Genomic DNA, 49,914 nt, shown 5'->3' with positions numbered 1-49,914 from the left:
ATATCCGCCCGATTTACCCAGCCTAATCAGCAGTAATGCTGAAAGTCAGACACACTTTTTGCTACTTAACCCCCAATGGGACTGCCCTATTGCAGCGCCGAGGTCAAGCGGAAAACAGAGTCCAGGTAGCGCTGACGAAGGGGCCGGTCATTCCATTCCTCCTGGGTGAGCAGGAAAGATTTGTCGCGGTACTCGTCGGCAAGCGTGATCAGTTTGTCCACGATGGAACCGGCGGCGGAAAGAAGCGTGATCTCGTAGTTGAGGCCGAACGAGCGCATATCCAGATTGGAGGAGCCGAACATGGCCATGCGGTCGTCGATAACCATGAACTTGGAGTGCAGGACCGCAGGCGCCGGATAGCGGTAGATCTTCACGCCAGCGGTTAGCAGTGCCTGGTAGTAGGACTGCTGCGCGTGGCCGACCATGAACTGATCGGACTCTTCGTTGACGTAGAGCTGGACGTCGATGCCTCCATATGCGGCAGAGGTCAGCGCCATGAGCATGGATTCGTCGGGGACGAAGTACGGGCTGACGGCGATAATCCGCTCGTGTGCCTGGTAGATCATGTTATTGAAGACGCGCAGGTTCGGCTCCGTGCTGAAGCCCGGACCCGACGGCAGCACCTGGACAACGTTGTAGTTGTCGTTGACTTCGGTGTTGTGGAGTGAATAGTCCCTGGTGGCGTCTGGGGTCTTGTATAGCTCGCTGGTCCAATCAACCGCGAAAATTGCGTCGAAGGCCAGCGCAATATCGCCCTCGAGCTCAATCCACGTGTCCACCCAGCGACGGCCGATCTTATGGTTCTTTTTCTTCTGATATTCGGGCTCAATCAAATTCTGCGAGCCCATGAATACAATGTCGCCGTCAACAACTACGAGCTTGCGGTGATTACGCAGATCCAGGCGGCGCCAGGTGAGCTTCAGCAAGCTCACGGGCAGCATCGGGTGCCAGGAGATTTTAGCCTGGTCCAGGCGCCTTTTCAGCTTGTAGTAGCCGGGGTACTTCCACGAACCAATTGGATCGACCAGTACCTTGACCTCTAGTCCCCTGTCGTGCGCGCGTTCAAGAGCCTGTATGAAAGGCTCCGTGCTGGAATCCAGTGCAAAGATGTAGGACTGCACGTGGATTGATTTCTGGGCCGCATCGATGGTCTCAATCATGCGGTCAATGGAGGCGTCGAATTCGGTGAAAAGTCCCTTTTCCGCGCTGGCAATTGCCGGCATTCCCGTGAGCTGGCGCGAGAGCTTGAATACGTTGACAACGTCATCTTCTATCTCGGCATCGTCCGGTACGTCGGGCAGATGCTCGGTACGTTCCGCAATGAGCTCCTGTGCCAGTGCCTGTACCTCATGCCGACGGCCCGTAATCTGCTGCGAGCCCAGGAAGAGGAACAGAGGTAGGCCGATAAATGGAATCAGCAGAATCAGCAGCAGCCACGCCGTCGAAGCCGATGGGCTTCGGTTTTCCGGTACCCATCCAATCGCGATGAACTTAATCGTGTAGTCGAGTGCGAAAAACAGTACTTGCCACCACGTTAAGTCCTCCACCAGCCACGGGAAGGTACCCATCAACCAATCCATGCAGATGATATTACTGAAGGATTTTTCAGTACCTTTGGTCGCTGCCCCTTAGGTGCACTCTCCTTTTTTCGTGACAGCCTAATGTGACATCTGAAATTGAATACTGGTATCAATACGTAGTAATGTTCAACTTATTGAACATAGTAAGCGTTTGGCATGTCGACTTCGAAAGGACTAACCCCTCCAAATGACTGAGAAGGCTCCTACGAGCACCGAGCTCGACGTTGCCACTAGCGTACTGAAGTTGATGGCAGACAAGACGCGTCTCTCCATCCTGTCGCTCCTTCGTGACGGGGAGATGACCGTCACCGCGATCGCTAGTACGCTCGATCGCCCCGTCCCCGCGATTTCTCAGCACCTGGCGAAGTTGCGCATGGCCAATATGGTGCAGACCCGCAAGGAGGGCACGTCTAGCTTCTACTCTCAGCCCGACGAGCACCTCACCAACCTCGTGGTCAACGCTCTCCACTTCGCCGAACACACGCTCTACAGCGATCCGCCCCATCACCGCGGTCAGTAGGCGCACACGGATACGCTCGCTTTACTCGCTTTACGACGAAACCCCGCGCCCTTCAGAACCTAGTTGGCGAGCCCGGGGTTCGATGCCCTTCCCTGGTCAAATGCCTCCATGATGCGCTGGGCGGCGAGCGTCGGTGTCAGCTGCCCCGAGCGGAGTTGTTTTTCCACCAGGGTGCTCTCTGTCTGCACAGCCTCATTGGTGTTGAGCCGCTGCAAGAGCGTTTCGTGCACCATGGACCACATCCACTTAATCTGCTGGTTAGCGCGGTTTTCATCAAAGAGATGATTCTCGTGCATAGCCGCGACATGGTCCTCGATGGCCTGCCAGAACTTGTCGATGCCGTCGTCCTCCAATGCCGACATAGTCAGTACCGGTGGCGTCCAGACTTGGTCTGAGGAGCGAACCATCTTCATGGCCGTCATCAGATCACGCGCAGCGCGCTTTGCCGGACGCAAGTTCTTACCATCCGCCTTGTTGATAGAAATCACGTCGGCCATCTCCAGCACACCCTTCTTGATGCCCTGGAGTTGGTCACCGGCGCCGGCGAGTGCCAGAAACGCAAACGTATCCACCATCTGGGCCACCGCGACCTCGGACTGGCCGACGCCGACAGTTTCGACGATGACAATGTCGTAGCCTGCGGCCTCGAGCACCACCATGGCCTCACGCGTTGCCTTGGCGACACCACCGAGCGTGCCCGCAGAGGGCGACGGACGGATGAAGGCCTCATCCGCGGCCGAGAGCCGGGACATACGGGTCTTGTCGCCCAGAATCGAGCCACCGGACTTCGTCGACGACGGGTCGATGGCCAGCACCGCAACGCGGTGGCCTTCCTCGATCAGCTTTAGCCCGAGGGTTTCAATCGTGGTTGATTTACCGACGCCGGGGACGCCGGTAAGTCCGACGCGCATGGCCTTGCCGGAAAATGGCAGCAACTTCACCAGTAGTTCCTGAGCCAGCACCTTATGCGCTGGAGCAGTCGACTCCAGCAGCGTGATTGCCCGAGCCAACTTAGTGCGGTTTCCAGCCCGCACGCCCTCAAAGAGGTCGTCGACATCAATCCGTCGTCGCGCACGGCGGACGACTTCGGGGGCTACAGCGGTCTTTCCCTCAACGACCGTGCCAGCGGTAGTGACGAGGGTGCCCAGGTTTTCTTCAAGATACTCGTTCATCGCTACTTCTCAATTCCGACAACGCGCTGAGCTGAACAGTCAGCCCAGCGCGGATGCGGTAGTTATTTAGGACTCTTCGTCAACGGCAAGGTCGAGGCCCAGCTCGTTAGAGAGCTTGGTCATCATGTCGATTGCCGAATCAGCGATGACAGTGCCCGGCGGGTAAATAGCCGCGGCGCCGGCATCGTAGAGTTCCTGGAAGTCGCCCGGTGGGATAACACCACCGACAACAATCATGATGTCCTCACGACCCAGTTTTGCCAGCTCATCGCGCAGGGCAGGAACGAGCGTCAGGTGTCCGGCGGCCAGCGAAGAAACACCGACGACGTGGACATCCGAGTCGACTGCCGACTTGGCGGCCTCCTCCGGAGTTTGGAACAGCGGTCCCACGTCAACGTCCATGCCGAGGTCCGCGTAGGCGGACGCGATGACCTTCTGGCCACGGTCGTGACCATCCTGGCCCATCTTGGCCAGGAAGATACGGGGACGGCGACCTTCCTGCTCTTCGAACTTATCGGCCATGGCGATGGCCTTGGAGACGTTGGACACGGCTCCCTCCTTGCCAACTTCGTCCTTGTAGACGCCGGAGAGAGTACGGATCTCGGCCTGATGGCGGCCAAAGACCTCTTCCATGGCGTCGGAGATTTCACCGATGGAGGCCATGGCGCGAGCACAGTCGACAGCGAGCTTCAAAAGGTTCTTGTCCAGGTCCCCCGGTTCACCCGGGTTACGGCAAGCGTCGGTCAGAGCGGCCAGTGCCTTCTGAACCTCTTCCTCGTCGCGCTCGGCGCGCAGGCGAGCCAGCTTGTCAATCTGCTCCTGGCGCACGCGGGAGTTCTCAACCTTGAGAACCTCGATGGCCTCGTCCTCTTCGACCTGGTACTTATTCACGCCGATGAGAGCCTGACGACCCGAGTCAATACGGGCCTGCGTACGAGCTGCAGCCTCTTCAATACGCAGCTTCGGAATGCCCTCGATGGTGGCCTGTGCCATACCGCCGGCCTCTTCGACCTCGTCGATGTGCTGGCGTGCACGCTTGACCAGCTCATTAGTCAGCCACTCGATGTAGTAGGAACCAGCCCACGGATCAACCGGACGCGTGGTGTTGGACTCCTGCTGAAGCAGCAGCTGAGTGTTACGAGCAATACGGGCTGAGAAGTCAGTCGGCAGTGCCAGAGCCTCGTCCAGTGCGTTGGTGTGCAGCGACTGGGTGTGGCCCTGTGTTGCGGCCATAGCCTCAACAGCAGTACGCGCGACGTTGTTGTAGACATCCTGAGCGGTCAGCGACCAACCAGAGGTCTGCGAGTGAGTACGCAGGGACTGGGACTTCGGGTTCTTCGGGCCAAACTTGCCAACCAGCTCGGACCAGAGGATGCGGCCTGCACGCAGCTTGGCGATCTCGGTGAAGGTGTTCATCGAGATGCCCCAGAAGAAGGACAGACGCGGAGCGAACTTATCAACTTCCAGGCCAGCGTCAATACCGGCCCGCAGGTACTCGATGCCGTCGGCAAGCGTGTAAGCGAGCTCAAGGTCGGCCGTCGCGCCCGCTTCCTGAATGTGGTAGCCGGAAATCGAAATCGAGTTGAACTTCGGCATCTTTGCCGAGGTGTACTCGAAGATCGAGGAGATGATTCGCATCGAAGGCTTCGGCGGGTAGATGTACGTGTTACGAACCATGAACTCCTTGAGAATGTCGTTCTGGATCGTACCGCGCAGCTGCTCGGTCGAAACGCCCTGCTCTTCAGCGGTGACAATGTAGAAGGCCAGAATCGGCAGCACAGCGCCGTTCATGGTCATAGACACCGAGACGCCGCCCAGGTCAATGCCCTGGAAGAGCTCACGCATGTCGTAAATCGAGTCAATTGCCACGCCGGCCATACCGACGTCGCCGGACACACGCGGGTTGTCCGAGTCGTAGCCACGGTGGGTAGCCAGGTCGAAAGCGACCGAAAGGCCCTTCTGGCCGGCCGCGAGGTTGCGGCGGTAGAAGGCATTGGACTCAGCTGCGGTGGAGAAGCCAGCGTACTGGCGAATAGTCCACGGTTGGTTGGTGTACATGGTCGGGTACGGCCCGCGCATGAATGGGGCGATACCCGGGAAAGAATCTACCGGGTGGCCCTCGGCAGCAGCGGCGTCGCGGTCAGCGCGATCGTAGACGCGCTTGACATCGATGCCCTCTGGAATGGTCCACACTTCACCAGCTTCCGCGGCAGCTGCCTTGTTGGTGGCAGCGGCTGCGTCGTCGGTGTTGCGGGAGATGTCAGCGAAATTTGGGATGGTGGTCATTACTTCCTTCACGCTCCCAGTTCGTTCAGCAGTCGGGACAGCTCCGCGACAGCATCGATGGTCATGTTCAGGTATCCGTCGGGGCGAGCGTCCTCAGCGGCATTGGCGAAGCTCTTCTCGGAGCCGGCCACCAAGACCTCCTTAGCGCCGGCGGCGCGGGCGGCCTTGACAGCGTCCTGGCCCGAGGCCTCGTACTCGCTGTCGGCTGCGCACAGCACGACAATCGGAGAGGCCTTCACTGCCTCTTCGAAACCTGCCTCGCCCGGCACAACCTGGCCGGGGTTGGCGACGGCGATACCGCCGGAAGCCAGCAGGTTGGAGGTAAAACCAGTGCGGATGTTGTGCTTGGCCAGCGGACCCAGCGGCAGCATGGCAATCAGCGGACGGTTGCCCTTTTCAGCCAGGAAGTCATCGGAGCGGTTGCGCAGCGCCTCGAAGTCGCTGGCCCAACGGCGAATCGGGTCGCCCTCCGGGCGGGCCTCAGGAGCCAGTGGGGCCTCAGCCAGGTTCGGGAACTCGTTGATGGCGGTGACCTTGGTGCGGCGGTGTGCGATGTCGGCGCGGCGCTTTTCCCAGGTAGCGTCCAGGGCGGCGCGAATATCGGCCTCCGCGGAGGCGAAACCGCCGCCGGCCTCAGTGCCGGTAAAGATCTCCCATGCCTTGTCGGCCATTTCTTCGGTCAGGTCTTCGACGAAGTAGGAGCCACCTGCTGGGTCGGCGACGTAACCAAGGTGAGACTCTTCCAGCAGCAACAGATTGGTGTTGCGAGCGATGCGAGCCTTGAAAGTCTTGGAGACGTTCGGCATGCCGCCGACAACTGCGTAATCAAACGGCAGAACCTCAACTGAGGAGGCACCGCCGACACCTGCGGCGAAGGAGGCGACAGTCACACGCAGCATGTTGACCCACGGATCGCGCTGGCTGAACATGACCGGGGCTGTCACGGCGTGCATCGGAGCGCGGCCAGCTTCAGGGGCGCCGATAACCTCAGCAACGCGGGCCCAGAGAACGCGAGCGGCGCGGAACTTCGCAATGGTGTCGAACTGGTCGTCGGTAGCGGCAAAGCGGAAAGCGATCTGGCCGAGGGCTTCTTCAGCGCTCAAGCCCGCGTCGGTCAGCGCACGCAAGTAGGCGACACCAACGGCGAGACTGTAGCCAATCTCCTGGATGTTGTTTGCACCCAGGTTGGAGAAAACAACGCCGTCGACAAGCAGGGCACGGACGTCGCCCGGCTGCTTAGCCGCCTTGACGGCCAGCTGCGTGGCCTCGTCGAGAGAAATATCGTCAATACCGGCAAAAGCGGAGGTCAGCGGAGCCGCGGAAAGCTCGACTGCGACGGCGTCCGGATTAGTCGGGTTTGCCTGCTCGATGTAGGACGTCAGTGCTTCCGCAACCTGCGCAGTCTTCTTACCGGCATGCACGGCAATCGGAGCAAGGTCGACGTAGACGTTGTTGAGCAGAGCCGGTACATCAGCGGCTTCGAGGGAGCCGGTGAAGTCCAGGCAGATGTCCGTGGTGCCGTTTTCCAGGGCAGTCAGCAGAGTCTCGTTGACGGCCTTTGGGTCAAGTGCATCCTCACCTGGGTACTGGCGACCGAAGGTTTCCCGAACGCCCCAACCGTTGGTGTTGTCCGAAGTGACTTTTGCGCCACGGACGAATGGGAACTGGCCCGGAGCTGGGCTTTCCGCGAGCTCGTCCGCGCGGGTGTAGAGCGGGCGGACATCCACACCGTCATAGGTGGTCTGGATCAGTCGTTTCCAAATATCGAGCGGTACATCTGCAACGTCTTGCTTGTGCACCCGCGCGAATACCTTGGCCACGCCCTGATACCAGGAATTCTGCAATTCCTCGAAGTTTGGTGGCAGCGTGGAAGGTGATTCGGGGGTCGTTCGGTCAGTCACGACAGACCTTCTCCCTTACATGTTCTAAGCAACGCCCCTATCAATCCACGGCCGAGGAAATTCGGCTGCGACAATTTCCGAATTCTCCGCGACGGAAAGGGATCTAAAGGCGTTGGCTTCCTCCAATAGTCAATAAGAGCCACTAGTCAGACGCTAAGACTCACCCGAGTGTCCGTGCACTGAACTTTTCAGCTACTTGTGCAATACCCTTACGTTCGGTTTGTGCTGACGGGCACGTCAAGTGCTCGAGCCAAGGCATAGTGACCTTGATTCCCATCCTAGTGAAATAATGGGCAAACGCCTTTAGCCGCTGACTACCCCTCCTCGCAGAGCCTCCAACGCGCAGGTCACACGCTTCCCCGCAATCCCCGGTAACCTCAAATGGGTGAACGTATCCGATGTGCGAATTACCCCTACACTCAAAAAGGTTCTGCTGGTGCTAGCCGTAGGTGTGGGGGTCGTCGTCACGCTGTACGTCGATGTTCCCACGGTCGCTACCATCCGGCAGTGGTCCATCGATGCCGGTGACTGGTTCCCGCTCCTCTACTTCCTCGCATACGTTGCACTGACTCAGTTCCCAATCCCCCGCACCGTATTCACTTTGGCTTCCGGAATCCTCTTCGGGCCAGTGCTCGGTTTCCTGCTGGCAATTACTGCGACGACGGTTTCTGCCCTTCTCTCCCTATGCATTGTGCGGTTTTTGGGGCGCGATTGGTTTCGCACGCACCTGACCAACCGCCGTCTTCTCAGTCTCGACCATCGGTTGGAGCAACGCGGCTGGCTCACAGTGCTCAGCTTGCGCATGATTGCTGGCGTGCCATTTTCGTTTCTCAACTACGCCTGTGGGCTGTCGTCGATACGCATCGTGCCGTATATCATCGCCACTGCCCTAGGTTCGGCGCCGAACACACTCGCCGTCGTTCTGCTTGGCGACGCGCTGTTGGTCGGCTTCGACGTGCGCTTTGCGGTGGCCACGGGAATTCTGCTCGTGCTTGGTTTGCTGGGACTTCTTGCGGACGCCAAGTTCCCTGTCGTAACCGGTTCTTCGAAACGTTAAAACACCGCTTGGCGCTCTTGAGCTAGGCGTGAGTTTTTCGGCGAGCTGGTGTTGGTTGCCTGTGAGTTTGCGGAGCGAAGGAACGTGTCTTAGCCCAACTGTCAAGGGGTGGGGCTAGACTAGAGCGTATGTACTCAGTCTTTGCCAGGTATCGCGGTCGATCTACTCGCAGGGCAGATCACGTTCAGGCCTCTGCGCAGGCACTTTCCGGCCTGGAAGGCGTAGGAACTGTTGAGGTTGCAGGTATCGAAGAGCTTCGCGCAGCTCCTGAAAATGCTGTGGGAGTCACCACGCTTGTGCTGGCGCTATTGGCCGCAGGTGACTGGGCGATAGGTATCGGTGTTTGTCCTCAGGACGACATTGAGCAAGCGCATCTGGCATCGAGCTCAGTCGTCGGTAAGGGAGGCAGAGCCGGTACGGTAAAAACCCGCATTCGGACTAACGATCCGCGTGGTAAGGACTACTCGGAGGATATTGGTGCAGCATTCACATTGCTGCACCACGTTATCTCTCGCAGGTCCCCCGAAGGGCGCGAGGCAACTGGTTTGGTTCGCGCTGGTTATTCACAGGTAGAGGCCGCGGAAGAATTGGGAGTTTCTAAGCAGGCCGTCAATCAGCGCCTCGCTGCAGCTGGCTGGCAGGCGGAGCTGGCCGGATGGAACCTGGCCGTCCACCTGCTTCAGCGAGCTGATGAGTTATAAAAACTTACTGCCCATTTTCCGGGGCGTAAGGGTCACGTGACCATCCAGAAAAATCTGGACGATCGGTGGAGTGCGCACCGCTGCCTGCATTGGTATTACCGGTGCCAGGAGCCGAGGGCAGGTCACGTTTGCCGGAAGGAACTGACGGCGCAGCGGGCGCAGCCGGTGTCGCAGGTTCAACCGCTGCCGGGCCGTTCTGGCCACCCAACTGTTCAGGCTGAGCGGGCTGAGCCGAATCAGCGCGGCGATTCTTCTTCCTCTCAGGGGTATTACCAGCTGCTGCAGCTACCGGATCATCAACCGGGCGGTTAGCGACCTCGTTCGCCGCGGCAACTGCACGAGCCAACTCCGGGTTAGTCGACATGTCGAACCAGTTCTCGTCGCGGCCCTGCTCAGCCTCTTCCTTGGTCTCTCGGCTCACGGCCGGAGGCTCGTAGCGGAAGATACCGTCGGCATCCTTCTTGCCGAAAGCCCTAGCGAAGCTCTCGAGACTGTCGCCGAACTGCGACGGAATCATCCAAACAGTATTGCCGTCCTTATTTGCCAGCTCAGGCAGCTTCTCCAGGTATTGCCAGGCAAGAATCTCAGGTGTCAACTGTGAAGCCTTAACAGCTGCGTTGACCTTCTGGATAGCGCGAGCATTACCCTGTGCCTCAAGGTAGGTAGCGGCGCGAGTACCCTCAGCGCGCAGAATGGTTGCCTGACGCTCAGCTTCAGCAGCCAGAATTGCTGCGTGCTTGTTACCTTCGGCGGCGAGAATCTGTGCCTGCTTACGGCCCTCAGCAGTTTTAATATCGGCTTCGCGGGTACCTTCCGCAGTCAGAATCATGGCGCGCTTCTCGCGATCGGCCTTCATCTGCTTTTCCATCGACTGCTGAATCGACGGTGGCGGCTCAATGGCCTTTAGCTCCACACGAGCGATACGAAGACCCCACTTGGCAGTGGCCTCGTCCAGCTCGCCGCGCAGACGGCGGTTGATGTAGTCACGGGAAGTCAGTGTCTCTTCCAGTGTCAGGCCACCCACGACGTCGCGAAGCGTTGCGGTGGTGATCTGTTCGACGCCGAAGATGTAGTCATCGATACCGTAAATTGCCCGATCCGGTTCATTGACCTGGAAGGTCACGACGGTATCGATAGCCACAGTCAGGTTGTCTTCGGTGATCACTGCCTGTGGCGGGAAGGTAACCATACGCTCACGGGTATCGACCTTCTCGCGCACTCGGTCAATGATCGGGATGATGAAGTTCAGGCCGCTGTTCAGTGTCTGCGTGTATCGTCCCAGTCGCTCTACGATTGCCGCTTCACCCTGAGGAACCAGGACAATCGCTTTGAGAACCAAGGTAACAACCACGAGAATGAAAACGACGAGGATGATAAAGCCTTCCATGGGATTCCCTCGTAGCTAGAAACTGTGTGGTCAGTTATTTAATGGTCAGTAACTAAGAGTGCTCCGAGCGCCCTTTAAGTGAGTTGGCTGCTCAGAGCAGCTTGTCCACTACTGCGGTATTGCCCGAAATCTCTACAATCGTGACTCTTTCCTTCGCATCGAAGGTCTGCGCAGTCAGAAGACTGCGCGCGCTCCACAACTCGCCATTGACCTTAATCAGGCCCGCTGACGAGGAAACTGGCTCGATGACCTCAGCATGACGGCCCGCTAGCAGTTCCGGACGCGACTCCAGTTCGGCGGACTTGTCCGGTTTTGCCATCTTTTTGCGCAACACAGGGCGAACTGTCAGCACAAGTGCGGCGGACACAACGGCGAAGATAACCACTGATAGCCAAAGCGGCGCTCCAAGCTGGCTCGCACCGGACGCTGCCAGTGCACCACCTCCGAGCATTAACAGTGCTAAATCTCCGACTGCGAGTTCACCGAGAACCAGTAGGAGGCTTGCTCCGAGCCAAAGGAGAGGAATCACGCCCTCACCCTACCTACTTTGCAGAACAAATGTGGGGCGAGTGGAGTCATTATTTCGGGGTCAGTACTGCATATGTGGCTCAGTGACGAAGTCGACCAGGCGCTCAACTGCACCAATCAAATCCGACTCCAGATCACGGTAGGTGTGTACACCTGCGTAGACGCGTCGCCAGCCCTCCTTGGGGTCGTCTCCCCAACCCAAGCGACGGCAGATTCCTGTCTTCCAGTCCTCCCCGTAAGGAACTTCCGGCCATGCCTCAATGCCTACCGACGAGGGCTTGACCGCCTGCCAGACATCGATAAATGGGTGGCCAGTGACCATCACATGCGGGCCGAGCTGCTGAGTCATGCGGCTTTCTTTACTGCCTTCCACCAAGTGGTCTGCCAGGACTCCGACGCGGCGCTTCGGACCTGGGCCAAATTCGGCCAAGCGTTCCGGGAGATTGTCCAAGCCCTCCAGATACTCGACGACTACGCCCTCAACACGCAGATCGTGGCCCCATACTTTCTCGACAATTGCCGCGTCATGAATACCCTCTACCCAGATACGGCTGGGTAGAGCAACCTTAGCCTTGACGTTGTGGACCCTGCGCGAGCCCGATGCCGACAGATCCTGCGAGGGCTTCTTTGGTTGTGCCTTCGGCCGTACCAGAGTCACAGGTTTGCCATCGATGAGAAAACCGCGCTCGTGCATGGGAAACAGCCGTGACTTTCCGTGGCGGTCCTCCAGCCGAACGCACCAGCCGTCGAAAGTTTTCTCCAACCCGATAATCGCACCGACGAATCCGTCATAGGACGCCTCGACGACAACACCATTTTCTGCTGTTACCTCGCGTGCCGGCTGCGGGATACGACGGCGGTGGCCACGTGCGCCAGCAAACACGTCCTGATTGCGATACGGGTCTTGAAAGCTCATGGGTACTGAGATTAACAGCATCGGTTACGGGACCGACGACACACTGCACTAGGATGAGCTGCACTATGCAGCGCAGTGTTCTCGACCAGGTCTGGAGTCCAACTCAGCACATCGCCCTTTGGCTGGGCGCATGGTTGTCGGGTTTGGAAAACTACGATCATCTCCTCGATGCTCTTGACTCGCTCGGCGGGCCCACGTCAGTTCCGGGGACATTCGTGCTTGCCGACGCCATGGTTCCGAATGTCATCGATTGCGACGCTGATCTCGATCGAAGCGACATGCTCCGCCTTCTTCGAACAGTTACTGACGCGGGAGATTGGCACAGTGACCATCGTCCCCTCGTCCGCCTTATTCTCTCCGGCCCCGGTGACGCACCTGCACTGCCTGCGGGAACCGACGCCGCTGAGGCCGCACGCGCAGCAGGCTCAGCCATCGTGATTGCGGATGCGGAGCCGGGTTGGAACCATGTGCTCGTACCAGTGACATCGCCGGTGCCCGGTCTGCCGCAGTGGCACTGGTACACGCTCGAAGGACACATCCCGGAGCCGGCCTATCTCTCCCCTGGCGAGGCAGATTTGCAGCTGGCGGATGCGGCGCGAGTTGCGGCTGCCACTATTGCGGCGATGCCGCGTTCACCGCTGACGTCGTCAAGCAGTGGTACCCCGAAGGTGGATCCCCGGCTGATGGTCGGCATGCTCGATGACCACCTGGACATGGCCTTTGTGCCGGATGATGTGCCGCGCCGTGCACTGGGAGTGCTCGCCAGAGCTGATCGGGTGTCGTCGATTCTGGCGGTGGCACAGGGCAGCGAGTCCGGGCACGGCAGCGCCGCGTTTGACGCGCAGCTCATCCCGCTGTGGCGAAAGATCCGGCAGGCGCGGATGAGCGCGGTGGAATACGCGATTCAGGAGTGGACCCGCTAGAGATTTGCCCTGCCCCGAGGCCCGATTGAAACCAAAGGAATCAGTGTGGGCGGCGCTTTGCCGGGGTACAACAGGATGCGGCGCAGGGAGCGCCGTTGCAGGCCGAGCCGAGTAGCGGTTCACTTCCCAGATGGCGGGGTTCGGCATCTGCGATGCGCTCTTCGATGAGCTCCACGAGCATGTCAGTGAAAGTAGCCGTCGGACCAGGCGTTGCGACCCGCTCGATGACGATGTCGTGATGAGCCATTTCATCCTGAAGCTCAGCATCCAAATCCCAGGCGACCTCAACATGATCCGAGATGAAGCCAATCGGGCACACTATTGCGGATCGAAGGCCTTGGGTGACCTTCGCTTCAACGTGGTCGACGATGTCAGGCTCCAACCACGGCACGTGCTCCGGGCCAGAGCGGGACTGCCAGACGACGTCAAAGTCGGTGATACCCACTGCGTCGGCGACGAGCCGTGCTGCTTCGTTGACCTGGCGGGAGTAAAGATTTCCGCCGAGCTCTACCGGCCCGGATGCCTTGTCCGCCGAGACCGGAATAGAGTGAGCGGTGAAAATAAGCCGGGCGTCCTCACGGCGGTCATCCGGTAGCTTGGCAAACGCCTCACGCACTGCGTCTGCATAGGCTTTTATAAAGAGCGGATGATCGTAGAAGCTCCGGATTTTCTCCATGTCAAAAGCACGGTCGCCCAGAGATTCGCGCATCCGAGCAATGTCTTCGTGATACTGGCGGCAGCCGGAGTAGCCGCCCCAGGCGCTAGTGGCGAAAACGAGCGCTCGCTTAACACCGTCATCAGCCATCTTTGCCGCGGTGTCTTCAGCCATCGGATGCCAATTGCGATTGCCGAAATAAACAGGCAAGTCATAGCCACGGCGAGTGAGCTCAGCCTTAAGGTTGGAGACAATTTCGCGGTTTAAATCGTTGAGCGGGGACTTACCGCCAAAGTGCGCGTAGTGTGCACCGACTTCGTCCAACCTCTCCGGCGGAATTCCGCGGCCGCGGGTGACATTCTCCAGGAAGGGACGCACATCGGCCATCTTTTCGGGACCGCCGAAAGACAACAGCAAAATAGCGTCAAAATTATCAGAAGACATAGCTAATCATGTTAGTAGCGCAGTCTGAGGACTCCATAAGACGACTGCTCAATGCCCCCGGCGTCTCCTGCCAATCGGGTTCCATACAAATCGCTTTACGACGGCACCCTAACCCAGCCCTACTGCGGAATTCGACGATTGGTCACAAGCAGTGAGCCCACGGTCACTAGCAGCATCGCGAAGGCTGCGATCAGATAGGGCCTCGGATTCTCGGCCCGCTTGAGTTCGTAACCGATGTCATCTTCCAGTGAGCCATAGGCATCGCGGAGCTGCTCGAGGGAACCAGCGCTGAAGAACTCACCTTTTGTTCGACGGGCGATCTCTCGCAGCGAATCGTCGTCGTTAGGCACTGGAATTAATTCGCCCTGAACCGTGATTGCGCCTTGCGCGGTACCGAACGAAATCGTGTTGACTGGCACCCCGGCCTTGGCGGCTTCGGCGGCGGCGGTATATGCGCCGCGGGGATCGTCGAGTTCTTGTGGGACGGTCTGTTTGCCGTCGGAAAGCAGCACGATTGTAGCTGGTGGGGCGCCTTCTCCCCCGCCCTGAACTGAGTCGCTGAACTGATTGATGGCATCGAGCGCGGCTGCGATGGCATCACCGGTCGCAGTCGCCTGATCTAACTCAGCAGCCTGGAGCGCTCGATTCACGGTGTCATGGTTGGTAGTCGGGCTGACAGCAGTGCGAGCACGACCAGAGAACGTCACCAGGCCGATATTGAGGTCGTCGGGAAGGTTCTCCACGAACTCTTGGCCGGCTTCTTTAGCTGCAGTGATGCGGTCTGGCGCAACGTCTGTCGCCGACATGGACAGCGAAACGTCGACCACCAGCATAACCGTCGCTCGGTTGCGGGCGACTTTGGTCTCCGAAATCGGACCAGCCAATGAAATGATGACCAGAACTAGCGACAACAGCGCACTGATAGCTACGACATGGCGCAGGCGTGCCGACGACTTATTCCCTAGTGATCCAACGATGGTGAAGTTGCCAAAGGCAATGGCACGTTGCTTTCGCTGCTTAGTGCTGATCCAATAGGCCACGGCTGCCACGAGAGGCAGAGCGAGTGCGAGCAGCCACCCTGGGTGCGCAAAAGTTGAGTTTAGGAACGTCATCGCGGTATCAGTTTCCTCACATCCAGTCGCCTAAACAGTCGCGTATAAACCAGTGGCTATAGCCGGTTAGTCGGTGGCCCAAAAAAGATAGCACTAACAAGCGGTTACTCAGACGCTAATGTTGGCCAATTTGTCGAGCAAAATCCAGTACCCAATCGGAATCCGTACGCAAGGCAATAACGCGAGCACGGCATTTGCGCAGTTCATTGATTACACGCTCGTGGTGGGCACGAGCCTGAGCTGCATACTCGGCGCGGGTCTTGTCGTTGATGTTGAGTTCAATGGTCTCGCCGGTTGCGGAATCCGCCATGACCACCGGGCCTTCGCCAGGTAAGGCTTCATCGGCTGGATCTACCAGGCGAATCGCCATAATCTCTGTCGAGGCCGAGGCAACGCGCAGCGGGCGCGCCCAATCGAGTGATCCAAGGAAATCCGAGATGACAACCAACAGCCCAGCGCGCGGAGCCTGAGTCATTACTGTGTCAATATCCGCTGCGAGGTTATGCTCAGCAGTCGCGTCAGCCAACTGCTTGAGCAGCATCAAGCTGTGGGCACGGCCCTGGCCCGCGGGCACTGGAGTGCCACCGGCGATTAATCCAGTTCGGGACCCCGGGGCGTCGTTAAGCATCGTCACAGCGCCGGCAGCGGCGGTGAGCAGATGTCGTTTGGTGGTATCGGCCAATCCCGTGGACAGACGTGCGGCGGGTTCGGCGACGATCCAGCACTCCAGCTCACGCTCGGCCTCGGAGGTGCGAACGTGCGGCACTCCAGTGCGGGCTGTCACTGCCCAGTTCATCTGGCGAACATCATCGCCGATGACATATTCGCGGGAGCCAACCGGCTCAGAGCCATCTCCAGTAGCGGTGGAGAGAAAGCTGCCGCGCAAAAGTCCGTTGAGCTTACGCGTAACAGTTAGCTCTAAGTACGCCAGGACGCGTGCAAGATCGTCTTCACGAGCTGACATTAGGAGGCAGTGCCCTCATCGGAGCCAGTGCTCGCGCCTTGGGGAAGGCGCACGTGAGACAACACGATGTCAATAATCCGTTCGGGAGTAACGCCATCGGCCAGGCCCTCATAGGACAGGACCAAGCGATGACGCAGCACGTCGGGAAGCACGGAGACCACATCGTCCGGCACGACATAGTCGCGACCGGAAAACAGCGCGTGGGCGCGGGCAGCCGCGACAGCACCAAGAGTTGCACGCGGTGATGCGCCATAGGAAAGCCAGCGGTCGACATCCTTCAACTCCGCCCGCATCGGATTGCGGGTGAGTTCGATGACGGCCACGATGTAGTCAATCAGTGTGTGGTGGACAAAGACTTCGCGGGTAGCGCGCTGCAGTTCCCGAACGCTCTCTGGGGTGAGAATCTGCTGCGCGACTGGAGGGGTGGCTCCCATGCGGTAGACAATCTCCCGCTCTTCCGCCGGAGTGGGGTAACCCACGAGGACCTTAAATAGGAAACGGTCCCGCTGGGCCTCCGGCAGTGGGTAGACACCCTGGTTTTCGATTGGGTTTTGCGTGGCCAGAACCAAAAACGGCTCCGGTACTGGCGTGGACTCCCCTGCGATGGACACCTGGTGCTCTGCCATGACTTCCAGCAGAGCCGACTGCACCTTCGCCGGTGCGCGGTTGATTTCATCAGCGAGCACGATATTTGACATGACCGGGCCGGGCTCGACAATGAACTCCGAGGTGTCCTGGCGGAAAATCCGGGTGCCGACAATATCTGATGGCACCAAATCCGGAGTGAACTGGATACGGGAGTAGGACCCACCCATCACTGTGGCAAAAGTAGACACTGCCAGAGTTTTCGCAACACCCGGAACACCTTCGAGCAGGACATGACCTCCTGCGAGCATCGCGATGAAGAGCTGCTTAATCAGGTGCTCCTGGCCAACCACAACCTTCCCCAGCTCCGCGTATGCGCGCTCGAGGTCCGTGTGGTCAGTGGGCGTTGGGTAGGTCACAGAGAAACCCTTCTTTAGGTCGGTCGCCCGACCTGTAGAACACGTCGTTAGAAACTAGACGAGGCGGACAACGTTCGGTGTCATTCCGTTATAACGGACTGGCGAAATCTTAACCACAGAACCGGACTGCGGTGCCTCAATCATCTTGCCATCGCCCAGGTAGATAGCGACGTGGCCATGACCATTCGGGCCCCAGAACAGCAGGTCACCACGCTTCATCTGAGATGCCGGGTAGTGCTTTCCGCGCTGGTACTGGTAGCCGGTGTAGTGAGGCAGGTCAATGCCGACAGCGGCGTAGGCGTACAGAGTCAGGCCCGAGCAGTCGAAACCAATCTTGTTGTAGTCGCCGTGGGAGTCAGCTACTCCGCCGTCACGGATGCCCTTGGTCGGGCCGTTGGCGTTGCCGCCGCCCCATGCGTATGGGACACCGAGCTGCCCCATCGCGCGTGCGATGACAGTCTCGACCTTCTGGCTGGAAGAACCCGAGGTGCTCTGACCGGTCTCTGGATTCGTCGGCGCCACAGTCTGCGCCGGGGTGCCGCTTGACGACGAGCTGTCGGTGCTAGAAGATTCCGAGGTCTCGGTGGACTCAGAGGAGTCCGAAGATTCGGTCGTCTCAGAGGAACTGGTGGAGCCAGTGGAGCTGTTAGAACCAGTCGAGCGAGTCGAGCCGGTAGTATCCGTGGAGCTGCTCGAACCAGTCGAGTCGGTGGAGCTAGTGGAACCAGTCGAGCTCGTAGAACCAGTGGTGCTAGAGCTTTCATTTGTGGACTCAGAAGAGGAATCCTCATCAGTCTGGTTCGACTGCGCCTCGGCGCGAGTCTTAGCTGCGGCTTCCTCAGCGGCCTTCTTGGCAGCGGCGTCTTCCGCTTCCTTGCGGGCCTGCTCGTTCTCATAATTCTGGCGCTGGGAGTTCAGCTCGTTGACCGCGTTTCGGGCTGCATCCAAAGATGCCTTTGCGGCATCGCGATCGACCTGAGCCTGCTGGTAATCAGCTTGCTCCTTTTGAAGCTCCTCGTTTGCCTCGGAGTACGCGTTCTGAGCATCGGTGTTTCGCTGGTTTGCGGTGGCTTCCGCCTGCTGAGCTTCGTCACTCTTCTTGCGAAGCGTGGACTCCTGGTTAGCAGCCTCGGTTCGATTCTTATCCAGAGAGTCAACGGTCTGCTCTTGACGATCCGCTTCGCGACGCAAAGCGGACAGACGGTTAATAGCCTCGGATGCATCTCGCGCACCCTCGAGAATCGAGCCACTGGAACGTCCCTGGCGCATGATGGTGCGTGCTAGCTCGTCGAACTGCTTCTGGGCACTAGCGAGCTCAGCGCGGGAACGGTCGAGTTGGGTTCGCGCCTCGTCGACCGCCTCGCGCGCACGGTTAGCGGCATCTCGAGCGTTCTCAAGGTCCACCATGGCCTTGTTGACATCCTCGCGGAGAGTGCCCATGCGTAGCTCGAGGTCAGATACCCGGCGCTCGCTGGAAGTTACCTCGGCGACCAGGGACTGCAAGTACGACTCGGCGTTAGAGGCCGCCTCACGCGCTTGACGGATCTGGGCGTCGCTCGGATTCAGTGGTTGTGCAGCTGCGACCTGAGTGTTCGTCGCCAGAAGACCCGCCGTGATAATACCGGCAATTGGACGAGTCCAATATGATGCACGGACTTTGCGATTACTCGGCACCGCGTTACTCCTACATTTCTCCTATGGGTGCGTTCACGCCTCAGAATCGACACCAGCGACTTCCCCATCGTTGGATATCTTCCCGTTGTTGCCTCCAGGTCTTGAGTGGAACTTCGAAAAACGTCGAACCGAAACCAGAACCAAAAGCAACAGCGGCGCTCCCGCGAGTTTTCATTGGTCAATACTGGACCCTTGAGTCCACTATTGGCATCACGAAGCACTTTACGGGTCAAAAAGCTCTAAAAAAACATAAGTAACAAAATTACCAACTGTCCCCCACTTTGTAACCGTTTCGTTATATGCCGTGGCCTGCGGTTATGATGAACCCCAGTTTTCTGTGTGAATTATGTCACTATGTGATGACTTATCGGCGTGCCGGACTGCCGCGGACCTTTACCTGGGGTACCGGGCATAAGAAAAGGTCAAGCGCTCATGCTTGACCTTGGCGAAAATCGTTGACACGGTTACGGCGACTGCAACAGTGTTATCCAATTGAGATAGTGACTGAGTTCTCCACTGCTACCAGTTTTTGGGGCATTTACCCTGTCCCTTGCCGTGGGGTGGAAAACCGGGGACGGTGAATGTATTCAGTGGGGCCGTTAACTCCAGCGTCCGTCGTAAAGCGAACTCTTAGGCGGTTGGGCGTGTGTGTAGCCAGTAGAACGTCAGCCCGACGAAGAGTGCGACGATAACGACGCCTGCGATGAGGCTGTAAAGAGTCCACGGAACGACGTAGTTAGTGAGCTCGTGCAAATAGGCATCGAGACCCGCCGGATAGTCTCGCGGAGTCTCCATCATTGCGTGGTCGGCGCGTTCAATGGCTGCGCGGGGGAAATCGGCAGATGCGGTGGCCACATTGCCCGGTGTGCGCACGACAGTCGTTCCGCCGACTTGGTCCGCTACTTGGCGGGCAAAGGAAAAGATGTCGGTGTTCTTTTGTTCGGCGACGGGGTAAATCTTCTCGCTATCTAGGTAGATGATATTGAAATTGGGCACCCCCCGATTTGCTGCATCGTCGACAATTGGCTGGACCGCTTCTCGGAGCTGTGGGTTATTTGTCACGATGTTGTCGGTGCGTAGCTGAGCGACCACCTTCTCGACGGTTTCTTTCGCTGCCTGTGAATCTGCTGGCGTATGCATTAATTGCCTTCCGTATCGTGCTCCTGTTTTGCGTGAGAATGGTTTCCACGCGCCCCAATTTGGCGGAGATGCTGCTTCGTTTGTCCTATCTATAATGGCCTGCTCTGGATGTGAACGGGGGTAGTGTGACTCGGCGCGCCGCGAGCAATCTACATACAGAACGTTCGTACTGTTATTGTTGATGCAAGGACGGTAACGCTTCCTTAAAAACGTGTGTGTGGGCTCGTGTGCCCCGCGTCGTGATTATTGCTTTAATTGGTTGATAAGGGGCGGCGTGATCGCACCTATGCCTTATGGAGAGCCGAAATTCGAGTGCCGGACTCTTCAGTTAAGGCGACAATTCACCCGAATAGAAATGGAGCTGACTGTGGCTGAAAGCAAGAACTCTTTCAACGCCCTGCGCAAGCTTGAGGTCGGAGACAAGTCTTATGACTACTTCGCTCTTGACGCCGTGCCGGGTATGGAGAAGCTGCCTTACTCGTTGAAGGTTCTCGGTGAGAACCTGCTGCGCAACGAAGATGGCGCCAACATCACTGAGGAGCACATCAAGGCTGTCGCCAACTGGGTTCCTTCGGCTGATCCGTCGATCGAGATTCAGTTCACCCCTGCTCGCGTTATTATGCAGGACTTCACCGGCGTCGCCTGTGTTGTCGACCTGGCTACCATGCGTGAGGCTGTTAAGACTCTCGGCGGCGACCCGGATCAGGTTAACCCGCTGAACCCGGCAGAGATGGTCATCGACCACTCGGTCATCATCGAGGCCTTCGGTAGCGAAGACGCTCTGGCTAAGAACGTCGAGATTGAGTACCAGCGCAATGATGAGCGCTACAAGTTCCTCCGTTGGGGTACTGGCGCATTCTCCAACTTCCGCGTTGTTCCTCCGGGAACCGGTATTGTCCACCAGGTCAACATCGAGTACCTGGCTCGCGTTGTCTTCGAGAACAACGGCCTGGCATACCCGGACACCTGTGTTGGTACTGACTCTCACACGACCATGCAGAACGGCCTGGGCATCCTGGGCTGGGGTGTCGGTGGTATTGAGGCTGAGGCCGCAATGCTTGGCCAGCCAATCTCCATGCTCATACCGCGCGTCGTTGGCTTCAAGCTGACTGGCGACATTCAGCCGGGTGTTACCGCAACCGACGTTGTGCTCACCGTCACCGATATGCTGCGCCAGCACGGCGTCGTCGGCAAGTTCGTAGAGTTCTACGGCGCTGGCGTCTCCAAGCTGCCGCTGGCCAACCGTGCGACCATCGGTAACATGTCGCCAGAGTTCGGTTCCACCGCCGCAATCTTCCCGATCGACGATGAGACCGTCAAGTACCTGGCCCTGACTGGCCGTGACAAGGAGACCCTGGAGCGCGTCGAGGCTTACGCCAAGGCTCAGGGCATGTGGTTGGACGAGAACACTCCGGAGGCTGAGTACTCCGAGTACCTCGAGCTGGACCTGTCCACCGTCGTTCCGTCCATCGCTGGCCCGAAGCGCCCGCAGGACCGCATCGAGTTGGCTTCCGCCAAGGAGCAGTTCCGCAAGGACCTGCACAACTACTCCGACGGCGAGATTAAGGGCGCTGTCAAGGCTTCCGCACCGACCTCCGAGCTGGCCGCAGACTACAACGAGTCCCGCGAGGGCCACGGCGAGTCCGCCGCTAACGGCGCTGAAGGTCGCCCGAGCTCCCCGATTACCGTCACTTCCCCGAAGGGCGGCGAGTACACGCTCGACCACGGTATGGTCGCTATCGCTTCCATCACCTCTTGTACCAACACCTCCAACCCGTCGGTCATGATTGGTGCTGGTCTGTTGGCACGCAAGGCAGTCGAGAAGGGTCTGCAGGCTAAGCCGTGGGTCAAGACCATTTGTGCTCCGGGCTCCCAGGTTGTTAACGGCTACTTCAAGCGTGCTGACCTGTGGAAGGACCTCGAGGCTCTGGGCTTCTACCTGTCCGGCTTCGGTTGTGCAACCTGTATCGGTAACTCCGGTCCGCTGCCGGCTGAGATTTCCTCCGCCATCAACGAGGCCGACCTGGCTGCTACCGCGGTTCTGTCCGGTAACCGTAACTTCGAAGGCCGCATCTCCCCTGACGTGAAGATGAACTACCTGGCCTCCCCGATCCTGGTTATCGCCTACTCGATCGCCGGTACCATGGACTTCGACTTTGAAACCGACGCCCTGGGTCAGGACGCAGAGGGCAACGACGTCTTCCTGCGCGACATTTGGCCGTCCACCGAAGAGATCGAAGCAACCATCGAGGCCTCCATCTCTTCCGAGCTGTACGACGAGGACTACAAGGATGTCTTCGCTGGTGACGAGCGCTGGCAGAACCTGCCGACCCCGGAGGGCAAGACCTTCGCTTGGGACGACAAGTCCTCCTACATCCGCAAGGCACCGTACTTCGACGAGATGGAAATGGAGCCGGCACCGGTTTCCGACATCAAGGGCGCTCGCGTCCTTGCTGCCCTGGGTGACTCGGTGACCACCGACCACATCTCCCCGGCTTCCTCCATTAAGCCGGGCACCCCGGCTGCTCAGTACCTCGACTCCATGGGCGTTGAGCGCAAGGACTACAACTCCCTGGGTTCCCGTCGTGGTAACCACGAGGTCATGGTGCGCGGCACCTTCGCTAACATCCGCCTGCAGAACCAGCTGCTTGACGGTGTTACCGGTGGCTACACCCGCGACTTCACCCAGGAGGGTGGCCCGCAGGCCTTCATCTACGACGCTGCCATGAACTACAAGGAGGCTGGCACTCCGCTGGTCGTCGTTGGTGGTAAGGAATACGGCACCGGTTCCTCCCGTGACTGGGCAGCTAAGGGCACCCTGCTGCTGGGCGTCAAGGCTGTTATCGCTGAGTCCTTCGAGCGTATCCACCGCTCGAACCTCATCGGCATGGGCGTTGTTCCGCTGCAGTTCCCGGAGGGTGAGTCCTGGAAGTCCCTGGGCATCGATGGCACTGAGACCTTCGACATCGCTGGTCTGGAGGAGCTGAACAACGGCTCCATCCCGAAGACCGTCAAGGTTACGGTTACCAAGGAAAACGGCGAGTCCTTCGACTTCGACGCTGTGGTCCGCATCGATACCCCTGGTGAGGCTGACTACTACCGCCACGGCGGTATTCTGCAGTACGTCCTGCGCAACATGATCAAGGGCAACTAGTTTCCCTTTGACTCGTGCGCGCTAGGGCTTGTTACAAGCAGCGCTTCTAGAGGCCGGTAGGTAGCGCTAGCCCGCGGATTCATACCCCACGGGCTAGCGCCCTGCCGGCCTCGGGTTTCTCTACCCCAACCAAAATGAGGCTTGGGAAGTATAGGAATGGCGCTGCCACGTCATGCAGTGAAACATGTCCCTGGGCGTCGCCGGCAAGAAAAGAGTTTCCTTATGCCAAAAGTGAGTAACCAGGATTTAGCTCAACGGCGGCACGAAATTCTCGACGGCGCTCGGCAGTGCTTTGCAGAATTCGGCTACGACGGCGCAACGGTCTCTCGTCTGGAGTCCGCTACCGGTAAGTCTCGCGGTGCTATTTTCCATCACTTCGGATCCAAAGAAGGTCTGTTCTTAGCATTGGCCGAAGAAGATGCCGCAAATATGGCGGAAGTCGCGGAGGCTTCCGGCTTAGTGGAAGTAATGCGTGACATCGTGGCGAACCCAGACAAGCATGGCTGGCTGGGAACTCGCCTTGAGATTGCCCGTCGCCTTCGCAGCGATCCGGAGTTTAAGGGCCAATGGTTGGGCCATCAGGATCAATTGGATGACGCTGTTGCCCACCGATTGACCCAGACATCCTCATCCGGCTCCCTACGGTCGGATTATTCGGTTCGCACGATGCAGCTTTTTCTCGAGCTGATGCTCGATGGCATCATCGTTCGTCTGGCATCTGGTCGCACTGTCGACGAATTGGATTCCGTGCTTGATTTAGTTGAAGACAGCTTACGGCGCAAGGACTAGCCACTCAGGCTAGGCCTGATAGCGTTACGTACCACCCGCTCCCCTAATACGGGAGCGGGTTTCGGCTTTCTGCCGTGCATTTACCCCGTTTGACCGGTGAAGATGCATAGATTTCACTCAATATGGACTAAGCTGTCTATTTATGAGTGTGGGTAAGTTTTTGTTGGTGGCGCTCCGCCCCGCAGATGGTGCGGGGCAAGCCGAGTACCAGGACTTTCTGGATTCCACCGGGCTTGAGCCCAGCCAGTTGGATCTGTTTACCATCGACGCTGTCGGCGCTAAGTTGCCCGACCTGACCTCCTATGACGGCGTATTTGTCGGAGGCAGCCCATTTAACATCACCGACCTTGAGCATTCGGGTTTGCAGAAGTATTCGCACGATGTGCTTTACGACGTACTTAGGAGTCCTGTCCCCGCACTGCTTATCTGCTACGGCGCTAGCTACACAGCCTTTACTTCGGGTGGTTTGGTTAACCTGCGCCACGGCGAAGTAGCGGGTTCTACCCGGGTAGAGCTCACCGAAGCCGCCACTCAAGATCCAATAGCTTCGGTGTTGCCTCCGGTTTTTTATGCGTTGACTGGCCACAAGGAATCCGTTGCGGAACTTCCCAATCACGCAACTTTGCTTGCCACAGGTCCAACCTGTCCGGTGCAGATGTACTCGATCGGATCGAATAACTGGGTTACCCAATTTCATCCGGAGATGAATGCTAACGGACTGCTCCGCAGAATGTCTTTCTACACCGACGTCGGTTACTTTGACCCGTTGGAAGTCGACGCGATTCGACTAAAGGTATCTGATGTGGACCTCCAGGCCGTCTCGTCAATCATCCCCCGATTTATGCACGTATGTACGCATGCAGCCAATCCGAGCCTGCTAGTGGTGCAGTAGTCTCCGTCCCCCTCTAGCTCCCTTTTTCACGAAATTTGTTCCCGCAAATGTCTACCTCCGCCAAGCCCTTCCTCTTGCTTTCCACACGCGGCGAAGATGCCGCAGCTCACGCTGAACATCTCTCATTTGCCAGGAGGTGTGCATTGGCGCCGGCAAAGTTGCATCAAATTCGCCTGGAACAGTCTCGTCCGGGGAATCTGAATCTAGATAACTACTCGGGCGTAATCGTTGGCAGAGGACCCTTTAACGCCTCTGATGACGATAAGAGCTATCTACAGAAGGAAGTCGAGACCTGGTTCGAGGATTTGTTGGCAGAAGTGCTCGAACGAGACTTCCCCTTCTTCGGAGCTTGTTATGGCGTCGGCCTGCTCGGTACTGCTGGCCATGGCCGTGTCTCCCGCAAGCACGGGGAGCAGGCAGCTGTAATCGAAGTAGCTGCAACTCCAGATGGCGAATCAGATCCAATTCTTGATGGTTTACCGGCCCACTTTCACGCCATCGTCGGCCACAAGGAGGCCATCGAAGAACTGCCTGGCGACGCTACGTTGTTGGCAACTGGTAAGGACTGCCCCGTACAGATGTTTCGGTTGGGCCGCAATGCATATGCGACGCAGTTTCACCCGGAATTAGATGCCAACACATTTGCCCAGCGTCTCCAGATTTACGCAAATGAGGGCTACTATTTACCAGGAACAGATCTTAAAGCGGTGTCGGCCGCGCGACAGTTGGATGTTGCTCGAAGTGGGCGTATTCTTCAGAATTTCGCTCGGCTCCATACCGCATGTAGAGACTAATTAGTTTTATCTAGTGGCAATAAGCAAAAGGAATGTGATTGTCGCATGGAGAGGTGGAATCCCGATTCGGCACTTGCCGGACAGTCACCATCAATTGAAATGTCTGTGCTGCGATCCGGCGCGATTATTATTGCCGTCACCGGCTTTTTGTGGCAGGTTGAATCGGCTGTTCGTTCTGTCCCCTTTGAAAACTTTCTGAGCCACTGGTTCCCTTTTGCATCACTGCTCATATTCATTCTCAGCGATATGTTGCTGATTTGGGCTGTGATTAATAATACGCGGCGAGGCCTTATTACCGCACTGCGTGTGCCGATGTACATCATGTTGGTTTTCCTGATGTTGGTTTCAACCTATTGGGATCTCCCTCATAACCTCGTTGGAAATGCGCTCTGGTATAGCCCATTTTCAGGTTTAGCCCTCGCTGCATTTGCTCTGACAGTGCCACTCCACATCAGTTTGTCCGTGATGGTATTTGTTCCCGGACTTATTGCGGTCATTAATTCGTGGTTGCTGGGACACACTTTTTGGCTCGACATGTTGTCGGATGTTGGTTTCAATCTCATCAACACTTTTCCATTTGTGATTATTGCAGGCTCTGCACAACCCGTCGCAAGGCTTATTGACTTCACCTACGAGAACTCTCGGAAGGTCAATGAGAGAGCGGAGCGTATGCGTGTCCGCGGCGAGGCGATGAGCAGCTTCAACGCCTATGTCCATGACTATGTATTGGCCGCACTGTCTGCAATCGGTAAGGGCTCTAAGATTGACTTCTCGCTAGACGAGCAGACTGGGCTGTTTTTCTCGCCTCGGCAAACAGTAAGCGGTAGAACTTTTGCTGAGGCTGTACGGGCGCAATTGATGTCGGTGAGCCCCGACATTTCGGTAACGCTAGACACCAGCGAAGAAGGCGGTCCAGTTCGGCTGCCAGGAGAAGTTGCTAACACGTTCCTATTAGCCGCAACCGAGGTGGCAAATAATGCCAAGCGTCACGCAGGTGCCGCAGCGGAAAAGAAATGCCACATTCGTGTTGCCTCGGGAGAGGTGTCCATTGATTTTCGTGACGATGGCACCGGGTTCGACCCCGAGGGAATTGACCCGCATCGTGCAGGTATCCGGTTGAGCGTTAAAGGGCGAATGGAGGCCCTTCGCGGTGGAGATGCTCTCGTTAATTCAAAGCCTGGGAAAGGTACTCAGGTTATTCTCAAATGGCACGGTAATACCTCTCCTGTGGAAGAGGAAGATGTAGTCGATTCCTCCGCTCACACGACATCGCTGTATGACCTCATGGGAATGTCAATTGTTTTTTCCTGGCAGTTCTACGGCGCGATCGTCGGCGTGTTGTTCATGGTTCTAGTCAGTAATGGACAATTATTTACCGCGGCCGGGCAAATCAGTCTGGCATTAGCGATCGGCCTTCTCGGGCTGATTATGTATGGCCGCCATTCACAATTGCCGTTAGCCCGTGCAATCGTAACTGGTGTCGCGATCGTTGTATTAGCTGTGGTGGGGCTCTACCAGCCCATTCCAAATAATTTGGAATGGTCGTATTTCTGGCACTTTAGCTTAATTTCTTTTGCATCTGCATTGCTCGCCATCCGCGGCCGCCCCTGGGTTGCGCTGAATTCAGTGCTCGGTGGCGCGATCATGGTGGAGCTTCTCAAGTTCTTCCCCTTTGCCCCCTCGGATACGACCCACATCAGTATCTCTGGAGTTGACCTGTTAGTTCGCTCCGTGATGTTGGTCGCGGGAATTTTGACGTCCATCATGGTCCGCTTTTTTATGCGCACCGTTCCGCAGTCTATTCAGGATTATAATCGTGCGCTGTACGCTGCCGGGGCCGCCAAAGAGTACGAAATTAGCAGCCAGAGTAACTACGAATGGCTGCAGCGCCGGGTCGGCCCCATTTTTAGCGCCGCTGCAGTTTTGGAAGAACCGACCCCGCGACTGCAGTTGCGTGCGCGGCTTACAGAGCAGCTTCTCCGAGACGTCCTACGTTCGCCGCATCTAAATGTTGGGTCCCTTCACCAAGCTGTTTGGGACGCCCGCGCAAGAGGTGTTCATGTCCGGCTCCTCGATGACCGCAATCACACGCAGGCCGTTTCCGATAGCACCGATGTGCGCCGTATTCCGCTTGTCGACGACGATTCCGCGGTGGCCAAGTTGATGCCGAACTTCCTCGAAGCAATCGATAACGCCGAAGAAGGATCGGTAACAATTCGCCTATTGCCCCCGGGCAGACGTGCATTTGCATCTATTTCTGATGACAATGGAGTGCAAAGGTTTGATGAAGCCGGTGAGAGGATAGTGATGTCACGTGACTAGGGAGAATATTGCGGGAATGAGCAATGCTTCCATCGACGTCTCGGCTGCAATTGACTCCGACAACATCGGAGATTACAGCGTGCAGTCGGATCGTTTGCTTCGCGTTGCTGCGATTGATGATCATGCCTTGACTCTGCAGGGGCTCGAAACCCTGCTTTCTGCAGAGCCAGACTTTGAGCTCGTCGGCTGTTATCAAACTGTGCCGGAGCTACTGGCCGATGTGGGCACCGATGACCGCCTGGATGTGGTCGTGCTGGATCTACGGCTGGCGGATAATTCAGATCCAGCGCAGAACGTTCTGTCGCTGGAATTGGTTACCGATCACGTGCTCATCCTCTCGTCAGCTGAAAGCCCATACCTTGTCCGAAAGGCAGTGCGTACCGGAGTGATGGGGGTTGTGCAAAAATCGGAAACCCCGGAGACAATCGTGTCTGCAGTACGGCTGGCGGCACTTGGCAAGGGTGCGCTGACTACAGAATGGGCATCGGTAGTTGACTCTGATCCCCTGCTCGACTCTGTCGATTTGTCAGAACGCCAGCGTGAGGTACTGGAGCTGTACGCCTCCGGTGAGTCGACGAAGCGAGTCGCGTCGATGACAGGGCTGACACCGAACACCGTGTTGGACTACTTGGGCCGTATTCGAGCCAAGTATGCGGCAGCTGGCCGGGCCGAGAACAGCCTTAACAAGTCGGAGATGTATAGGCTCGCGCAGCAGGACGGTTACCTGCCAGGGCCAATGGATCCGTCTTAAGCCAGCTCGACGATTTCCATGTAGTCGTCGCTCCAGAGGTCTTCGGTGCCGTCGGGAAGCACGATGACGCGCTCGGGCTCTAGCGCCTTGACCGCACCTGGATCGTGGGTAACCAGAACGACGGCCCCGGTGTAAGTGCGAAGTGCATCGAGAACCTGTTCGCGGGACTGCGGGTCGAGGTTGTTAGTGGGCTCGTCGAGAAGCAGGACGTTTGCGCGGGAGCTAACCAGCGTCGCCAGCGCCAGACGCGTCTTCTCACCACCGGAGAGGGTTCCCGCTGGCTGCTGCAGCTTGTCGCCGGAGAACATAAAGGCACCGAGCAGGCTCCGCAGCTCCGGCTCGTTGACGTCAGGGCAGGCGTAGACGGTGTTTTCCCAGACAGTCTTGTCCGGATCAATCGTGTCGTGCTCCTGGGCGAAGTAGCCGATGCGCAGGCCGTGGCCGGAGACAATGCCGCCTTCGCCATCGGTGCGCTCCACACCGGCGAGTAGCTTCAGCAGCGTCGTCTTACCAGCACCATTGAAGCCGAGGACAACCACGCGGGAACCCTTGTCAATCGCAAGATCAACACCGGCGAAGACCTCCAACGAGCCATACATCTTGGTCAGTCCCGTGGCGTTGAGCGGAGTCTTGCCACAGGGCGCCGGCTCGGGGAAGGAAATGTGGGCGACCTTATCCTCGACGCGGACTTCGTCGAGACTGTCCATCATGCGCTCAGCACGAGCCACCATCTGCTTGGCCGCACGGGCCTTCGTCGCCTTCGCGCCTAGCTTCTCGGCCTGCTTGCGCAGTGCGCTGGCTTTCTTCTCCGCGTTAGCGAACTCACGGCGACGTCGAGCCTCATCGGTCGCGCGTGCCGACAGGTAGTTCTTCCAGCCCATGTTGTACACATCAGCTTCGGCGCGCACCGCATCGAGGAACCAGACTTTGTTACACACGGCCTCGAGCAGCTCGACATCGTGCGAAATCATAATCAAGCCGCCCTCATGCTTACTGAGGAATTCGCGCAGCCAGGTAATCGAATCCGCATCGAGGTGGTTCGTCGGTTCGTCGAGAAGCAGCGTCGTGGCGGACTTGCCCGAGCCTTCGGTAGCGGCGAAGAGAATCTGCGCAAGCTCGACGCGGCGGCGCTGACCACCCGAAAGCGTCTTCAGCGGCTGGTCGAGTACGCGCTCCGGCAACCCCAGCGCGTCGCAAATGCGGGCTGCCTCGGCGTTCGCCTCGTAGCCGCCGAGGTCGTGGTAGCGCTCCTCGAGACGCGAAAACTTCCGAATCGCCGCATCGCGTTTCGTGTCAGTGGTCGCGGTCTCCATGATCTCCTGTTGGCGATCCATGCTGCGGCGGATTTGGTCAAGACCTCGCGCCGACAGCACACGGTCGCGGGCGGAGATGTCGATGTTGCCCTCGCGCGAGTCCTGTGGCAGGTAACCAATCGAGCCAGAGCGCACTACTGAACCGCCATAGGGTTCAGTTTCACCGGAGAGAATACGCATAGTCGTCGTTTTGCCAGCACCATTTCGCCCGACGAGTCCAATCCGGTCTCCCGGCTGGACGCGCAGCTGCTCACCCGGCGCAGTGAGCAGGGTACGGGCGCCGACTCGGACTTCAAGGTCATGGGTCACAATCACGAACGAGTAGCCTACCAGTTATGACTTCATTTCCCGTGACCGCCTCCGTCGTCGGCCTCGGGCCCGCCGGAAGAATCGCCGCCCACCGTGCATCCGCTCGCGGCTGGGATGTCACCGCTTATGACCCAGCCGGTGGCACACTGCCCTCGACGATTGGTCTCTGGTGCGACCAACTCCCCGACTGGTTGCCCAGCGACTTCCTTGCCGCCACCTTTCAACCCAGCGTCATTCTTGCCGACGGCACCGAACGTCAGCTCGCCCGCAACTACGGCGTTGTTAACAAGGACTGCCTGCAAAAACTGGGCGGTTTCCACATCGAACGCCGCGCGCTCACCGATTCCGAAACCACGGGTACTGACATCACAATTGTCACCACCGGGCGCACGCACGCCGCAGTCGGGCGAGGTGGGCAGGTACGGCAGCTCGCCATCGGGCACATCTTTTCGCTTGACGACGTCCCCAGCGCCCACCGCCGCGCAGTTTTCATGGACTTCACTCCGGCTGAACCGGTTGACCCAGCGACAGAGCCGGCTAGTTTCTCCTATCGCATTTTCTTGGATGACAGGACCTTCCTCATTGAAGAGACCATTCTCGCTACTCCGACTCCTATGGTTGACGGGTATCGTGGCGAAGCCGGTGCGCCAGTCGGCAGCGGCGGTGAGGCCGATGACTCCGTACTTCTAGCGCTGTTGCGTAGACGCCAAAGTGCACGGTTGAAGTCCCTGGGGCTTTCGGAAGATCTGGCCATCGACGAAGAAGTGGTGTCCTTTCCCCTACTGGCAAACCTTCCCTCTCGCCGCGGTGACGTGACGCACAGTGGACCATCCATGGGCACTCTCTTCGGCTTTGCTGGTGGTTGGATGCATCCTGCCACTGGTTACTCGGTGGGTTCGGTTATCGAAGATGTCGACCGCTTCTTGGCCGATATGGAAAAGAAGGGAAGCCGGACGCTGGGGACGTCGTTAAGCATGCGATTGCAGCGATGGCTACGCGAACGTGGGCTCGCGGCGTTGCTGGGGTTCGATGCACGACAGACGGGTGCGTTTTTCCGGGCGTTCTTTTCGTTGCCGGAGAAGGACGTTTTTGCCTATTTGATAGGGACATCCCCACTGACGACGCTTCGCGCTATGGCGAAAGTGGCCGTGCCTTTGCTGAAAATGAGTCCGCGTACGTGCGGAAAGCTCATCGCTGGGTTTGTGCGGGGACCTGGGAGATGGAGAACTCGTTGACCGGGAGCATATACATCAGCCGATTTGTGGGGTGATACCAACAATTAAAGCGGTGTGGTTTTTGCATTCACCGGAGTACAAACGCTTATGATAAATGAATGACTTCGACGCAATCTGAGGAGACTTCCTCACAAAACCATAAGCTTCAGCGCAGGCTGAGAGCTCGCCACCTGAACATGATTGCCATTGGTGGTGCCATTGGTACGGGCCTGTTTGTTGCCTCCGGTGCGACCATTTCGCAGGCCGGTCCAGGCGGTGCGCTTATCGCTTACGCTCTTATCGGCATCATGGTGTGGCTGGTTATGCAGTCTCTCGGCGAGATGGCCGCTTACCTGCCGGTGCCCGGTTCCTTCCAGGAGTACGGTCGCCGATACGTCTCAGAATCCTTCGGCTTTGCCATGGGCTGGAACTACTGGTTTAACTGGGCGATTACTGTGGCCGCAGAGCTCGTCGCTGCTGCGCTGGTGATGCGCTATTGGTTCCCGGATGTGCCTTCAATCATCTGGTCCGCGCTCTTCCTCGCGATTCTATTCGGGCTGAATGCCCTGTCCGCACGTGCATTCGGCGAGGGTGAGTTTTGGTTTGCGACCATCAAAGTCATTACCGTCATCGTCTTCCTCGTTCTTGGTGTCGGCATGATTTTCGGCATCTTGGGTGGGTCCTCTCCCGGCTTCGAAAACTGGACCACGGGCGACGCCCCATTCGTCAATGGCGGAATGGGACTGTTGGCTGTCTTCGTCGTAGCCGGATACTCCTTCCAGGGCACCGAGATGGTTGGTGTAGCAGCAGGTGAGGCTGAAGATCCTGAGCGTACGATTCCCCGCGCGATTCGCACTATCTTCTGGCGTATCCTGCTGTTCTACATCGGTGCCATCGCGGTTATTGGTTTCCTTATTGCGTACACGGACCCGAATCTTCTGAACGCCGCCGAGGACAACATTTCCATTTCACCGTTCACCCTGGTCTTTGAACGCGCAGGTATCGCGATTGCCGCTGGCCTGATGAACGCTGTCATTCTGACTTCGGTGTTGTCCGCGGGTAACTCCGGTATGTATGTGTCCACTCGTATGCTGTTTTCCCTGGCCCGTCAGGGACACGCTCCGCGTTACTTTGGCAAGCTTTCTGGGCATGGCGTTCCGCTGCGCGCTCTGATTGCCACCGCTGTCATCGGTATGGCTGGCTTCATTACCTCATTGGTAGGCGATGGTGTGGCGTACACCTTCTTGCTGACGCTGTCTGCGCTCGCGGGCTTTATCACCTGGTTTGGTATCTCTTTCAGCCACTACCGCTTCCGCAAGTGTCTGAAAGCCCAAAATATCCCGTTGGATTCGCTTCCCTACAAGGCGAACTTTTTCCCCGCCGGTGCTGTGCTGGCACTGATTATGTGCTTCTTTGTGGTGGCAGGACAGGCACTTGATCCGATCCGTACTGGCGAAAATATCTTTGCTATCCTCACTCCGTACCTGGGTATTCCGGTCTTCGTCCTGCTGTGGTTCATCCATAAGAAGGCCACGGGCTCCAAGCTCGTTGACCCGGCCACCGCAGACATGAGTCGCGAATAGCTGCGAAGGGCTGTGAATAGATGCGAGTAGCTATGCATCTCGCATCTAACTCTCACAACTTGGATTAGCAGTCGAAGACAATAGCGACCCCGCTTGGCACTTTTCAGTGCCAGGTGGGGTCGTTTTTAACTCCGAGTCGGACAGCTTGAAAAAATTGCGGGGATGCTCGTGTGAATACGGGCTGCAGATGTGAAACTGTGCAAGTTTATGACGCTTTCAGGCCATTTTTTGAGCCATTTTTGACATAAATGCAGTCAGTAACTCGCATCGCCCTACCGATCCCGGCCATAAACGCAGTCAGCAACTCATAAACAAACGAAAAAGTGCCTAGCTGAACGAGCCAGGAGCTCGTCGCCAAGCACTTTTAACGTAGCGGTTCTCTAATCACCGCTGTCACTGATCATCTAGACCGAGAAGCCGAGAGCGCGCATCTGCTCGCGGCCGTCCTCAGTGATCATGTGTGGGCCCCATGCCGGAGACCAGACCCAGTTGAGGCGGAAGTCGCGGATACCCTCGACCTTCATAACCTCGGAGGCAGTCTGGTCGGTGAGCATATCGGTCAGCGGGCAGGCCGGGGACGTGAGTGTCATGAAGATAGCGGCAATGTCGCCTTCTTCAATCCAGATGTCATATACCAGGCCCAGGTCCACGACGTTGACTCCGAGTTCCGGATCAACAACCTCGTACATTGCCTCTTCAACCTGGATGGCCAGCTTGTTATCGGCTTCGGTCTGCTCCGGTGCCGGCGGGACGGTGATGGACTCGTACGCATCCCCCTCATCAATGGGAGCACCAGTAGTCATGGTGTCCTCGTCGACAGCATCAGGCTGTGCGGGCGAGGTGGCGTCATTAGCGATTGGTTCAGTCATGGCGATGGCCTTCCTCGTCATTGGTAACGGTTACAGTCGCGGTACCAACGCCGTTGCCTTCAGCAGCGTTGGCCAGGGCCTCAGCGGTTGCGGCCTGGAAAGCTTTCCATCCGAGAAGTGCGCACTTCACGCGGGCGGGGTACTTAGAAACTCCAGCGAAGGCAATCCCATCGCCGATAATGTCCTCATCGCCCTCAATCTTGCCTCGGGAGGTGACCATCTTCTCGAACTCGGCAAGCTTGGCCATGGCCTCGTCGACAGTCTTGCCGACAATCTCCTCAGCCATAACTGAGGTAGAGGCTTGCGAGATAGAACAGCCCACGGCGTCATAGGAGACGTCATTGACGACGGTGAGGTCGTCGTTCAGAGTGACGCGAAGCGTGAGTTCATCGCCACACGACGGGTTGACGTGATGCACTTCCGTATTGAAAGGCTCCCGCAAACCCGCATGCTGCGGATGCTTGTAGTGATCCAGGATAACTTCCTGGTACATCTGCTCGAGCTTCATGTCCTTCTCCTTTCTTAAAGTTACGGGGTGACACCGAAGAACTTCTGTGCATGGCGCACTGCGTCGGCAAGCGCCTGAACGTCCTCTTCCGTGTTGTAGATGTAGAAGGATGCCCGGGCGGTCGACTGGGCGTTGAGGATTTGGTGAATTGGCCACGCGCAATGGTGACCGACGCGGATGCACACGCCCTGGTCGTCTAAAACCTGGCCAAGATCGTGCGGGTGAATGCCCTCGACCTTGAAGGAGACTGCAGAGCCACGCTGTTCTGGAGTAGTCGGACCGATGATGGTCACGCCATCAATTTCCTGCAGCTTCTCCAGTGCGAGCGCGGTCAGGTGGTGCTCATGAGCAGCTACCTTATCCATACCGATGGCATCCAGGTACTTCACCGCAGCCCCCAGGCCGACGACCTGGGAGGTCATCATGGTACCCGCCTCGAAGCGCTGCGGAGGCGCCGCGAAGGTGGTCTTCTCCATGGTGACGACCTCAATCATCGAGCCACCAGTGAGGAACGGCGGCAGTGCCTCGAGCAGTTCCCGGCGACCGTAGAGCGCGCCGACCCCGTTGGGGCCGAGCATCTTGTGGCCGGAGAACGCCAGGAAGTCCACATCGAGCTCCTTGACGTCGACAGGCATATGCGGCACCGACTGGCAGGCATCGAGGACTACCAGCGCTCCGACCTCGCGAGCACGGCGCACCATTTCCTTCACATCGGTTACTGCACCGGTGACGTTTGACTGATGGGTAAAGGCCACAACTTTGGTCTTCTCGCTGAGCTCCAGCGAGTCCATATCAATGCGGCCGTCTTCAGTCACGCCATACCAACGCAGTGTCGCACCAGTGCGGCGAGCCAGCTCCTGCCACGGCACCAAGTTCGCGTGATGCTCCAGCTCAGTGACGACAATCTCGTCACCCTCGCCGACCTGGTACTGACCTGCGCGGTCGTCGCCAAGCACGAATGCCACTGTGTTCAACGCTTCGGTGGCGTTCTTGGTGAAGACCAGCTCGTCATAGTCGGCGCCGATGAAGCCTGCAATGGCTTCGCGGGCATCTTCGTAGGCGTCCGTGGCCTCCTCAGCAATCTCGTAGGCACCGCGGTGCACCGGTGCATTGTGGTGGGTTAGGAACTCCACCTCAGCATCGATGACTTGCTTGGGGCGCTGCGAGGTCGCTCCGGAATCCAGGTAGACCAGCCGCTTTCCGTCACGGACAGTGCGCGACAGAATCGGAAAGTCCTCGCGGAGTGATGGGCTGAGTAGTTCGGCGTTAGGCATTGATGTACTTCTCGTAGCCGTGCTCTTCCAGCTCGTCTGCAAGCTCCGGGCCACCGGAGGTGATGAAGCGACCATCGTGGAAGACGTGGACGAAGTCCGGCTTCACGTAGTTCAGGATGCGCTGGTAGTGAGTAATGATCAGAATGCCGCCGTCGTTTTCGTCCTGGTAGCGGTTAATGCCGTCAGAGACAACGCGCAGAGCGTCGACGTCCAGGCCGGAGTCGGTCTCGTCCAGGATGGCGAACTTCGGCTTCAGCAGGTCGAGCTGCAGAATCTCGTGACGCTTCTTCTCGCCACCGGAGAAGCCCTCGTTGACGGAGCGCTCGGAGAACGACGAATCGATCTCCAGGTCAGCCATTGCCTCACGGACCTCCTTGACCCAGTGGCGCAGCTTCGGAGCCTCGCCGCGGACAGCGGTTGCTGCAGAGCGCAGGAAGTTGGACATGGACACGCCGGTGACCTCGACCGGGTACTGCATTGCCAGGAAGAGCCCAGCGCGAGCGCGCTCGTCGACGCTCATCTCCAGCACGTTTTCGCCGTCGAGGAGAATCTCGCCCTCGGTGACTTCGTAACGCGGGTGACCTGCGATGGTGTAGCTCAGGGTGGATTTACCAGAGCCGTTCGGCCCCATCACAGCGTGGGTTTCGCCGGAGTTGATCGTCAGGTTGACGCCCTTCAAAATCTCCTTGGGCTCGGCGGACTCATCGGTCGGCAGCACCTGCGCGTGGAGGTTACGGATTTCCAAAGTGCTCATAGTGAAATCTTTTCCTTTAATCGGTGTAAGTGGCCTGTCCCCCGGCACTTCCGGGTTGACAGGACGGAAAGGGTGAGAAAGAAGATAAGCGGTTAGAAGCCAGCGGTGTTGAGCTCTTCGTCAACGAGCTTTTCAAGCTTCTCGCGAACGGACTCGACCGGAATCAGGTTGATGACCTCGCTGAAGAAGCCGCGAACCACCAGACGGCGAGCGGCCAGCTCCGGAATACCGCGCGAGAGCAGGTAGAAGAGCTGTTCCTCGTCGAAGCGGCCAACGGTGGCAGCGTGCCCAGCACCGGCAATCTCACCGGTTTCAATTTCCAGGTTCGGAACTGCGTCGGCACGCGCGCCTTCGGTGAGCAGCAGGTTGCGGTTGAGCTCGTAGGTGTCGGTGCCCGTCGCTTCTGCACGAATGAGCACGTCTCCCACCCACGCGGTGCGGGCCTCACGATGAGCGACATTCGGCTCGCCCTGCAGCGCGCCCTTGTACATCACGTTGGAGCGGCAGTTCGGCACAGCGTGGTCGACCAGCATGCGGTTTTCAAAGTACTGACCGGCATCAGCGAAGTACACGCCCAGCAGATCGACGTCGCCGCCGGGTGCCGTGAAAGCAACGCGCGGAACGATACGGACAACCTCGCCGCCAAACGTTGCGACAGTGTGGCGCAGCGTAGCATCGCGGCCGACACGAACGTGGTGCGCAGAGCCATGAACGGCATCTTCGTTCCAGTTCACCATGGTCACGACGCCCAGCTTGGCGCCGTCGCCGATTACGAACTCGATGTTGTCCGCGAACGTGCCACTGCCTCGGTAGTTAATGACGCAGACGGCCTCGGCATGGGACTGCACGTCAATGACAATGTGGCCGTAGGACACCTTGTCCTCGCCCGGACCATCGATGTCGATGACGACAGGCTCCTTGGACACCGAGTTCTTCGCGAAGGTCACGATGTGCGCATCGTCGAAGTTGGAGTACGCCTGTGCTGCCACGCGGTCCGTTGGGGCGCCGGCGCGACCAAGGCGCTCGTCGTCACGCTTGACGACGTCCACAGCGACGCCATCCTGACCAGCAGTCTCGACCGAAATTGAGGCTGCAACCGGCTCTGCTGCGGTGCCGTTGTGGAGACCGCGGAGCTTACGCAGCGGCGTGAACTTCCACTCTTCATCCTTGCCATGCGGCACGGCGAAGTCCTCCACGTTGAAGGATGAGAAAACGTCGCCCTTGTTCGCCAGCACGCGACGGCTATGAGCAGCCTGGTTTTCGTTGTTAATCGTCGTAGTCATTGGTATTAACCGACCGAACCTTCCATCTGCAGTTCAATGAGGCGGTTTAGCTCGAGGGCGTATTCCATCGGGAGCTCCTTGGCGATGGGCTCGACAAAGCCGCGCACGACCATGGCCATTGCATCTTCTTCCTCGATGCCGCGGCTCATCAGGTAGAAAAGCTGATCGTCAGAGACCTTGGAAACCGTTGCCTCGTGGCCGAGGGTGACGTCGTCCTCGCGGACATCCACGTATGGGTACGTGTCCGAACGTGAAATCGTGTCCACCAGGAGTGCGTCACACTCGACGTTGGAGTGCGAGTGCTTGGCACCCTTGTTGACCTGCACCAGACCGCGGTAGGCAGCGCGGCCACCGTTGCGGGCCACGGACTTGGACACGATGTTGGAGCTCGTGTGCGGAGCCATGTGCACCATCTTGGCGCCGGTGTCCTGGAACTGGCCCTCGCCAGCCATAGCCACGGACAGCACCTCGCCCTTGGCATGCGGACCGGTCATCCACACTGCCGGGTACTTCATGGTGACCTTGGAACCGATGTTGCCGTCAATCCACTCCATGGTTGCGCCCTCTTCGCACTTGGTGCGCTTGGTAACCAGGTTGTAGACGTTGTTCGACCAGTTCTGGATCGTGGTGTAGCGGCAGCGGCCACCCTTCTTCACGATGATCTCCACAACAGCCGAGTGCAGCGAGTCGGACTTGTAAATCGGAGCGGTACAGCCCTCGACGTAGTGCACGTAGGCATCTTCGTCGACAATAATGAGCGTGCGCTCGAACTGTCCCATGTTTTCCGTGTTGATACGGAAGTATGCCTGCAGCGGGATGTCCACGTGGACGCCCTTCGGCACGTAAATGAAGGAGCCGCCGGACCAGACTGCGGTGTTAAGAGCGGAGAACTTGTTGTCACCGGACGGAATGACGGTGCCGAAGTACTCCTTAAACAGCTCCGGGTGCTCCTTGAGAGCGGTGTCGGTGTCCAGGAAGATAACGCCCTGGGCCTCCAGATCCTCGCGAATCTGGTGGTAGACAACCTCAGACTCGTACTGAGCGGCGACACCTGCGACCAGGCGCTGCTTCTCAGCCTCCGGAATGCCGAGCTTGTCGTAGGTGTTCTTAATATCCTCCGGCAGGTCTTCCCAGGTCTGGGCCTGCTTCTCGGTGGAGCGAACGAAGTACTTAATGTTGTCGAAGTCGATGCCCGACAGATCCGCGCCCCAGGTGGGCAGCGGCTTGCGGTCGAAGATTTCCAAAGCCTTCAAGCGACGTTCAAGCATCCACTCCGGCTCGTTCTTCTTAGCCGAAATATCGCGAACGACCGCTTCAGACAGGCCACGCTTCGCGGAAGCGCCAGCGGTATCCGGGTCGTGCCAACCGAACTGGTAGGCACCAATGGACTCGATAATCTCTTCGTCAGTCTGCGGAGTGGCAGCCTTCGTGGATTCAGCCACGTCGGTGGAGTTCTCATGGGCGAGGGTCATTCTCCGCTCCTTTCTTGTGGCGATTCAGTAAGTGTCTTTGTTACGGGAGTGAGTGGGATATTCGTAGTGCAGATACCGTTTCCATCAGCGATAGTCGCCAACGGTTGGGTGTGCTGACCTAATAATTTACTAACGGCTTCATGCTCCGCCGCGCAGAGCTCCGGAAACTCGGAGGCTACGTGGCTAATTGGGCAATGGTGCTGGCAAATTTGCACGCCGCCAGTGTTCTGGTTGATAGTTGCCGCGTACCCGGCCCGTCGGAAAGCATCGACGACGGCCTCTACGACCTCTTCCTTCTCTGCGTCCTGCCCCACTGGGGTGACGCCGAGCAGAATGTCATCAATGCGCTGACGGGCAAACTGGGCAACTGCCTGCTCACCACCGGCCTTGCGCAGTGCGGTCAGAGCTGCACTGGCAAGATCGTCGTAAGCGTGCCCGAATCTAGCGCGGCCCCGATCTGTCAGGCGATAGGACTTTGCTGGCCTGCCTCGGCCCCGGGGGCCGGTGCTGGGTGCCGGAGCGGTTTCGGCAAGACCTTCGTCCACCAGAATGTCAATATGACGGCGGACGCCTGCAGCGGATAGTCCCAGGGTGTCTGCGATAAAAGTCGCGGACGCCGGGTTGTGTTCCAGAAGCAATTGGAGAATGCGCTTGCGCGTATCACCATCATTGACTGTCGGCTTCCGATCTGCCATGACTGGTGAGTCACCTCCTGCGATTGGACTGCTGGATAATAATGGGTGTCTAGGTGGCTCAGCGAGGCAAGTATCCCACTTGCGCCGCTGGTGTATTAGACAACATAATTGTGTCGTAATTGGGCCACAATGTCCAACGCATTTAAATATCAATGCAACGTCGCTGATTAGAACGCCCTTTCGGCGTGTCGAATCGTCTACTATGTGACTTTGTGAAAACTAACCGACCTACCCCGCGCCGCTCGTCCGCCTTCGACGACGCTCTCGGGGTGCGTGACGCCATTCCGAAAATTGGTCTGGCCGGTTCTAGGTCGGCAACCCTCCACCAGGGCTCAGAACAGCCGCTCCAACACCGCATCAATTACCGCGAACTCAGACGCTTCACCTGGCTGCGTTGGCTGGGTGCTCTCGGTGCGATCTTTATTATGGTCGCTGGGATTGGCGCAGGCGCGACACCGGTGGTTGGAAATGAGTTTTGGGGTACACCACTTGGGCTAATCCTCGGTCGAATGTTGGTGGCAACGACAATCGTCACCTTCGTGGGCATTGGCATGTTAGTCACAGCCTGGTTGGGTGTCGGCGCTTTCGTTCTGGCCGGTGCGCGGACTCGCGTCACCGCAGTGACTACTCCGATGCTCATACGCACCTACGCGGCATGGGTATTGCCCTTGATGTTTACCGCTCCCCTGTTTACGCAGGATATCTATTCCTATTTGGCGCAGGCTGCAATTGTGGAGCGGGGTATGGATCCCTACCTCGCAGGACCTGTTGACCTATTGGGAGCCAACGACCCACTTGCCCGATCGGTGCCATTGATTTGGTCGCACTCTCCGAGCCCATACGGCCCCACAGCCCTCGCAGTGGCATGGGGTATCGCCAAGATAACCAGCGACGGGGTGATCGCTTCCGTCTTTCTGCATCGACTCGTCGCCATTGTTTCGCTTCTCGTGGTGTCCTGGGCGCTGGTGCAGCTTGGTCGCCGCTGCGGCGTTAGCTCTCAGTTCACCCTCTGGCTGGGCACGCTCAATCCGCTGGTATTGCTGCACCTGGTGGGCGGTATCCACAATGAGGCCCTGCTGCTGGCACTCCTGCTTGTTGGTCTCGAACTGTGTCTGCGAGCTATCCACGGCCCTGCGCAATCGATGGTGCCCGATGAGCTGCTAGAACCCGGACCGATCGGACACGAGAACCAAAGCCGAGGTAGATCGTGGGCGCTGTATGCAGGCGGTATCGTGCTCATCAGCCTCGCCGGAATGGTCAAAGTCACCGGTTTCGTGGCGCTCGGCTTTGCCGGCATGTGGCTGGCCCGAAAGTTTGGCAGCACCTGGAAGGCCGTTGCTTTTTCCGCGGTAGTGACGGGCGCAATAACCGTCGTCACGGCAGTCGTTGTTTCCTTAGGAACTGGTCTGGGCTTTGGTTGGATCACCGCGCAGGGTGGCGCTGCAACGGTGCGCAGTTGGATGTCGTTAACTACCCTGCTCGGGATTATCGCTGGTTTCTTCGGCAGGCTTCTGGGGCTCGGCGATATCAGCGACAGTGCTTTGCTGTTTACCCGCGGCATTGGCGTAGTGCTGGTGGCTGCCTGGCTCCTGCGCATGCTGTTAGCGACGTTCCGTGGGCGCATTCACCCGCTCGGCGGCTATGGCCTGGCGATGTTCGCTCTAGTAATCCTCTTCCCCGTCGTGCACCCCTGGTACCTGCTATGGGCCATCGTGCCCCTGTCCGCTTGGGCCAACCGGGTACAATTTCGCATTGCCGTGGTTCTGTACTCGGCAATTTTCAGTTTTGTAGTACTACCACGCGGCCTGGGGTTACCTCCGGGCACCGTCGCTCAGATTTACCTACTGGCGTTGGTATTCTTCGTCGCAGTCATGTTCGTCATCTTGGCGTACTCGACGCGATCTAAGGTATTTCGCCTTCATTAAAACTGTGAGATTAGACTGACTAACCGTGAATAACGCTGCCAATTCTCCTGCTCTGCGCCTTGAGAACGTAACGAAGAAATTCGATGACGTTGAGGCTGTATCAGACCTTTCGCTTTCCCTGGATCGAGGTAGGGTTCTTGCGCTCCTCGGCCCCAACGGTGCTGGTAAGACCACAACCGTTGAAATGTGTGAGGGCTTCATCAAGCCGGATGAAGGGCGAATTCGCATTCTCGATCTCGACCCGGTCACTCAAACCACAGCACTGCGCAGTCGCATTGGCATCATGCTCCAGGGCGGAGGTGCCTACCCCGGTGTTCGCGTTGGCGAAATGCTGAACCTCGTTGCCAGTTACTCCGCAAACCCGCTGGACACTGATTGGCTTCTTGAAGTCGTTGGCCTAGAACGCCATCGTAAGACGAACTACCGCAGGCTCTCTGGCGGTCAGCAGCAGCGACTGTCGCTCGCATGTGCCCTGGTCGGACGCCCGGAGCTTGTGTTCCTCGACGAGCCGACAGCAGGCCTCGATGCTCAGTCCCGTCTAGCCGTCTGGGATCTCATCTCGTCGCTGCGCCGTGATGGGGTCACCGTGGTCCTGACAACGCACCTCATGGACGAGGCCGAATCGCTTGCCGACGACGTTGCGATTATCGACCGGGGCCATTTAGTTGTGGCCGGTACCACCGAGGAGATCACTAGCGCAGGCGCATCGGCTCTCCAGGGAACGTCGTCAAGCACTGCTATGAAGATCAGCGTTCGAGGCAGCCTTGACTTCGAAGAGGTCAACCGCAACTTCAGCGAGTCCGGTCTTCCACAGCGTCTGCAGCGTTCTGGCGGTGGAGAGTTTTCCCTGATTGGTGAGGCTTCACCGCGCGCCTTGACTGTCTTGGCGCAGAGTTGCGAGCAGCAAGAGGTGTTGATCACCTCGTTGAATAGGGCGACGCAATCGCTTGAAGATGTCTTCTTGCAGATCACTGGAACGGAGATGAGGAGCTAATGACTACCGCACCGAGGGCCGATGCTTCCCGCTTTGCAAAGGGCACTTTCGCCCCAGCGCCACAGCGTTCGGACATGGCGAAGTTGGTCATGTCGCAGGCGTGGTTGGAAACGAAGCTCTTCTGGCGACATGGTGAGCAAATGCTCCTCACCATCATTATCCCGTTGGCGATGCTCATCGGCCTGGTGATGGTGCCGGTGTTGGAGCTCGATGATCCGCTCGAGCGTATCTTCCCCATGGTGCTGGCGATTTCCGTCATGTCTGCAGGGTTTACCGGACAGGCAATTGCCGTGGGCTTTGACCGCCGTTACGGAGCCCTGAAGCGCATCGGCGCCTCAGGCGTGCCACCCTGGGGCATTATCGCAGGCAAGATTGTGTCGGTCTGCACCACCGTCACGTTGCAGTACGTACTGTTTAGTCTCGTGGGGCTCGCCCTTGGCGCAGAGCTGTCGATTGGCGGCTGGCTGCTGGCTTATGTGGGGATGCTTCTGGGAACGTTCGTCTTTACCTCATTGGGCTTGCTCATGGGCGGTACGTTGGGAGCCGAGCTAATCCTAGGTCTGGCCAACCTGATCTGGTTCATCCTCATTGGTGCTACTACGTATGTGGCCGTTGCGCCATCGTTAGATGACATCAGCTCTGTACTGCTACACCTCTTGCCGTCCGTCGCGCTTACCGACGTGATCTCCGCGGCATTGGCCATGTCCGTCCATTGGTCAGCTGTCGGGGTGCTGATTGTGTGGGGTGTCCTTGGCGCTGCACTGGCGGCTCGCTGGTTCCGTTTTGATATGCCGAATGACTAGGAATCTATCGGGGAGTCTGCATAGAAAAGCGCAGCCCAACGCAGGGGTTTCGCTTATTACCATTTTCCGCCAGCATGGGTAGAATTTCTTAATGTGAATACTGCAGATCGAAGTTTGCCCCTATCGTTTTTGCCGCTGACACCAATCGGGCGCCAGAAGCTCTATGCCCTGCTGGTTTTGATTGCACAGGCGGCAATTGCGGTAACCGGTTCTATCGTCCGTGTTACTGGTTCAGGTCTCGGTTGTGCTTCGTGGCCTGAATGTCACCCAGGCAGCTTCGTTCCTGTCGCGGGGGAAGCAGAAATGCTCCATCAGATTATTGAGTTTGGCAACCGGCTGCTCACCTTTGTGCTGGTTGCTCTGACACTTCTGCTCTTTCTTTCGGTTATGCGTGTCGGTCGCCGTCAGGAAATCAAGTTGCTGGCCTTCCTCAATGGTCTCGGCGTTATCGTCCAGGCTGTTATCGGCGGTATCTCCGTTTGGGTTGACCTGAAGTGGTACGCCGTAGCGTTGCACTTCCTGCCTTCGATGATTCTGGTCTGGCTCGCTGGCATGCTTTTCGTCAAGATTTCGGAGCCTGACGACGGCACTGCTACCCGCATGTACCCGCGCTATCTGCGCTATTTGGCTGCCGCCTCCGGCTTGGCCCTGACGATGACGCTGATTACCGGAACTATGGTCACCGGTGCCGGACCACACGCTGGCGATGCTTCGGTGCTCCCGGAGGATCGCCTCCAGCTACCGATTGTTGACCTGGCGCATATCCACGCTGGTTTTATGTACCTCTACCTTGGCCTGGTTATCGGCCTCATTTTCGGTCTGCTGGCCTCGGAAGCCTTTGCACCTGTGCGTAAGGTTGCCATCGCACTCGTTGTGTTCATTTTGGCTCAGGGCGTAGTTGGAATGATTCAGTATTGGTCCGGTGTACCGGAGGCATTGGTGCCGGTTCACGTTGCCGGATCTGGTATCTGCACCGCTTTGACTGCAGTACTTTTCCAGCACGGTTACCGCACTGTCGGTGGGAGCGCAGAAGTCACTGGCTCGCTTGAAGGCGATGCGGCTGCCGCCACTGTTGCTTCGGAGAAGAACGTCGAGGTTACCGCGTAGCTAGCTGCCGGTCAGCGGCTGTGTTAACGACTGTGGTTACCGGCCGTTGATTCCTGCTCGAACCGCCTAAACACGCGCTTTGGTTGTGCGTGTTTAGGCGGTTCTGCTGTCTGCTCGGCTCCGTGTGCTCGGATGTGCGTTTCCCAGTGGCTAGCGGCTGCGCGGGCTGCGCGGGCGGTGCAAGGGGGCGGTCTGCCCACTTATCGATCCGAGTTACTGACTATGTTTATGACAGAAATCGCGCGAAAAATTGCCTGAAAGTGGCATAAACTCGCACAGTTTCACGTTTGCAGCCCGTGCCCATCTCCACACACAAAAAGAGGCCCTTCCCGCAACCGGAAAGGGCCTCTTCAAAGGAGCTCAGCAGCTGACCTAGAACATGCTCGAAATTGTCTGCAATCCGAGTACGGCATCGAGAGAAAGCGCCACACAGACGATAGACAAGTAGTTGTTCGACATGAAGAACAGCTTCATCGGCTTGATCTTGCCACCGGTCTTAACGTGGCGGTGCAGGTCAATGGCGCCCCACAGGAACCAGGCACCAGCGCCAACGGCGCCAATCAGATAGATCCAACCCGCGTACGGAACCAACAGCAGAGTGGTAATCACGGTCGCGGCGGTGTAGTAAATAATGCGCTTGGAAACGACGATTGCCGGCTTGACCACTGGCATCATCGGCACGCCAGCGGCCTTGTAGTCCTCCTTGTAGCGCAGGCCCAATGCCCAGGTGTGCGGCGGAGTCCAGAAGAAGATAAGCAGGAACAGGATGAATGCCTGCCACCAGTGGGCCAGCCCCGTAATCTCCGGGTTGTTGTCAGTGATCACGGCCCAGCCGACCATCACCGGCATACACCCCGCAGCGCCACCCCAAATTACGTTCTGATCAGTACGGCGCTTCAGCCACAACGTGTAGACGAAGATGTAGAAGGCAATCGTAATCAGAATGAAAACGGCGGCCAGCAGCGAGTTACACAGCAACCACAGCCATAGGAACGACGCAATCATCAAGACAGTGCCGAAAATCGCTGCCGCTCGACGGCTAACCTGGTTGCGCGCGAGCGGGCGACGGCGAGTACGGCGCATCTTCTGGTCAATGTCGTAATCCATGACCATGTTGAAGGTGTGCGCAGCCGCTGCACCCAGCCAACCACCGAACAAGGTGAGAAGAATCAGTCCAACGTGAACATGACCGCGATCAGCCTGAAGCATTGCGGGAATGGCCGCGACGAGCAGGAGCTCGATAATTCTTGGCTTAGTCAGTGCAATATACGCCTTGACTGTTTCCAACAAAGCAATGTCCCTTTCACGCGCCATAAACAAACCCCCCGTTTACAGATAGTCGGATGTAACGGTCGGAAAGTTCCCGACGAGTTTTTCCGCAAAATTAAATGAGGGGCAGGCAATCAGTTTACCGGTAATCATAACGGTTCCAATAATGACCGTCGTAAAGCATGTGCGGCGCGCCCTCTGAGACTTATCTCTCAGCTATTCGGCCTGGTTTGAACCCGGAGCGCGCAATCCTAGTTAGTATGGAGGAGAATTTTACTAATCCATTTGGATACTAGGAGTCATTCACGTGACACTGTCGACTGAGCATGAAGCACGGGTTGTGCGCAACTACCCCTCGGACTGGTCTGACTTGGATACGAAGGCCGTTGATACGGCCCGTGTGCTGGCTGCAGACGCTGTTGAAAAGGCAGGTTCGGGGCACCCCGGCACTGCGATGAGCCTCGCGCCGCTGGCTTACTCTCTTTACCAGCGCGTTATGCGCCATGACCCGAAGGATACGAAGTGGATCGGCCGTGACCGTTTCATTCTCTCCTGTGGTCACACCTCTCTGACGCAGTACGTCCAGCTGTACCTCGGCGGTTTTGGCCTGGAGCTCGATGACCTGAAGGCGCTGCGTACGTGGGACGCTCTCACCCCGGGTCACCCGGAGTACGGCCACACTGACGGCGTGGAAATCACCACTGGCCCGCTGGGTCAGGGGCTGGCGTCGGCTGTCGGTTTTGCCATGGCTTCGCGACGGGAACGTGGGCTGTTCGACCCGGAAGCTGCTCCGGGTGAGTCTCCGTTTGATCACTACGTGTACGTCATCGCTTCTGATGGTGACGTTCAGGAGGGTGTCACTGCCGAGGCCGGCTCGCTGGCCGGCACTCAGCAGCTGGGCAACCTGATTGTCTTCTGGGATGACAACGGCATCTCCATCGAGGACGACACCACCATTGCTTTCACCGAGAATGTCGCGGACCGCTACCGTGCTTATGGCTGGCAGGTCATTGAGGTTGACGGCGGCGAGGACGTCGCGGCACTCGAGGCTGCTGTCGAGGAGGCCAAGAAGGATACGGAGCGTCCGACCTTCATTCGCGTTCGTACTGTGATCGCTTACCCGGCTCCGACGAAGATGAACACCGGCGCGTCGCACGGTGCTGCTCTTGGTGGCGAGGAGATTGTCGGCATCAAGGAAGCTCTCGGCTTCGATACCGACAAGAGCTTTGACGTCGCTGACGAGGTCATTGAGCACACTCGCAAGCTAGTTGAGCGCGGTGCTGAGGCTCATGCACAGTGGCAGGTCAAGTTTGATGAGTGGGCTGATGCTAACCCGGAGCGCAAGGCTCTGCTGGACCGTCTGACCGCTGGCGAGCTGCCGGAGGGCTTCGACGCTGAGCTGCCGACTTGGGAGCCGGACGAGAAGGGTGTTGCTACCCGCAAGGCGTCTGAGGCCGCGCTGCAGGCACTGGGCAAGACCCTGCCGGAGCTGTGGGGTGGCTCGGCTGACCTGGCTGGCTCCAACAACACCGTCCTGAAGGGTGAGCCGTCCTTCGGCCCGAAGTCCATCACCACCGGTACCTGGACCACCGACCCGTACGGCCGCAATCTGCACTTCGGTATCCGTGAGCACGCCATGGGCTCGATCCTCAACGGCATTCTGCTCCACGGTGGTACCCGTCCGTACGGTGGCACCTTCCTTATCTTCTCGGACTACATGCGTCCGGCTGTCCGCCTAGCATCGCTGATGGGCATCTCCCCTATTTATGTCTGGACTCACGACTCCATTGGTCTGGGCGAAGACGGTCCGACGCACCAGCCTGTTGAGCAGCTGGCTTCGCTGCGCGCTATCCCGGGTGTGTCCACTGTCCGCCCGGCTGACGCTAACGAGACCGCTCAGGCTTGGGCCGCTGTTCTTCAGGGAGAGGCAGGCCCGAAGGCTCTGGCTCTGACCCGCCAGAACGTTCCGGTCTTGGAAGGTACCAAGGAGAAGGCCGCTGAGGGCGTCCGTCGTGGTGCGTACGTGCTTGTCGACGGCGCCAAGGAGACCCCGGACGTCATCCTGATGGCTACCGGTTCGGAAGTTCACCTCGCTGTCGAAGCTGCTGACAAGCTGGCTGAGGAAGGCGTCAGCGCCCGCGTTGTCTCCGTTCCGTGTCTTGACTGGTTCGAGCAGCAGGACGATGCCTACCGCGAGCAGGTTCTGCCGAAGTCCGTCCGCGCTCGTGTCTCGGTTGAGGCCGGTATTGCAATGCCGTGGTACCTCCACCTGGGTGATGCTGGTCGCGCTATCTCCCTGGAGCACTTCGGTGCATCGGCTCCGTACAAGGAGCTGTTCGAGAAGTTCGGCATCACAGCAGAGGCTGTTGTCGATGCCGCCAAGGAGTCCATCGAGGCTGCTAAGTAAGTTTGTTAAAACCTGGCGCTATCGGCCGTTGTCGGGACGGGATTTGTGAAAACCGTACCGCGCTCCGGTAGCGCCAGTATTGTTTGTGACGCACAGTAGTTTAAGGACATACAACTTTTAGCGAAGTCTTTAGGCAACGAAGCGGTATTGACAGAAAGGCGTTAAACACTATGGGAAACACCACGATGGAAGCGCTCGCCAAGGTAGGGACTTCGGCGTGGCTCGACGATCTTTCGCGCCAGCGCCTCACCTCGGGCGATTTGAAAAATCTTATTGAAGAGCTTCGGGTTGTCGGTGTCACTACTAACCCGGCAATCTTCTCTTCGGCGATGACCGCCGGTGAGGATTACGACTCTCAGCTGGCGCAGCTCACTGCAGAGGGTGCGAACCCGGCAGATGCTGTGTTCGCGATGGCAATCGACGACGTCCGCGATGCCTGTGACCTTTTCGCTGGTGTATCCGAAGAAACCGACGGTGTCGATGGCCGTGTGTCCATCGAGGTCGATCCTCGCTACGCCGACAACTACGAGGCCACGATTGCGCAGGCCCGTAAGCTCTGGGAGCGCGTCGGCAAGCAGAACGCGATGATTAAGATTCCGGCGACCGATGCTTCCCTGCCGGCTGTCACCCAGGCTCTGTCCGAGGGAATCTCGGTAAACGTCACCCTGATTTTCTCGGTGGAGCGCTACCTGCAGGTCATTGATGCGTTCATCGAGGGCATTGAGCGTGCGAAGGACAACGGCGTAGACCTGGCTTCGGTTCACTCTGTTGCGTCGCTGTTTGTTTCCCGCGTTGACACCGAAATCGATGCTCGCCTGGACAAGATCGGCTCCGAGGAGGCCCTGGCTCTGCGCGGCAAGGCTGGTCTGGCCAATGCCCGTGCAGCTTACGCCAAGTTCGAGGAGACTTTCTCGGCGCAGAATATTCGCTGGGCACAGCTGGAAAACGCCGGTGCTAAGCCGCAGTGCCTGCTGTGGGCTTCGACCGGTGTGAAGAACCCGGCTTACCCGGACACTCTCTACGTCACTGAGCTGGCTGCACCGCAGACTGTGAATACCATGCCGGAGAAGACGCTGCGTGCTGCCGCGGGCTTCGAGGGCGAGGTTCGCGACGCCGTCAGCGGCCAGGGTGACGCAGCCAACGCCGTTATGATTCAGCTCAGCGAGATTGGCATCGACCTCGATGACGTCTTCGCTGTCCTGGAGCGCGAGGGCGTGGAGAAGTTCGTGGACTCCTGGCAGTCCTTGCTCGAGTCGATTGCACAGCGCATGGAGCAGCTGAAGTAAGCCTGCTGATTATCTAGGTGCCTGTTGGTAGTGGCTGCGTTTCTGGCTGGCGCCAGCAGGTCGCCTGGCGATCCGAGTTACTGACTGCGTTTATGTCAAAAACGGCCCGGTAGGGTCAGGCGGTCATTGCATCATGGATAACACCAGAGATTACCTCCCGGGGAGTTAACCCGTCGAGCACTA

The 49,914-nt window shown here is 58.1% G+C and carries 40 protein-coding genes; 18 read left to right on the top strand and 22 right to left on the bottom strand.

Features of this window, described 5'->3' with window-relative positions; translation table 11 throughout:
• Positions 1-86: 86 nt before the first annotated feature.
• Positions 87-1,580: a cardiolipin synthase gene (gene cls / locus QP977_RS10400; RefSeq protein WP_065421642.1), complete on the bottom strand. Its 1,494-nt coding sequence runs from the start codon at positions 1,578-1,580 to the stop codon at positions 87-89.
• A gap of 187 nt (positions 1,581-1,767) precedes the next feature.
• On the opposite strand from cls, the gene QP977_RS10395 reads away from it, so the two are divergent.
• Positions 1,768-2,100, top strand: coding sequence for an ArsR/SmtB family transcription factor (locus tag QP977_RS10395; RefSeq protein ID WP_016422780.1), 333 nt, complete (start codon positions 1,768-1,770; stop codon positions 2,098-2,100).
• A 59-nt stretch (positions 2,101-2,159) separates the two neighbouring features.
• Here QP977_RS10395 and meaB read toward each other — a convergent pair whose 3' ends face one another.
• From meaB to QP977_RS10380, 3 genes are all read right to left on the bottom strand, one after another.
• On the bottom strand, positions 2,160-3,272 hold the full coding sequence (gene meaB / locus QP977_RS10390; protein ID WP_049193502.1) for a methylmalonyl Co-A mutase-associated GTPase MeaB: 1,113 nt from the start codon (positions 3,270-3,272) through the stop codon (positions 2,160-2,162).
• Between the two features lie 66 nt (positions 3,273-3,338).
• Complete coding sequence (gene scpA / locus QP977_RS10385) at positions 3,339-5,558, bottom strand: methylmalonyl-CoA mutase (RefSeq protein ID WP_005510731.1); 2,220 nt, start codon at positions 5,556-5,558, stop codon at positions 3,339-3,341.
• 8 nt (positions 5,559-5,566) lie between these two features.
• The gene (locus tag QP977_RS10380; RefSeq protein ID WP_049193500.1) at positions 5,567-7,459 is read right to left on the bottom strand and encodes a methylmalonyl-CoA mutase family protein; all 1,893 of its coding nucleotides are present in this window, start codon (positions 7,457-7,459) and stop codon (positions 5,567-5,569) included.
• A 385-nt stretch (positions 7,460-7,844) separates the two neighbouring features.
• On the opposite strand from QP977_RS10380, the gene QP977_RS10375 reads away from it, so the two are divergent.
• Positions 7,845-8,516: a TVP38/TMEM64 family protein gene (locus tag QP977_RS10375; RefSeq protein WP_052317814.1), complete on the top strand. Its 672-nt coding sequence runs from the start codon at positions 7,845-7,847 to the stop codon at positions 8,514-8,516.
• Positions 8,517-8,644: 128 nt separating this feature from the next.
• Positions 8,645-9,217, top strand: a complete 573-nt coding sequence (locus tag QP977_RS10370; RefSeq protein WP_049193497.1) for a hypothetical protein — start codon at positions 8,645-8,647, stop codon at positions 9,215-9,217.
• 4 nt (positions 9,218-9,221) lie between these two features.
• On the opposite strand, the gene QP977_RS10365 is transcribed toward QP977_RS10370, so the two are convergent.
• The 3 genes from QP977_RS10365 to QP977_RS10355 form a co-directional block, all read right to left on the bottom strand.
• On the bottom strand, positions 9,222-10,604 hold the full coding sequence (locus QP977_RS10365; protein ID WP_049193495.1) for an SPFH domain-containing protein: 1,383 nt from the start codon (positions 10,602-10,604) through the stop codon (positions 9,222-9,224).
• A gap of 91 nt (positions 10,605-10,695) precedes the next feature.
• Positions 10,696-11,133 (bottom strand): NfeD family protein, encoded by a 438-nt coding sequence (locus tag QP977_RS10360; protein WP_042388696.1) that lies wholly within the window; start codon positions 11,131-11,133, stop codon positions 10,696-10,698.
• Positions 11,134-11,193: 60 nt separating this feature from the next.
• Positions 11,194-12,048 (bottom strand): DUF3097 domain-containing protein, encoded by an 855-nt coding sequence (locus QP977_RS10355; RefSeq protein WP_070831998.1) that lies wholly within the window; start codon positions 12,046-12,048, stop codon positions 11,194-11,196.
• A 53-nt stretch (positions 12,049-12,101) separates the two neighbouring features.
• On the opposite strand from QP977_RS10355, the gene QP977_RS10350 reads away from it, so the two are divergent.
• Positions 12,102-12,971 (top strand): Rv1486c family protein, encoded by an 870-nt coding sequence (locus tag QP977_RS10350; protein WP_284847287.1) that lies wholly within the window; start codon positions 12,102-12,104, stop codon positions 12,969-12,971.
• A 40-nt stretch (positions 12,972-13,011) separates the two neighbouring features.
• Here QP977_RS10350 and QP977_RS10345 read toward each other — a convergent pair whose 3' ends face one another.
• The 6 genes from QP977_RS10345 to QP977_RS10320 form a co-directional block, all read right to left on the bottom strand.
• A complete protein-coding gene (locus QP977_RS10345; RefSeq protein ID WP_284847286.1) occupies positions 13,012-14,070 on the bottom strand; it encodes a ferrochelatase in 1,059 nt (352 codons plus the stop codon).
• A 119-nt stretch (positions 14,071-14,189) separates the two neighbouring features.
• Positions 14,190-15,182, bottom strand: a complete 993-nt coding sequence (locus tag QP977_RS10340) for a VWA domain-containing protein (RefSeq protein WP_049190713.1) — start codon at positions 15,180-15,182, stop codon at positions 14,190-14,192.
• 115 nt (positions 15,183-15,297) lie between these two features.
• A complete protein-coding gene (locus QP977_RS10335; RefSeq protein WP_070827716.1) occupies positions 15,298-16,146 on the bottom strand; it encodes a DUF58 domain-containing protein in 849 nt (282 codons plus the stop codon).
• Complete coding sequence (locus QP977_RS10330; protein ID WP_016422767.1) at positions 16,146-17,150, bottom strand: AAA family ATPase; 1,005 nt, start codon at positions 17,148-17,150, stop codon at positions 16,146-16,148. Before QP977_RS10330 ends, QP977_RS10335 begins: the two co-directional genes overlap by 1 nt.
• Before the next feature lie 54 nt (positions 17,151-17,204).
• The gene (locus tag QP977_RS10325; protein ID WP_049193489.1) at positions 17,205-18,824 is read right to left on the bottom strand and encodes a DIP1281 family NlpC/P60 protein; all 1,620 of its coding nucleotides are present in this window, start codon (positions 18,822-18,824) and stop codon (positions 17,205-17,207) included.
• Positions 18,825-19,454: 630 nt separating this feature from the next.
• The gene (locus QP977_RS10320) at positions 19,455-19,964 is read right to left on the bottom strand and encodes an Rv1476 family membrane protein (protein WP_049193487.1); all 510 of its coding nucleotides are present in this window, start codon (positions 19,962-19,964) and stop codon (positions 19,455-19,457) included.
• A 367-nt stretch (positions 19,965-20,331) separates the two neighbouring features.
• Between QP977_RS10320 and acnA the strand changes: the two genes are divergently transcribed.
• From acnA to QP977_RS10290, 6 genes are all read left to right on the top strand, one after another.
• Entirely contained in the window at positions 20,332-23,118 is a 2,787-nt protein-coding gene (gene acnA, locus QP977_RS10315; protein ID WP_080971469.1) for an aconitate hydratase AcnA, read from the top strand.
• A gap of 222 nt (positions 23,119-23,340) precedes the next feature.
• Positions 23,341-23,907: a TetR/AcrR family transcriptional regulator gene (locus QP977_RS10310; protein ID WP_016422763.1), complete on the top strand. Its 567-nt coding sequence runs from the start codon at positions 23,341-23,343 to the stop codon at positions 23,905-23,907.
• Between the two features lie 142 nt (positions 23,908-24,049).
• On the top strand, positions 24,050-24,799 hold the full coding sequence (locus QP977_RS10305; protein WP_016422762.1) for a glutamine amidotransferase-related protein: 750 nt from the start codon (positions 24,050-24,052) through the stop codon (positions 24,797-24,799).
• A gap of 47 nt (positions 24,800-24,846) precedes the next feature.
• Complete coding sequence (locus QP977_RS10300) at positions 24,847-25,593, top strand: glutamine amidotransferase (protein WP_083324612.1); 747 nt, start codon at positions 24,847-24,849, stop codon at positions 25,591-25,593.
• A 45-nt stretch (positions 25,594-25,638) separates the two neighbouring features.
• Positions 25,639-27,915 (top strand): sensor histidine kinase, encoded by a 2,277-nt coding sequence (locus tag QP977_RS10295; RefSeq protein ID WP_016422760.1) that lies wholly within the window; start codon positions 25,639-25,641, stop codon positions 27,913-27,915.
• Positions 27,908-28,666 carry a response regulator transcription factor gene (locus QP977_RS10290; RefSeq protein ID WP_224433497.1) on the top strand — a complete coding sequence of 253 codons (759 nt, stop codon included), beginning with the start codon at positions 27,908-27,910 and terminating at the stop codon, positions 28,664-28,666. The genes QP977_RS10295 and QP977_RS10290 overlap by 8 nt, the downstream gene beginning before the upstream one ends.
• On the opposite strand, the gene QP977_RS10285 is transcribed toward QP977_RS10290, so the two are convergent.
• Positions 28,663-30,294 (bottom strand): ABC-F family ATP-binding cassette domain-containing protein, encoded by a 1,632-nt coding sequence (locus tag QP977_RS10285; RefSeq protein WP_038625400.1) that lies wholly within the window; start codon positions 30,292-30,294, stop codon positions 28,663-28,665. The two genes, QP977_RS10290 and QP977_RS10285, sit on opposite strands and share 4 nt — an antisense overlap.
• A gap of 20 nt (positions 30,295-30,314) precedes the next feature.
• Here QP977_RS10285 and QP977_RS10280 point away from each other — a divergent pair, with 20 nt between their 5' ends.
• Together QP977_RS10280 and QP977_RS10275 are read left to right on the top strand one after the other, a co-directional pair.
• A complete protein-coding gene (locus QP977_RS10280; RefSeq protein ID WP_070827712.1) occupies positions 30,315-31,523 on the top strand; it encodes a lycopene cyclase family protein in 1,209 nt (402 codons plus the stop codon).
• Positions 31,524-31,621: 98 nt separating this feature from the next.
• The gene (locus QP977_RS10275) at positions 31,622-33,085 is read left to right on the top strand and encodes an amino acid permease (RefSeq protein WP_187406522.1); all 1,464 of its coding nucleotides are present in this window, start codon (positions 31,622-31,624) and stop codon (positions 33,083-33,085) included.
• Between the two features lie 404 nt (positions 33,086-33,489).
• Here the strand turns inward: QP977_RS10275 and QP977_RS10270 are convergent, their stop codons facing one another.
• The 7 genes from QP977_RS10270 to QP977_RS10240 all read right to left on the bottom strand — a co-directional run bounded on the left by QP977_RS10270 (position 33,490) and on the right by QP977_RS10240 (position 39,940).
• Positions 33,490-33,954 carry a metal-sulfur cluster assembly factor gene (locus QP977_RS10270; RefSeq protein ID WP_016422755.1) on the bottom strand — a complete coding sequence of 155 codons (465 nt, stop codon included), beginning with the start codon at positions 33,952-33,954 and terminating at the stop codon, positions 33,490-33,492.
• Positions 33,947-34,462 (bottom strand): Fe-S cluster assembly sulfur transfer protein SufU, encoded by a 516-nt coding sequence (sufU, locus tag QP977_RS10265; protein WP_016422754.1) that lies wholly within the window; start codon positions 34,460-34,462, stop codon positions 33,947-33,949. Before sufU ends, QP977_RS10270 begins: the two co-directional genes overlap by 8 nt.
• Positions 34,463-34,482: 20 nt before the next feature.
• Positions 34,483-35,736 (bottom strand): cysteine desulfurase, encoded by a 1,254-nt coding sequence (locus QP977_RS10260; RefSeq protein ID WP_016422753.1) that lies wholly within the window; start codon positions 35,734-35,736, stop codon positions 34,483-34,485.
• Positions 35,729-36,490: a Fe-S cluster assembly ATPase SufC gene (gene sufC, locus QP977_RS10255; RefSeq protein WP_016422752.1), complete on the bottom strand. Its 762-nt coding sequence runs from the start codon at positions 36,488-36,490 to the stop codon at positions 35,729-35,731. The genes QP977_RS10260 and sufC overlap by 8 nt, the downstream gene beginning before the upstream one ends.
• A gap of 92 nt (positions 36,491-36,582) precedes the next feature.
• The gene (sufD, locus tag QP977_RS10250) at positions 36,583-37,773 is read right to left on the bottom strand and encodes a Fe-S cluster assembly protein SufD (RefSeq protein WP_016422751.1); all 1,191 of its coding nucleotides are present in this window, start codon (positions 37,771-37,773) and stop codon (positions 36,583-36,585) included.
• A 5-nt stretch (positions 37,774-37,778) separates the two neighbouring features.
• Positions 37,779-39,245 carry a Fe-S cluster assembly protein SufB gene (gene sufB, locus QP977_RS10245; protein WP_016422750.1) on the bottom strand — a complete coding sequence of 489 codons (1,467 nt, stop codon included), beginning with the start codon at positions 39,243-39,245 and terminating at the stop codon, positions 37,779-37,781.
• Positions 39,242-39,940: a helix-turn-helix transcriptional regulator gene (locus tag QP977_RS10240; protein ID WP_048734176.1), complete on the bottom strand. Its 699-nt coding sequence runs from the start codon at positions 39,938-39,940 to the stop codon at positions 39,242-39,244. The genes sufB and QP977_RS10240 overlap by 4 nt, the downstream gene beginning before the upstream one ends.
• A 185-nt stretch (positions 39,941-40,125) precedes the next feature.
• On the opposite strand from QP977_RS10240, the gene mptB reads away from it, so the two are divergent.
• The 4 genes from mptB to QP977_RS10220 all read left to right on the top strand — a co-directional run bounded on the left by mptB (position 40,126) and on the right by QP977_RS10220 (position 44,769).
• Entirely contained in the window at positions 40,126-41,865 is a 1,740-nt protein-coding gene (gene mptB, locus QP977_RS10235) for a polyprenol phosphomannose-dependent alpha 1,6 mannosyltransferase MptB (protein WP_101687863.1), read from the top strand.
• 25 nt (positions 41,866-41,890) lie between these two features.
• Positions 41,891-42,859, top strand: a complete 969-nt coding sequence (locus tag QP977_RS10230) for an ABC transporter ATP-binding protein (RefSeq protein ID WP_016422747.1) — start codon at positions 41,891-41,893, stop codon at positions 42,857-42,859.
• Complete coding sequence (locus QP977_RS10225; protein WP_049190730.1) at positions 42,859-43,662, top strand: ABC transporter permease; 804 nt, start codon at positions 42,859-42,861, stop codon at positions 43,660-43,662. Before QP977_RS10230 ends, QP977_RS10225 begins: the two co-directional genes overlap by 1 nt.
• A 93-nt stretch (positions 43,663-43,755) precedes the next feature.
• Positions 43,756-44,769, top strand: a complete 1,014-nt coding sequence (locus tag QP977_RS10220; protein WP_016422745.1) for a COX15/CtaA family protein — start codon at positions 43,756-43,758, stop codon at positions 44,767-44,769.
• Between the two features lie 372 nt (positions 44,770-45,141).
• Here QP977_RS10220 and QP977_RS10215 read toward each other — a convergent pair whose 3' ends face one another.
• The gene (locus tag QP977_RS10215) at positions 45,142-46,056 is read right to left on the bottom strand and encodes a heme o synthase (protein WP_172954651.1); all 915 of its coding nucleotides are present in this window, start codon (positions 46,054-46,056) and stop codon (positions 45,142-45,144) included.
• Between the two features lie 289 nt (positions 46,057-46,345).
• Between QP977_RS10215 and tkt the strand changes: the two genes are divergently transcribed.
• Both tkt and tal read left to right on the top strand, forming a co-directional pair.
• On the top strand, positions 46,346-48,445 hold the full coding sequence (gene tkt, locus QP977_RS10210) for a transketolase (protein WP_284847285.1): 2,100 nt from the start codon (positions 46,346-46,348) through the stop codon (positions 48,443-48,445).
• A gap of 170 nt (positions 48,446-48,615) precedes the next feature.
• A complete protein-coding gene (tal, locus tag QP977_RS10205) occupies positions 48,616-49,731 on the top strand; it encodes a transaldolase (protein WP_284847284.1) in 1,116 nt (371 codons plus the stop codon).
• Positions 49,732-49,914 lie beyond the last annotated feature (183 nt).

The organism is Corynebacterium sp. MSK012 (genome assembly GCF_030232435.1).
Taxonomy (GTDB): Bacteria; Actinomycetota; Actinomycetes; order Mycobacteriales; family Mycobacteriaceae; genus Corynebacterium; species Corynebacterium jeikeium_D.
The sequence above is the reverse complement of the archived record's forward strand: the minus strand, read 5'-3'. Positions and strand labels throughout refer to the sequence as shown.

Bases quoted from the DNA above. Each gene is read 5' to 3' on its own strand.
- cls (WP_065421642.1), bottom strand. From the start codon at position 1,580: ATGGATTGGTTGATGGGTACCTTCCCGTGGCTGGTGGAGGACTTAACG.
- QP977_RS10395 (WP_016422780.1), top strand. From the start codon at position 1,768: ATGACTGAGAAGGCTCCTACGAGCACCGAGCTCGACGTTGCCACTAGC.
- meaB (WP_049193502.1), bottom strand. From the start codon at position 3,272: ATGAACGAGTATCTTGAAGAAAACCTGGGCACCCTCGTCACTACCGCT.
- scpA (WP_005510731.1), bottom strand. From the start codon at position 5,558: ATGACCACCATCCCAAATTTCGCTGACATCTCCCGCAACACCGACGAC.
- QP977_RS10370 (WP_049193497.1), top strand. From the start codon at position 8,645: ATGTACTCAGTCTTTGCCAGGTATCGCGGTCGATCTACTCGCAGGGCA.
- QP977_RS10365 (WP_049193495.1), bottom strand. From the start codon at position 10,604: ATGGAAGGCTTTATCATCCTCGTCGTTTTCATTCTCGTGGTTGTTACC.
- QP977_RS10355 (WP_070831998.1), bottom strand. From the start codon at position 12,048: ATGAGCTTTCAAGACCCGTATCGCAATCAGGACGTGTTTGCTGGCGCA.
- QP977_RS10350 (WP_284847287.1), top strand. From the start codon at position 12,102: ATGAGCTGCACTATGCAGCGCAGTGTTCTCGACCAGGTCTGGAGTCCA.
- QP977_RS10345 (WP_284847286.1), bottom strand. From the start codon at position 14,070: ATGTCTTCTGATAATTTTGACGCTATTTTGCTGTTGTCTTTCGGCGGT.
- QP977_RS10340 (WP_049190713.1), bottom strand. From the start codon at position 15,182: ATGACGTTCCTAAACTCAACTTTTGCGCACCCAGGGTGGCTGCTCGCA.
- QP977_RS10335 (WP_070827716.1), bottom strand. From the start codon at position 16,146: ATGTCAGCTCGTGAAGACGATCTTGCACGCGTCCTGGCGTACTTAGAG.
- QP977_RS10320 (WP_049193487.1), bottom strand. From the start codon at position 19,964: ATGCATACGCCAGCAGATTCACAGGCAGCGAAAGAAACCGTCGAGAAG.
- QP977_RS10310 (WP_016422763.1), top strand. From the start codon at position 23,341: ATGCCAAAAGTGAGTAACCAGGATTTAGCTCAACGGCGGCACGAAATT.
- QP977_RS10305 (WP_016422762.1), top strand. From the start codon at position 24,050: ATGAGTGTGGGTAAGTTTTTGTTGGTGGCGCTCCGCCCCGCAGATGGT.
- QP977_RS10300 (WP_083324612.1), top strand. From the start codon at position 24,847: ATGTCTACCTCCGCCAAGCCCTTCCTCTTGCTTTCCACACGCGGCGAA.
- QP977_RS10295 (WP_016422760.1), top strand. From the start codon at position 25,639: ATGGAGAGGTGGAATCCCGATTCGGCACTTGCCGGACAGTCACCATCA.
- QP977_RS10280 (WP_070827712.1), top strand. From the start codon at position 30,315: ATGACTTCATTTCCCGTGACCGCCTCCGTCGTCGGCCTCGGGCCCGCC.
- QP977_RS10275 (WP_187406522.1), top strand. From the start codon at position 31,622: ATGACTTCGACGCAATCTGAGGAGACTTCCTCACAAAACCATAAGCTT.
- QP977_RS10270 (WP_016422755.1), bottom strand. From the start codon at position 33,954: ATGACTGAACCAATCGCTAATGACGCCACCTCGCCCGCACAGCCTGAT.
- sufU (WP_016422754.1), bottom strand. From the start codon at position 34,462: ATGAAGCTCGAGCAGATGTACCAGGAAGTTATCCTGGATCACTACAAG.
- QP977_RS10260 (WP_016422753.1), bottom strand. From the start codon at position 35,736: ATGCCTAACGCCGAACTACTCAGCCCATCACTCCGCGAGGACTTTCCG.
- sufC (WP_016422752.1), bottom strand. From the start codon at position 36,490: ATGAGCACTTTGGAAATCCGTAACCTCCACGCGCAGGTGCTGCCGACC.
- sufD (WP_016422751.1), bottom strand. From the start codon at position 37,773: ATGACTACGACGATTAACAACGAAAACCAGGCTGCTCATAGCCGTCGC.
- sufB (WP_016422750.1), bottom strand. From the start codon at position 39,245: ATGACCCTCGCCCATGAGAACTCCACCGACGTGGCTGAATCCACGAAG.
- QP977_RS10240 (WP_048734176.1), bottom strand. From the start codon at position 39,940: ATGGCAGATCGGAAGCCGACAGTCAATGATGGTGATACGCGCAAGCGC.
- QP977_RS10225 (WP_049190730.1), top strand. From the start codon at position 42,859: ATGACTACCGCACCGAGGGCCGATGCTTCCCGCTTTGCAAAGGGCACT.
- tal (WP_284847284.1), top strand. From the start codon at position 48,616: ATGGGAAACACCACGATGGAAGCGCTCGCCAAGGTAGGGACTTCGGCG.